Origin of the sequence: Thalassolituus sp. UBA6592 (assembly GCF_002433655.1) — a bacterium.
Lineage (GTDB): Bacteria > Pseudomonadota > Gammaproteobacteria > Pseudomonadales > Oceanobacteraceae > Venatoribacter.
Genome location: NZ_DJIO01000133.1, coordinates 4313 through 61983, shown reverse-complemented (window position 1 = coordinate 61983; position 57671 = coordinate 4313). Strand labels below are relative to the sequence as shown.

Annotated in this window: 50 protein-coding genes and 2 pseudogenes (1 of these 52 cut by a window edge); 22 read left to right on the top strand and 30 right to left on the bottom strand. The window is 53.0% G+C overall.

Translation table 11 applies throughout. From position 1 onward, the window contains the following. From B2Z72_RS12885 to gshB, 6 genes are all read right to left on the bottom strand, one after another. A protein-coding gene (locus tag B2Z72_RS12885) for an aspartate carbamoyltransferase catalytic subunit (protein WP_296980044.1) crosses the window boundary here: on the bottom strand, positions 1–770 show its 5' portion. 250 nt of this gene lie to the left of the window's left edge; 770 of the gene's 1020 nt are visible here — the first part of the coding sequence; the start codon lies at positions 768–770; its stop codon lies off the left edge, out of view. A 16-nt stretch (positions 771–786) separates the two neighbouring features. After that, positions 787–1281 (bottom strand): bifunctional pyr operon transcriptional regulator/uracil phosphoribosyltransferase PyrR, encoded by a 495-nt coding sequence (gene pyrR, locus B2Z72_RS12880; RefSeq protein ID WP_296980041.1) that lies wholly within the window; start codon positions 1279–1281, stop codon positions 787–789. 66 nt (positions 1282–1347) lie between these two features. Further along, positions 1348–1800: a Holliday junction resolvase RuvX gene (gene ruvX / locus B2Z72_RS12875; protein WP_296980039.1), complete on the bottom strand. Its 453-nt coding sequence runs from the start codon at positions 1798–1800 to the stop codon at positions 1348–1350. Then, the gene (locus tag B2Z72_RS12870; protein WP_296980037.1) at positions 1800–2357 is read right to left on the bottom strand and encodes a YqgE/AlgH family protein; all 558 of its coding nucleotides are present in this window, start codon (positions 2355–2357) and stop codon (positions 1800–1802) included. Before B2Z72_RS12870 ends, ruvX begins: the two co-directional genes overlap by 1 nt. After that, complete coding sequence (locus tag B2Z72_RS12865; protein ID WP_296980035.1) at positions 2357–3232, bottom strand: energy transducer TonB; 876 nt, start codon at positions 3230–3232, stop codon at positions 2357–2359. The genes B2Z72_RS12870 and B2Z72_RS12865 overlap by 1 nt, the downstream gene beginning before the upstream one ends. A 157-nt stretch (positions 3233–3389) precedes the next feature. Further along, entirely contained in the window at positions 3390–4337 is a 948-nt protein-coding gene (gene gshB / locus B2Z72_RS12860; RefSeq protein WP_296980034.1) for a glutathione synthase, read from the bottom strand. A gap of 211 nt (positions 4338–4548) precedes the next feature. Here gshB and pilG point away from each other — a divergent pair, with 211 nt between their 5' ends. From pilG to B2Z72_RS12790, 14 genes are all read left to right on the top strand, one after another. Further along, entirely contained in the window at positions 4549–4932 is a 384-nt protein-coding gene (gene pilG, locus B2Z72_RS12855; RefSeq protein ID WP_296980454.1) for a twitching motility response regulator PilG, read from the top strand. A gap of 39 nt (positions 4933–4971) precedes the next feature. Beyond that, positions 4972–5337 (top strand): twitching motility response regulator PilH, encoded by a 366-nt coding sequence (gene pilH, locus B2Z72_RS12850; protein WP_296980457.1) that lies wholly within the window; start codon positions 4972–4974, stop codon positions 5335–5337. Positions 5338–5339: 2 nt separating this feature from the next. Next, entirely contained in the window at positions 5340–5864 is a 525-nt protein-coding gene (locus tag B2Z72_RS12845) for a chemotaxis protein CheW (RefSeq protein WP_296980460.1), read from the top strand. Between the two features lie 30 nt (positions 5865–5894). Continuing rightward, positions 5895–6767 (top strand): hypothetical protein, encoded by an 873-nt coding sequence (locus B2Z72_RS12840; protein ID WP_296980463.1) that lies wholly within the window; start codon positions 5895–5897, stop codon positions 6765–6767. Positions 6768–6963: 196 nt separating this feature from the next. Next, a complete protein-coding gene (locus tag B2Z72_RS12835; protein ID WP_296980466.1) occupies positions 6964–9018 on the top strand; it encodes a methyl-accepting chemotaxis protein in 2055 nt (684 codons plus the stop codon). 25 nt (positions 9019–9043) lie between these two features. After that, on the top strand, positions 9044–9931 hold the full coding sequence (locus B2Z72_RS12830; RefSeq protein WP_296980469.1) for a CheR family methyltransferase: 888 nt from the start codon (positions 9044–9046) through the stop codon (positions 9929–9931). Further along, complete coding sequence (locus B2Z72_RS12825) at positions 9928–16641, top strand: Hpt domain-containing protein (RefSeq protein WP_296980472.1); 6714 nt, start codon at positions 9928–9930, stop codon at positions 16639–16641. The genes B2Z72_RS12830 and B2Z72_RS12825 overlap by 4 nt, the downstream gene beginning before the upstream one ends. Before the next feature lies 1 nt (position 16642). Then, positions 16643–17683, top strand: coding sequence for a chemotaxis protein CheB (locus tag B2Z72_RS12820; RefSeq protein WP_296980474.1), 1041 nt, complete (start codon positions 16643–16645; stop codon positions 17681–17683). After that, the gene (locus B2Z72_RS12815; protein WP_296980476.1) at positions 17680–18153 is read left to right on the top strand and encodes a chemotaxis protein CheW; all 474 of its coding nucleotides are present in this window, start codon (positions 17680–17682) and stop codon (positions 18151–18153) included. Before B2Z72_RS12820 ends, B2Z72_RS12815 begins: the two co-directional genes overlap by 4 nt. A gap of 72 nt (positions 18154–18225) precedes the next feature. Next, on the top strand, positions 18226–19011 hold the full coding sequence (locus tag B2Z72_RS12810; RefSeq protein WP_297004988.1) for a hypothetical protein: 786 nt from the start codon (positions 18226–18228) through the stop codon (positions 19009–19011). 23 nt (positions 19012–19034) lie between these two features. Beyond that, positions 19035–20054, top strand: coding sequence for a polysaccharide pyruvyl transferase family protein (locus tag B2Z72_RS12805; RefSeq protein WP_296980480.1), 1020 nt, complete (start codon positions 19035–19037; stop codon positions 20052–20054). Further along, positions 20051–21046, top strand: a complete 996-nt coding sequence (locus B2Z72_RS12800; RefSeq protein WP_296980483.1) for a phosphotransferase — start codon at positions 20051–20053, stop codon at positions 21044–21046. Before B2Z72_RS12805 ends, B2Z72_RS12800 begins: the two co-directional genes overlap by 4 nt. A 175-nt stretch (positions 21047–21221) precedes the next feature. Next, complete coding sequence (locus B2Z72_RS12795) at positions 21222–22361, top strand: hypothetical protein (protein ID WP_296980485.1); 1140 nt, start codon at positions 21222–21224, stop codon at positions 22359–22361. After that, entirely contained in the window at positions 22361–23629 is a 1269-nt protein-coding gene (locus B2Z72_RS12790) for an O-antigen ligase family protein (RefSeq protein ID WP_296980487.1), read from the top strand. The genes B2Z72_RS12795 and B2Z72_RS12790 overlap by 1 nt, the downstream gene beginning before the upstream one ends. Here the strand turns inward: B2Z72_RS12790 and B2Z72_RS12785 are convergent. The 9 genes from B2Z72_RS12785 to B2Z72_RS12745 all read right to left on the bottom strand — a co-directional run bounded on the left by B2Z72_RS12785 (position 23586) and on the right by B2Z72_RS12745 (position 33635). Further along, on the bottom strand, positions 23586–24170 hold the full coding sequence (locus B2Z72_RS12785; protein WP_296980489.1) for a YrbL family protein: 585 nt from the start codon (positions 24168–24170) through the stop codon (positions 23586–23588). The two genes, B2Z72_RS12790 and B2Z72_RS12785, sit on opposite strands and share 44 nt — an antisense overlap. 17 nt (positions 24171–24187) lie before the next feature. Then, a complete protein-coding gene (locus tag B2Z72_RS12780; RefSeq protein ID WP_296980492.1) occupies positions 24188–24889 on the bottom strand; it encodes a hypothetical protein in 702 nt (233 codons plus the stop codon). A 313-nt stretch (positions 24890–25202) separates the two neighbouring features. Continuing rightward, positions 25203–26069, bottom strand: coding sequence for a glycosyltransferase family 2 protein (locus B2Z72_RS12775; RefSeq protein WP_296980495.1), 867 nt, complete (start codon positions 26067–26069; stop codon positions 25203–25205). A 280-nt stretch (positions 26070–26349) separates the two neighbouring features. Beyond that, positions 26350–27438, bottom strand: a complete 1089-nt coding sequence (locus B2Z72_RS12770; RefSeq protein WP_296980498.1) for a polysialyltransferase family glycosyltransferase — start codon at positions 27436–27438, stop codon at positions 26350–26352. 423 nt (positions 27439–27861) lie between these two features. Next, positions 27862–28881 carry a hypothetical protein gene (locus B2Z72_RS12765; RefSeq protein WP_296980500.1) on the bottom strand — a complete coding sequence of 340 codons (1020 nt, stop codon included), beginning with the start codon at positions 28879–28881 and terminating at the stop codon, positions 27862–27864. A 169-nt stretch (positions 28882–29050) separates the two neighbouring features. Then, positions 29051–29878: a methylenetetrahydrofolate reductase [NAD(P)H] gene (metF, locus tag B2Z72_RS12760; protein ID WP_296980503.1), complete on the bottom strand. Its 828-nt coding sequence runs from the start codon at positions 29876–29878 to the stop codon at positions 29051–29053. A 127-nt stretch (positions 29879–30005) separates the two neighbouring features. After that, entirely contained in the window at positions 30006–31388 is a 1383-nt protein-coding gene (ahcY, locus tag B2Z72_RS12755; RefSeq protein ID WP_297004987.1) for an adenosylhomocysteinase, read from the bottom strand. A gap of 16 nt (positions 31389–31404) precedes the next feature. Continuing rightward, entirely contained in the window at positions 31405–32616 is a 1212-nt protein-coding gene (gene metK / locus B2Z72_RS12750; protein WP_296980512.1) for a methionine adenosyltransferase, read from the bottom strand. A 44-nt stretch (positions 32617–32660) separates the two neighbouring features. Continuing rightward, positions 32661–33635, bottom strand: coding sequence for an ArsR/SmtB family transcription factor (locus B2Z72_RS12745; protein ID WP_296980514.1), 975 nt, complete (start codon positions 33633–33635; stop codon positions 32661–32663). Between the two features lie 254 nt (positions 33636–33889). Here B2Z72_RS12745 and B2Z72_RS12740 point away from each other — a divergent pair, with 254 nt between their 5' ends. The 3 genes from B2Z72_RS12740 (at position 33890) to B2Z72_RS12730 (ending at position 36833) form a co-directional block, all read left to right on the top strand. After that, positions 33890–34324: a hypothetical protein gene (locus B2Z72_RS12740; RefSeq protein ID WP_296980516.1), complete on the top strand. Its 435-nt coding sequence runs from the start codon at positions 33890–33892 to the stop codon at positions 34322–34324. 25 nt (positions 34325–34349) lie between these two features. Then, positions 34350–36467 carry a S8 family serine peptidase gene (locus B2Z72_RS12735; protein WP_296980519.1) on the top strand — a complete coding sequence of 706 codons (2118 nt, stop codon included), beginning with the start codon at positions 34350–34352 and terminating at the stop codon, positions 36465–36467. Between the two features lie 216 nt (positions 36468–36683). Beyond that, positions 36684–36833: a hypothetical protein gene (locus tag B2Z72_RS12730; protein ID WP_296980520.1), complete on the top strand. Its 150-nt coding sequence runs from the start codon at positions 36684–36686 to the stop codon at positions 36831–36833. Between the two features lie 90 nt (positions 36834–36923). Here the strand turns inward: B2Z72_RS12730 and B2Z72_RS12725 are convergent, their stop codons facing one another. Further along, complete coding sequence (locus B2Z72_RS12725) at positions 36924–38237, bottom strand: acetyl-CoA hydrolase/transferase family protein (RefSeq protein WP_296980524.1); 1314 nt, start codon at positions 38235–38237, stop codon at positions 36924–36926. A gap of 587 nt (positions 38238–38824) precedes the next feature. On the opposite strand from B2Z72_RS12725, the gene B2Z72_RS12720 reads away from it, so the two are divergent. The 3 genes from B2Z72_RS12720 (at position 38825) to B2Z72_RS12710 (ending at position 42453) form a co-directional block, all read left to right on the top strand. Further along, positions 38825–39619, top strand: coding sequence for a type IV pili methyl-accepting chemotaxis transducer N-terminal domain-containing protein (locus tag B2Z72_RS12720; RefSeq protein ID WP_296980526.1), 795 nt, complete (start codon positions 38825–38827; stop codon positions 39617–39619). 275 nt (positions 39620–39894) lie between these two features. Next, the gene (locus B2Z72_RS12715; protein ID WP_296980528.1) at positions 39895–40344 is read left to right on the top strand and encodes a bacteriohemerythrin; all 450 of its coding nucleotides are present in this window, start codon (positions 39895–39897) and stop codon (positions 40342–40344) included. Positions 40345–40413: 69 nt separating this feature from the next. Beyond that, complete coding sequence (locus B2Z72_RS12710) at positions 40414–42453, top strand: DNA topoisomerase III (protein WP_296980531.1); 2040 nt, start codon at positions 40414–40416, stop codon at positions 42451–42453. Positions 42454–42485: 32 nt separating this feature from the next. Here the strand turns inward: B2Z72_RS12710 and B2Z72_RS12705 are convergent, their stop codons facing one another. From B2Z72_RS12705 to B2Z72_RS12655, 11 genes are all read right to left on the bottom strand, one after another. Beyond that, complete coding sequence (locus B2Z72_RS12705) at positions 42486–43718, bottom strand: hypothetical protein (RefSeq protein WP_296980533.1); 1233 nt, start codon at positions 43716–43718, stop codon at positions 42486–42488. A gap of 113 nt (positions 43719–43831) precedes the next feature. Further along, complete coding sequence (locus B2Z72_RS12700; protein ID WP_296980536.1) at positions 43832–44485, bottom strand: LysE family translocator; 654 nt, start codon at positions 44483–44485, stop codon at positions 43832–43834. Continuing rightward, positions 44482–46383 (bottom strand): V-type ATP synthase subunit A, encoded by a 1902-nt coding sequence (locus B2Z72_RS12695; protein WP_296980538.1) that lies wholly within the window; start codon positions 46381–46383, stop codon positions 44482–44484. Before B2Z72_RS12695 ends, B2Z72_RS12700 begins: the two co-directional genes overlap by 4 nt. Continuing rightward, on the bottom strand, positions 46380–47096 hold the full coding sequence (locus tag B2Z72_RS12690) for a hypothetical protein (protein ID WP_296980541.1): 717 nt from the start codon (positions 47094–47096) through the stop codon (positions 46380–46382). Before B2Z72_RS12690 ends, B2Z72_RS12695 begins: the two co-directional genes overlap by 4 nt. Next, entirely contained in the window at positions 47096–47797 is a 702-nt protein-coding gene (locus tag B2Z72_RS12685) for a hypothetical protein (RefSeq protein WP_296980544.1), read from the bottom strand. Before B2Z72_RS12685 ends, B2Z72_RS12690 begins: the two co-directional genes overlap by 1 nt. Further along, positions 47794–48258, bottom strand: coding sequence for an ATP synthase subunit C (locus tag B2Z72_RS12680; protein ID WP_296980545.1), 465 nt, complete (start codon positions 48256–48258; stop codon positions 47794–47796). The genes B2Z72_RS12685 and B2Z72_RS12680 overlap by 4 nt, the downstream gene beginning before the upstream one ends. 24 nt (positions 48259–48282) lie before the next feature. After that, a complete protein-coding gene (locus B2Z72_RS12675) occupies positions 48283–50151 on the bottom strand; it encodes a V-type ATP synthase subunit I (RefSeq protein ID WP_297004986.1) in 1869 nt (622 codons plus the stop codon). After that, on the bottom strand, positions 50148–50750 hold the full coding sequence (locus B2Z72_RS12670) for a V-type ATP synthase subunit D (RefSeq protein ID WP_296980550.1): 603 nt from the start codon (positions 50748–50750) through the stop codon (positions 50148–50150). Before B2Z72_RS12670 ends, B2Z72_RS12675 begins: the two co-directional genes overlap by 4 nt. Continuing rightward, a complete protein-coding gene (locus tag B2Z72_RS12665) occupies positions 50750–52141 on the bottom strand; it encodes a V-type ATP synthase subunit B (RefSeq protein ID WP_297004985.1) in 1392 nt (463 codons plus the stop codon). The genes B2Z72_RS12670 and B2Z72_RS12665 overlap by 1 nt, the downstream gene beginning before the upstream one ends. Positions 52142–52300: 159 nt before the next feature. Then, positions 52301–52645 (bottom strand): Hpt domain-containing protein, encoded by a 345-nt coding sequence (locus tag B2Z72_RS12660; RefSeq protein ID WP_296980553.1) that lies wholly within the window; start codon positions 52643–52645, stop codon positions 52301–52303. A 485-nt stretch (positions 52646–53130) separates the two neighbouring features. After that, on the bottom strand, positions 53131–53307 hold the full coding sequence (locus B2Z72_RS12655) for an RSP_7527 family protein (RefSeq protein WP_296980556.1): 177 nt from the start codon (positions 53305–53307) through the stop codon (positions 53131–53133). A 167-nt stretch (positions 53308–53474) separates the two neighbouring features. Between B2Z72_RS12655 and gcvA the strand changes: the two genes are divergently transcribed. After that, positions 53475–54377, top strand: a complete 903-nt coding sequence (gene gcvA, locus B2Z72_RS12650) for a transcriptional regulator GcvA (protein ID WP_296980558.1) — start codon at positions 53475–53477, stop codon at positions 54375–54377. A 43-nt stretch (positions 54378–54420) separates the two neighbouring features. On the opposite strand, the gene B2Z72_RS12645 is transcribed toward gcvA, so the two are convergent. Further along, positions 54421–55200 (bottom strand): class II glutamine amidotransferase, encoded by a 780-nt coding sequence (locus B2Z72_RS12645; RefSeq protein WP_296980560.1) that lies wholly within the window; start codon positions 55198–55200, stop codon positions 54421–54423. A 184-nt stretch (positions 55201–55384) separates the two neighbouring features. Between B2Z72_RS12645 and sbmA the strand changes: the two genes are divergently transcribed. Further along, on the top strand, positions 55385–56665 hold the full coding sequence (gene sbmA, locus B2Z72_RS12640; protein WP_296980561.1) for a peptide antibiotic transporter SbmA: 1281 nt from the start codon (positions 55385–55387) through the stop codon (positions 56663–56665). Positions 56666–56761: 96 nt separating this feature from the next. Here the strand turns inward: sbmA and B2Z72_RS12635 are convergent. Then, positions 56762–57080: pseudogene (locus B2Z72_RS12635) on the bottom strand (BCCT family transporter); the annotation flags it as partial. 169 nt (positions 57081–57249) lie between these two features. Beyond that, positions 57250–57671: pseudogene (locus tag B2Z72_RS12630) on the bottom strand (BCCT family transporter); the annotation flags it as partial.

The window sequence follows — 57671 nt, the reverse complement described above, 5'->3', positions numbered from 1 at the left end:
CCTTCGGATGGCAGCAGGGCATTCTGCATACGCTCTTTCTGCAGGCGCAGCATGATGACCACGTCGCAGTCTTTGAGGCCGTCTTCCATGCGGTAGAAGGCTTTGCAGCCCAGCGCTTCGATGTCGCGTGGCAGCAAGGTGCCCGGGCCGATTACCCGTACTTCGGCAGCGCCTAAGGTGTTGAGGGCGTAAATCTGTGAGCGTGCTACCCGTGAGTGCAGGATGTCACCAACGATGGCGACAACTTTGCCTTCGACGGATTCTTTGTGGCGGCGGATGGTGAGCATATCCAGCATCGCCTGCGTCGGGTGCGCGTGGCGACCGTCACCGGCGTTGATGATGGCAACGTTCGGCGTGACCTGCTCAGCAATAAAGTGCGCGGCACCTGAGTCGGCGTGGCGCACGACGAACATGTCCGAGTACATGGCTTCCAGATTCCACAGCGTGTCCATCAGGGTTTCCCCTTTGGTGGTCGCTGAGCGGGCGATATCCAGGTTGAGGATATCCGCGGATAAACGCTTGGCCGCCAGTTCGAAGGTGGAGCGCGTGCGGGTACTGTTTTCGAAGAACAGGTTAACCACGGTTTTACCGCGCAGCAGCGGGACCTTTTTCACGGCCCGTTCCTGGGTGCTGATAAAGGAATCGGCGGTGTCGAGGATTTCGGTCAGTAATTCCCGGCTCAGACCTTCGGTGGTAAGGAAGTGCTTCAGTCGCCCGTCGGCGGTGAGCTGCACCTGGCTTGGATCTGTGTTCATCGTTGCTGTGCTCATAACGGTTAATCGCCGCTCAGGCGAGAGTGAGAGTCATGGGGGTCGGGCCACTCAGTTTGACCAGCTGGCCTTCTTCAAGCTCCAGCCGGGCGCCGGTCAGGTCTGGCTGAATCGGCAATTCACGGCGGCCGATATCGAGCAGACTGATCAGGGTGATACTGGCCGGGCGGCCGTAATCAAATAATTCGTTCATGGCGGCGCGAATGGTGCGGCCACTCATAATCACATCGTCGATCAGCACGATATGGCGGTCTTCGATGCTGTCCGGTAATTCTGATCCCATAACCTGGGGATGCAGGCCGTGGCGGGTGAAGTCATCGCGGTAAAAACTGATGTCCAGAGAGGCCACGCCATCTTCGGTCTGCAGTTTTTGTTGCAGACGGTCGGCGACCCAGACACCACCGGTGCGGATGCCCACTAATAATGGCTGATCGAGGTTATTCTGTTCGAGGTAGGTCGCCAGACGTTCACCCAGTTCGGTGCAGGTCTGTTCAATATCCGGCAGGATCATAACGTTCTCCGTTGAGCCTGAGGGCTCAGGGGTTTAATCACAGTACACAGCGCGCTGGCGGCTGCGTTATTGCGCCAGTGGCCAGGCGGCCATCCAGCTTTCCAGAATCAGTTGGGCGGCCAGTCCGTCGACGGAGTTTGCGCCAAAATCGCGGCTGCCACCCTGTTCTATGACAATGCCTTTGGCTTCATAGCTGGTGAGGCGCTCGTCATGGGTGTAGGCGGGGCGATGATAACGGCCTTCCAGACGCTTGGCGAATTTGTTGGCGCGGCGGCTCATGTCGCTGGCGCTGCCATCCATATTCAGTGGCAGACCGACCACAAAAGCATCCGGCTGCCACTCATCAACTACGCGTTGCAGCAGGTCCCAGTCGGGCACGCCATCGCGGGCTTTGATGGGATTCAGCGGGCTTGCGCTGCCGGTGATGCGCTGGCCAATGGCGATGCCGATACGCTGGGTGCCGAAGTCGAACGCCATCAGGCTTTTAAAGCGCTCCGGCGGTGCCTGTTCTGCACTCATCAGGCGTGACCTGCGTCGCCGCTGAGGAACTCGGCGCTGACGCCCAGTGCCGCCAGGGCTTTGCTGTAGATTTCGTCGATGGGGGTATCGAACAGAATGTCATCGGTGGCTTCGACGGTGAGCCAGCTGTTGTCGCGGATCTCTTCATCGAGCTGATCGGCATCCCAGCCTGCGTAACCCAGAGCCAGATGGAAATGACGCGGGCCATCACCGGCGGCAATGGCTTTGAGAATGTCTTTTGAGGTGGTCAGATGGCACTGCTCTGTGACGCTCAGTGTCGAGCTCCAGTGGCCCTGCTGACGGTGCAGAATAAAGCCATTCTCGGTACTGACCGGGCCACCGGAGAGAATTTCCGGGGATACGCCGGGCAGGCGCGGAATATCCAGCTGTTCGCAGATTTCGTCGAAGGTCACCGGCATGGTTTTGTTGAGCACTATGCCCATGGCGCCGTCTTCGCTGTGTTCACACAGATAGGTGACGGTGCCGCCAAACCAGGAATCTTCCAGTTGCGGCATGGCGATCAGCAGGTGATTTCTCAGGCTTTGCAGTTGTTGCATTAATTGCTTTCCGAGAGGTAGCGGTTTCCTTTGAACTGCCAGGTGCGGATGATTTCCAGCACGTCGATGTCTTTGCGCATTTCTTCGGTGAAGGGCGCAAACGGAGCAGACATGCGGACGATCCGCAGGGCAGCGTCATCCAGTACTTTACGGCCGGATGACTCGAGAATATTCAGTTCACGGATGGTGCCATCCGGGTTGATGGCAACCAGCAGACGCAGGCGGCAGTTATCAAAGCAGTTTTCTGCTTCACGCGGATAATTCAGCGCGCCCATCTGTTCAATTTTACGGCGCCAGCTGTTGACGTAATAGGCGTCACTGGCGGCCATGGTGGACATCGCGGTCAGGCGCTGCACCCGGGGTTTTTTGGCGTAGGTCTGGCGCAGGGTATCGAGTTTGGCTTCCAGACTGGCCATTTCCAGACTGCGTTCCAGTAATGACTTCTGCGGGCCATCAGGAATATCCAGCTGCAGGGCTGGTTCGGTCTGTTCTTTGGAGACTTTGCGTTTGGTTTCAGCGCTTGTGGTTACCGTCTGCTGCTGGCCCTGTGGCTTCTTCGGCGCGCTGGCCTGCTGCTCCTGTGGCGAGGCTTCATTGATGGCGTTGGACTGGAAATCCGCTTCGACATCTGTGGTCAGCATTTTCGCTTCGTCCAGCGTGCCGCTGCCTTCCTGATTGGCCTGCGCAATGTAGTCGGCTTCTTCCGGGGCTTTGTCGCTCTTGTAGTTGGCCAGCGTGACTTCCAGCGTCTTGGACAGGTTTTCACTGTCGGACGCAGTAAAGCTGATACCGAGTATCACCAGAGCATGAATTAACAGCGCCAGAAACAGCGTGAAAGAGAGACGGTCAGAACTGGTCACAACAGTGGCAGACATGCGGACAAAAATACCTGAAATGGCCGGTTTTAAATGTCAGCAAGTTTGCTCTTTTGAGGGGGCTTTGTCCAGTTGAGCGGGGTGCTGACGGGCGGCGGAAAATACCGGAAACAGCACTTTTAATGGCTGTTTCCGGCAATGGCCGGGCATTGCTGTATCAGCTGAGCTTGCTCAGCAGACAATCAATCAGCTGGCCGGCAACGTCGATACCGGAATCGCGGCTGATTTCACGCACACAGGTCGGGCTGGTAACGTTAATTTCCGTGAGGTTATTGCCGATGATGTCGAGGCCAACAAAATACAGGCCTTTTTCTTTCAGGATCGGACCGATTTTTTCTGCAATGGCGCGGTTTTCATCACTCAGTGGCTGAGTTACACCAGCACCGCCGGCCGCCAGATTGCCACGGGTTTCACCCTGCGCCGGAATGCGTGCCAGGCAGTAAGGCACCGGCTCGCCATCAATCATCAGAATGCGTTTGTCACCGGCGGTGATTTCCGGAATAAAGCGCTGCGCCATGATCTGTTGCTTGCCGAAGTCGGTCAGGGTTTCAATGATGACATTGATGTTGGCGTCATCCGGCTTGATACGGAAAATGGATGAGCCACCCATACCGTCCAGCGGTTTGAAGATCACATCGCCGTGCTCCTGGTGAAATGCTTTCAGCAGATCGGCACGACGGGTGACGATGGTTGGCGTCATAAATTGCGGAAATGCGGTGGCGAATACTTTCTCGTTGCAGTCACGCAGGCTCTGCGGATTGTTGGCGATCAGTGCGCCTTCTTCCGCTGCGCGCTCAAGAATGTAAGTGCTGTAAATGAATTCACCGTCGAAAGGCGGATCCTTACGCATCAGCACAATATCCAGCTCTCCCAGAGGCAATTCCTGATATTCGCCTAAGTCGAACCAATCTTCGGGATTCATACGGACATTAAGAGGTGCCATTCTGGCCATTGCACGTCCGTTCTGAATGGAAAGGTCGGACTGTTCCATATACCAGAGTTCGCAACCGCGCTGCTGGGCTGCATCCAGCAGTGCCAGGGTTGTATCCTTCTTATAGGTAATGTCTGCGATGGGATCCATCACGACACCAAGCTTGACTGTCATAAAAGCTCCGTAGGGCCCGGATTGTTGAAAGTGCCAGTGTATCTCAATAAATGTTCATAAGGTGTAACTGAATTGTGTGATCCGGCTCATGGCGGCGCGCTGGCGTTTGTCGCATGATATGTGATACAAACGTGACGCAATGGCGCCTGATACTTCTATCAGACACAAAGCTGCTTACTACAACATAAGAACGGATGGTTAAGGCCTCCCTATGGAAGATAACTTTCAGAACACAAAAGTCATGGTGATCGACGACAGTAAAACCATTCGTCGTACTGCCGAGACTTTGCTCAAGAAGGTCGGGTGTGAAGTGATCACAGCAACAGATGGCTTTGATGCACTGGCCAAGATAGCGGATACCCATCCCGACATTATATTCGTCGACATTATGATGCCGCGTCTGGATGGTTATCAGACCTGCGCACTGATCAAAAATAACTCAAAATTTAAGTCGACCCCTGTCATTATGCTGTCCAGTAAAGACGGTCTGTTTGATAAAGCTAAAGGGCGGATTGTTGGTTCGGATCAGTACCTGACCAAACCATTCAGCAAAGAAGAGCTGTTGGGTTCCATCAGGCAGTACGTTAAATCCTGAGCCTTTGGTTACAGACAAAAAATTTAAGAGGAAAATGGCATGGCCCGTATTTTGGTAGTTGATGATTCTCCAACTGAAACTGAAGCATTTCGCGCAATGCTGGAGAAGCATGGTCACGAAGTACTGACGGCAGAAAATGGCGCGGATGGTGTTGCCCTGGCGCGTAAAGAAAAGCCTGATGTTGTTCTGATGGATATCGTTATGCCAGGCCTGAACGGCTTTCAGGCGACCCGTCAGCTGACAAAAGACCCTGAAACCCAGCACATCCCTGTGATTATCGTTACCACCAAAGATCAGGAAACTGACCGTGTATGGGGTAAACGTCAGGGTGCCAGCGGTTATCTGGTTAAGCCAGTTGCAGAATCTGTACTGAGCTCTGAAATCAATTCAGTGATGGCAGGCTGATAATGCAACCGTTTGCTCTGCTGCTGGACATTGCTGAGCGCAGCCGTCGCAACGCATCGGCGCTGCCACAACAGACCGAAGCGGTACGCTACTGGCGTGGCGTCGGCTTTATGTTGGCAGGACGCCATTTTATGGCGGACATGGCGGATGTTGCGGAAATTCTGCAGCCGCCGCGCCTGACCAAAGTACCGGGCGTGCGTAACTGGGTGCTCGGTGTTGCTAATGTACGTGGCCGTCTTGTTCCTGTGATGGACCTTGCCGGCCTGTTAGGCTTGCCTTCCAAAGCCAACTGGCGCAGCCGCCGGGTGCTGGTGATCGAACAGGATGACCATCTCAGTGGTCTGCTGGTTGATGCCGTACTGGGTATGCAGCAGTTCCCTGTGGATAGCCGCAATGACAACCCGGATCTAGCCCCCGAATTTGCCAAGTTTGTATCCCACAGTTATCAGCGGGATGGCAGTGACTGGCCGGTCTTTGAGTTAAGAGATTTAATCCAGGCGCAGGAGTTCCTGGAGATCGCTGTTTAAACCATAGCGACAACGTTGAATGGATTCACGATGAAAAACATATACGGCCGCACAATGCTCATGCTGGTTATGGGTGTTGCTGTGGTGATTGTTATTGCGCTGATCATAACTAAGGTCATGAATCAGCATGAGGAAGAGCGGCATAATATGGTGTCTGCTTATCAGCGGCTGAGTGCTTATGCTGATGAGTTTAATGCTCTGACTCTGCAGATGGCTGATTGCGAAAGCTGGCAGCAGGCTTTTACCGGTCTGCGTGAGCTGAATGAAAAGGCCGTCGCTGACAGCGCGCAGATTATTGTTCCGGTCGCGATTACGGAACCGGATCCGTTGCTGCGACACCTGGTACCGGTGAATAAACAGTGGGCGGAACTGCAGACTGCCGTTTTTAACGTGCAGAAAGAAAGCGCCTTAATGGGTAAGTCATGCCTGGCGCTGGATAAGCTCAGCGAATTGCTGGCTGAAACGAACGCCGTAGCTGAGCGCATGGCTTACCATGCCGGGCGTGATCAGACTGGTAGCGGGGATATGGAGAGTGTCAGTTTGCTGCTGGAGCGGCTGGCATGGATGGAAGATGACGACGCTGCGATGCGCGCAACAGTGCTTAGTGGTGGGATGCACAAAGCTGAAAGTGTGGCTACTGGCTGGATGTTTATTTCCCGGCACGCCGCTGGGATTCAGCGCGGCAATTTAGCTATGAACATCCGTAAGGCGGAGAATCCGGATGTCAGGGCCGAAGCCGGTTTGATTGTGGATTACGGCAAGACAGCACATGACATCGTCCGGGAGAATTTCTCGGGCCTGCCTCGCGAGGACGTTCTGGAACGGATACGCAGTCTGGCAACGCAGGCACAGACGTTGAAACAGAAAAACGCTGAGCTGCAGCAGTTTGCTGCGCAACGCTGAAAACGATTTTTTGTTGCCTGGCCGCAGCGCGGTTTTGGGCAGCGAGTAACCGCAGTAAGTCCGGCAGAATACGCTGGCCTTGCTGATGACAGATACAGGTCAGGTTAATGCAATCCGGCCTGGGCGGGTGTTTCACCCGAATGCCCGTCAGGGTGTGAATTATTACAATGCATGCAGAGAGTGTGGAGAGAACGGCATGAGCGGAAATTCAGGAAGCATATTGTCGACTACCTTCCAGAATCGCACCAATAGTGTCCTTGTGGGCCTGCTGGTGGTGTTTCTGGCGGTGTTCGGTGGTATCACGGTATACGTAAACATTCTGGCGGATCGTGACGACCAGTATCTGGAACACGCCGGTGAGCTGCGGGTTCTGTCGCAGGAGCTGGCGAAGAACGCCACCGAAGCGGCGGGCGGTAAGCAGGCGGCGTTCTCCGAGCTGAAGCAGGCTCGTAACTCGTTTGCCGAACACTGGAACTACCTGATTAAGGGTGACAGCGCGACCGGTCTGCCACCGGCGGAAATGGCGGCGATGACCGACGTGGGCACACTGTGGAATACAGTACGTACCAACGCTGACCAGATTGTACGCGCTGAAGACGTAATTCTCTCTCTGCACGAAGTAGCCGCGACTCTGGCGGAAACGATTCCACAGCTGCAGGTGGAATACGATGAGATTGTAGAAATTCTGCTCGATAACGATGCTCCGGCGGACCAGGTAGCGGTTGCCCAGCGTCAGTCCTGGCTGGCAGAACGTATCGTACGTTCCGTTAACAAGGTACTGGCTGGTGGTGAAGACGCGGTAATGGCGGCGGACGCCTTCGGCCGGGACGCCTCGCTGTTCGGTCGGGTACTGAACGGTATGATCCAGGGCAACGTGGCCATGGGTATTTCTCAGGTAACGGACGAAGAAGCGGTATACGCGCTGGCGGAAGTTGCTGAGCTGTTTGAATTCGTATCCGGTTCTGTGGATGAGATTCTGGAAACCTCTCCTGAACTGTTCCAGGTGCGTGAAGCATCTGACTCTATCTTCTCTGATTCTGAAACTCTGCTGAACCAGACCTCTTCCCTGACTCAGACAATTCAGGATGACGCGGCAACGCGTTTCTTCCTTCAGCTGGTGGGTTACCTCGCCGGTGTGGCTGCTCTGGTAGTGATCGTACTGCTGGTTGTTGTTTCTAACCGCACGACCCGTCGTGACCTTGAAGAAACCGCTGACAAAAACGAACAGAACCAGATGGCGATTCTGCGTCTGCTGGACGAAATTGCTGACCTTGCGGACGGTGACCTGACAGCCTCTGCGACGGTAACCGAAGACTTTACCGGTGCGATTGCTGACTCCATTAACTACGCGATCGACCAGATGCGCTCTCTGGTATTCGCGATTAACGAGACAGCGGTACAGGTATCTTCCGCGGCCCAGGAAACTCAGGCGACTGCGATGCACCTGGCCGAAGCTTCTGAACACCAGGCGCAGGAAATTGCCGGTGCTTCTGCTGCGATTAACGAAATGGCGGTCTCTATTGACCAGGTATCTGCCAACGCCTCGGAATCATCCGCGGTTGCGGAGCGGTCGGTTGCGATCGCGAACAAAGGTGCTGAAGTGGTACAGGCGACCATTAACGGCATGGATAACATCCGTGAACAGATTCAGGAAACCTCCAAGCGTATTAAACGACTGGGTGAATCCTCACAGGAGATTGGTGACATCATCTCCCTGATTACCGACATTGCTGACCAGACCAACATTCTGTCTCTGAACGCTGCGATTCAGGCATCCATGGCCGGTGATGCCGGCCGGGGCTTCGCGGTGGTTGCGGACGAGGTACAGCGTCTGGCAGAACGTTCAGCCGCTGCGACCAAGCAGATTGAAGCACTGGTTAAAACGATTCAGAACGATACCAACGAAGCGGTAATCTCGATGGAAACCACCACCTCCGAGGTGGTACGTGGTGCCCGCCTCGCACAGGATGCGGGTGTTGCCCTGGAAGAGATTGAGAACGTATCGAAAAACCTTGCGGAACTGATTCAGAACATTTCCAACGCGGCACGTCAGCAGGCATCTTCTGCGGGCCATATTTCCAACACGATGAACGTTATTCAGGAAATTACTTCGCAGACTTCTGCGGGTACTACTGCAACCGCGAAATCGATTGGTAACCTGGCGGAAATGGCCAACAAGCTGCGTGAGTCGGTTGCCGGCTTTAAGCTGCCTGAAGCCGAACTGGACCTGGATCAGCAGCAGGTGCTGTAAGCCCCTGTTCGTTGGATGATATTGAATGAATCATCAATTGCTCGCAGGTAGGAGTAGTCTGCCGGAACTGGACGACACTCAGTTTGCCCGCTGGCAGAACCTGCTGGAGGAGCGTACCGGGATGTGTATCACACCCCAGCGCCGCTCCTTCCTGCAGACCAGCCTTGGCCTGCGTATGCAGGAAGTTGGCTGCTCCAGTTATCAGGAATACTACGAGCGGGTGCAGAATGGCCCGGCGGGTGCGATCGAGTGGAGTACTCTGGTTGATCGCCTGACAGTGCAGGAAACGCGTTTTTTCCGTGACCCGGATGCCTTTGCTTTTGTTGAGCAATATGTGCAGAAAAAGGCCAGAGAAGACGATACCGGCACGATTGAATTCTGGAGTGTGGGCTGTTCTTCCGGGGAAGAAGTGTACAGCCTTGCCATGGTTGGTGAACGCTGGCTGAAACCGGCAGGCAAACGCTATGCAGTGACAGGGACAGATATCTCTACCATTGTTCTGCGTAAGGCCAGAGCCGGGAAATATCAGACACGTTCCGTCTCTTTGGTGCCGGGCGATTACGCCAAACTTGGCTTTCGCCAGGCGGGGGCTGATGGTTCGTTCGAGGTCGCAGACACTCTGCGGCAGCGCAGCTGTTTTACTCAGGTCAATATTCTCGACCTGGCCAGCTGCCCGTTGCAGTCACAACATGTAATTTTTTGCCAGAACGTGCTGATTTATTTCCGCCGCTGGCGTCGCCGGGAAATCCTGAACGTTCTTGCCGAGCGCCTCGCGCCCGGCGGTATTCTGGTAATCGGCCTGGGGGAAATGGTGGATTTTCAACACCCGTTGTTAGAACCAGTGCATAGCAGTCAGGTATCCGCATTCGTGCGTAAGCAAAATAATTCGACAGGGGAGACCGCAAGGCGATGAGTCAGGACTACATCGCCCTGGAATGGGTAAAAGGGGAAATCGAAGAAACTCTGCAACAGGCCCAGCAGGCGCTGGAAGCGTATGTAGAGAATCCCCAGGACAACAGCCGCCTGAAATTCTGCCTGAGCTATCTGCATCAGATCCATGGCACGTTACAGATGGTGGAATTCTATGGCGCTGCCCTGCTGGCCGAAGAAATGGAGGCCGTTGCGGCTGCTATTTCTGAAGGCGGGCTGAGCAATGAGCGTGAGGGTCTGGAGATCCTTATGCAGGCGATTATTCAGCTGCCGCATTACCTTGAGCACGTAAAGGTAGGCCGCCGAGATCTGCCTGTGGTGCTGCTGCCGATTCTGAACGAACTGCGTTCAGCGCGCGGCGAGGCTTTCCTGTCCGAGACAGCGCTGTTTGCCCCTAAAATTCCGCAGACTCCTCTGCTCTCCATTGATCAGCTGCGTCCGTTCGAAAGTGACGATTTCTCTCATTGGATCCGTAAAGTCCGGCAGATGCTGCAGACTGCGACTCTCCAGCTGCTGCAGAACAAACAGCCGGATGTTGCCAAACAATACCTGAATAAAGTGTTTGCCCGTCTGCATAAGGCGCTTGGCAAAACCCCGCAGGGACTGGTCTGGTTACCGGCACTGGCTTTCAGCGAATGGCTGATGAAGCAGCAGAGTATGCCGAACAGCGCCAAGAGCCTGCTGCGTCAGCTCGATCATCAGCTGAAAACCATTATTGATAATCCTGCCCGCGCGCTGAACCAGCCGCCGGCGGAAGAACTGCTGAAAAATATCCTGTTTTACGTGGCGCGCACTGATGTCAGCAGCGAAGCCATCCGTGAGGTACAGGAAACCTTTGGTCTGCGCCAGGCGCTGCCGACCGAAGAAGAAATCCGTAAAGAACAGGATGCACTGGCCGGCCCGGACAAAGACACCGTAGGCAATGTGCTGGGTGCCCTGACTGAAGAAATTGCTGCCGTTAAAGATCGTCTGGATCTGCTGGTGCGCAGTGATGATGACCGTCAGAACGCACTGCGTGAGCTGACGCCATCGCTGAAGCAGATAGCCGATACCATGGGCATGCTGGGCATTGGCATGCCGCGCAAAGTGATGCAGGAACAGCAGGGTGCTGTTGCCCGTATGCTGGATAGCGGCGACATCTCGGATGCCGGTCTGCTCGATATTGCCGGTGCACTGCTGTACGTCGAAGCCACCATCAGTGGTATGCAGCGCGAAGGTGATCTGAATGCCAGCGGAGGCAGCAGCGCTATGAGCGACGCACAGAAAGCTGTGCTGCGTGAAGCGCGTAACGTGCTGGAGCAGGTCAAAGACGCCATCGTCGAGTACATTGCTAAACAATGGTCACTGCCGGAACTGGAAGATGTGCCGCGCCTGCTGCACACCATTGAAGGTTCCCTGAGCATGATTCCGCTGCCTCGTGTGGCGGGCATTCTGTCGCGCGCCGCTTCGTTCGTACAAAAAGATCTGATCGATAAACAGATGAAGCCGGAATGGGCGATTCTGGATATTCTCGCGGATGTGCTGTCCGGTATTGAGTACTTCGTTGAACGTTACTCAGAAAACCCACGCAGCGCCGGTGAAGATCTGCTGGCCAAAGCGGAAAAAGCGCTTGATCAGCTGCCGGCTTCCGCGGCCGCACCTGAGCATGAAGATTTCCCGCTGGAAGGTGATGAACAGTTACCGGCGGTGGAAGATCACAGCGCTGATTTTGCTGAGCCAATGGCCAGTGAAGAAGTTATTTATGCGGCAGAAGAAACACCTGAAGAATCCATCAGCTTCGATCTTCCAGCAGACGATTCTCTGGCCGATGCTGAAGAAGAGCAGCTGCCAGAAGTTGACGAACAGGCTCTTGAGCAGGAATACGCCAGTATTGCTGTTGAGGAACAGGTTGCAGAACCTGAGGTCAGTGAAGTCGCAGCGCCCGCTGCTGCGCAAGTCGTTGCCGAAGATGATGACGATGATCTGATTGATGATGAAATCATCGAAATCTTCCTTGAAGAAGCCGAAGAAGTCGGCGATACGCTGAACGAATTCTGGCCTCAGTTCAAAGCGGATCAGAATGATAACGAAGCCCTGACTACCGTACGCCGTGCCTTCCACACGCTGAAAGGCAGTGGCCGCATGGTGAAAGCAGGCGTTATCGGCGAGCTCGCCTGGTCTGTGGAAAATATGTTTAACCGGGTTCTGGATAACACCATTGTTATCTCGCAGAACCTGGTGGATCTGGTCGACCATGTGATCAGCCAGTTACCGGCTCTGATTGACGACTTCCGTAATCAGCGTCCTGCATCCATCGATACCCAGCCGCTGATGGATTACGCCTTTGCGCTCGCCGATGGCCAATCAGTATCACCTTTTGTAGCTTCCGCTGATTCTGCAGCCGAATTGGGTGACGCAGCGCCTGTCCCTGAAGAAACCGGCGCTGCAGAGACTGGTATTGAAGGTATCGGTGCTGAAGACGAAGGCGACGGAATTGACGTTGCAGGAGTTGATGTTGAACTGTCAGACAGTGACGCTGCTGAACAGGACAGTGATTCTGAACTGACACTGGCCGAAGATGATGACATCACGCTGAGCGCCACAGATTTGCCTTACCCGGCAGAAGAGACTGCGGACAGTGCTCTGTCTGGCTATGGCGTCGAAGATGACGACGAAGCCGAAGCGGATGCCCTGCTTGAAGTGTTTGAAAATGAAGCACGCACGCATCTGGCCACCGTCGATGAGTTTGTCCAGGCTTCCCACGCAGAAGACTTCCTCAATGCCCTAAGTGATCAGGTCCAGCGTGCCCTGCATACACTCAAAGGCAGTGCCCACATGGCGGGTGTCACCGCGATTGCAGAAGTGGCTTCGCCGCTGGAGCGTCTGATTAAAGAGCTGCGTGCTTATCAGGTGGCTAACAGTCGCGACATTGTCAGCCTGCTGCAGGATGGCTCTGCCATCATCGCTTCGGCACTGGATGACCGTGAATTGCTTAAGGCACCGGCACTGAATGGCGCTGAAGAATTTATCGCCCGTATCAATGAGCTCGAGCATCAGATTCTGAAACCTCTGCAGGGACAGGAAGACAGTCGTCAGGGGCCAAACCCACAGGCGATTGCTCAGTTCCTGGCAGAAGGGATGGATTCACTGCTGGATGCAGATCGTCTGCTGCAGAAATGGCAGCGCGATAACGACTGCTCTGTACTGACTGAGCTGAGTAAAGACCTGCAGGATGTTGCTGCCGGTGCGCGTCAGGCGGAAGTCCCGCATATTCAGTCTCTGGCGGAAGCGCTGGATGATCTCTATCGTCGCGTTGCTCAGGAGCAGGCCGCCGCAGAAAGCGAACTGCTGCAGACCGCATCAGATGCCCATGAAACGATTCTGTCGATGATGGACTGTCTTGCAGCCGGTCAGGAAACTACGGCGGCCGACGAGCTGATCAATACCATCAGTCACTGGCAGTTTGCTGCGCCAGATAACGCGGATGATGCAGCTCTGGATGCTGACTCTGGTTTCAGCCTGGCTGAACCTGACACAAACCTGCTGTCAGATGATTTCAGTGCACCACAGATTGAGAGTGACGCTGAACAGTTTGCCGCTGAAGCAGAGCCTCAGGTTGAGAGTGAAGCACAATGGCAGGCACCGGCTGCTGATGACCTGCAGTCCGATATCGAAACCGATCTGCTGATTGACGATGTCCCTGCGGCCGATCCTTTTGCCTCTGCTGCCGATGAGTTGCCACCACTGCCGGAGCTGGATGAAGGTGACGAGGAAATTCTCGAAATCTTCCTCGAAGAAGCTCAGGAAATCAGCGAGTCAGTGGAAGCGGCTGTACAGCAATGGCGTGAAGATCCGGACAATCTGGTTCATGTAGCACAGCTGCAGCGTGAGCTGCACACCCTCAAGGGTGGTGCCCGCATGGCGGAATTGCCGGCGATTGCTGATCTCTGCCACGAGCTGGAAACCCTCTACGAAAACATCAATGACGGCCGTCTGAGTGTTGAGCCGGGTGTCTTCAATCTGATTGATCAGGCTCAGGATCAGCTCAGCGTACAGATCGACAACGTGCGTCAGGGCCTGTCACCCGCGCCAGCCACTGCGCTGGTGGATGCACTGCACAAGTACATTAAAGGTGGCGCTTTTGCCGGCGTGCCGGAATACGAAGAAAGCGCTGAAGACAGCTATTCTGCGGATGCAGAAATCAGCCAGACTGCAGCGCCTGCCGATATTATCCGCAGCGAAGCACTGGATGAGTCGGACCGTGAAATTCTCGATATCTTTATTGAGGAAGCTTCGGAGCTGCAGGAAGCACTGGATCGTGCTCTGCACGACTGGCAACAGGCTCCGGATCAGCTTTCCTATGCTGATGAAGCCCAGCGTATCCTGCATACCCTGAAAGGGGGCGCGCGCCTGGCTGGTCTGACCGACATCGGTGATATCGCCCACGATTTCGAAGCCCGTATTCTGCAGGCACAGCAGGGTTACGTTGCCCGCGATGCCAGCTTCTATGACGACGCCAACCGTCGTCAGGATGAACTGATCAACCGCGTTGAACGCGTCGCTGCAGCACTGGAATCCGATTCACCTGTCATGCTGGGTGAAAAATCCCTGACCACAGATGATGATGCCTTTGCGCCATCCTCGCTTGTCGATACTCAGGAACCAGCGCAGGAACAGGAATACATTCCGGCGGATGCCGGCAATGACGACGCTCAGGATCACACAACAGCAGAGTCCACAGAGATGGCGCCAGCCGTTGTCTCTAATGTCGTGCCTCTGCGTCGTGACAGCGCCGTGCAGGAAGTAGCGCCAGCACCGGCTGCGGTAGTAAAACCAGAACCGCCGAAAGCACAGCAGACTGTGCGTAAAGCGCCACAGGAGCTGGTTAAAGTCTCTGCCGATCTGCTCGACAATCTGGTGAACCTGGCCGGTGAAACCTCCATTGGCCGTGGTCGTCTGGAGCAGCAGGTTACCGACTTCTCACATACCATTGACGAGATGGATATGACGCTGGAGCGTCTGCGCGATCAGCTGCGTCGTCTGGATATGGAAACCGAGGCTCAGGTGCTGTTCCGTCAGGAGCGTCAGGGCCCGGATTACGAAGATTTTGACCCGCTGGAAATGGACCGCTACTCCACTATTCAGCAGCTCTCGCGGGCGCTGGTGGAATCGGCTTCCGACCTTGCTGACCTGAAAGACACTCTGGGTGGTAAAACCCGGGATGCAGAAACTCTGCTGCTGCAGCAGAGCCGGGTAAACACCGAGCTGCAGGAAGGTCTGATGAAGACCCGTATGGTGCCGTTCCAGCGTCTGGTTCCACGTCTGCGCCGTATCGTGCGTCAGATCAGCCTGGAACTGGGTAAGCATGTCGAACTGCGCGTGCATAACGCCGACGGTGAGATGGACCGGACCATTCTGGAACGTATGATCTCGCCGCTGGAACACATGGTACGTAACGCCGTGGACCATGGTATTGAGAATCAGGAACAGCGTGCTGCCTCCGGCAAACCGGACGTCGGTATGATCGATCTCGAGATCAGCCGTGACGGTGGTGACGTAGTTCTGACCCTCAGTGATGACGGTCGCGGTGTGAATATGGACGCCGTGCGCAGAAAAGCCGTAGAACGCGGCCTGATGCCGGAAGGTGCCAACCTGAGCGACCAGGAAATCATGCAGTTTATTCTGCAGGCCGGTTTCTCGACAGCGGAGTCTGTGACCCAGATTTCCGGTCGTGGTGTGGGCATGGACGTTGTGTCCAGCGAAATTAAACAGATGGGCGGCTCGGTTGAAATCCAGTCTGAGGCCGGAGTCGGCAGCCGCTTTATCATCCGTCTGCCATTTACCGTATCGGTGAACCGTGCACTGATGGTGCGGGTGGGTGAAGACCTTTACGCCGTACCTCTGAACAACATTCAGGGTATTGTGCGGGCGCCGGTGAATCAGCTGCAGGATCTGTACAACAAACCACAGACCGAGCGTCTGTTTGGTTATGCCGGTACCGATTACCGCGTGGAATATCTCGGTGTGATGCTGGAAACCGATGCGCAGCCGAAACTGACAGGCCAGGCCATGCCGGTGCCTATGCTGCTGATCCGCGGTGCGACACCATTTGCACTGCAGGTGGATTCGCTGCTGGGCTCGCGGGAGATCGTGGTAAAAACGCTGGGACCGCAGTTCTCATCTGTGATGGGTGTGTCCGGCGGTACCATTCTGGGGGATGGTAACGTGGTTATCATTCTCGACCTGCCGGCCATGATCCGTACTCAGGCCAGCCTCGAGTATCAGCAGGCGAAACTGCTGGACAGTCAGGAAGCTGAACGTCGCCATGAACTGGAAAACCGTCTGCCAAGGGTTCTGGTGGTGGATGACTCGGTAACGGTACGGAAAGTAACCACGCGTCTGCTGGAACGTAACGGCATGGAAGTTTTCACAGCGAAAGATGGTATGGATGCGATGGAAACATTGCAGGACCACAAACCGGATCTGATGCTGCTGGATATTGAGATGCCACGCATGGACGGCTTTGAGGTGGCATCTCTGATACGCCATGATGAGCGCTTAAAAGATATCCCGATCATTATGATTACCTCGCGTACCGGTGATAAGCACCGTGAGCGGGCGATGTCGATCGGGGTGAACGAGTATCTTGGTAAGCCGTTCCAGGAAGATAAACTGCTGGACACTATGCACCGGCTGCTGGGGATAGAGTCCTGATATGGCACTTCCCCGGGTTGGGATCCTTGCCGATGATCTGTTACAGCAGCATTTATTAAAGAGTGCGTTGTTGCACTTCGGCTTTGATGTGGTCATTTCAACCGACCCTCAGCGCTTCCTCGATATGGGCACCCAGGCTGAGCTTGATGCCTGGGTGGTTGATGTTCGGGAAGATGCTGACGAAGCCAGTCTGGACTGGCTGGATGATCTGTTGGATGGCGACATCCCGGTACTGATTGGCATTGAGCAGGCGCCGCAGAAACAGTGCCCGACCTTCCCAAAATGGGAAAAGCGGCTGTACAGTAAACTGCGCGAGCTGCTGCACATCACTCCGGTGGTGGCTGCAGATGCCGCTGCACTGGAAACCCTGAAGGACAGCGGCAGCGCGGTTATCCCACTGCCGACCGTGTTTGTCGGCAGAGACTTCAGCGGTATGAAGCCAAAGCAGGTATGGGTATTAGGCGCATCGCTGGGCGGGCCGGAAGCGGTTAAGAAATTTCTCGATGCGCTGCCCGGTGGTTTGCCGGTGGCGTTTGTTTACGCGCAGCATATCGATCCGCGATTTGAACAGACTCTGTGCAATACCATTGGCCGCCACAGCGCTTACAACTTAAAGAATTACGTGGAAGGCGATACGCTTACCTGTGGTGATGTGCTGGTGGCGCCGGTCAGTAATGAGTTTGAATTTGCTGACAGCAGCCGTTTCCGTCTGAAGAACCGGCCATGGCCGGGCCCCTATGGGCCATCCATTGATCAGGTCATACTGAATGTGGCGGCGCACTATGGTGCTGAAGCCGGATACATTCTGTTCAGTGGTATGGGGAACGATGGAGCAGACGCTATTCAGACCTTGCCTGCGCCGGACATCCGCGTCTGGGCACAGACACCGGAAACCTGCGCCAATGCCTCCATGCCGGAAAGCGCCATCGAAACCGGACGTATTAATTACACAGGCGACCCGAGCCAGCTGGCGATGCAGCTGGTAAACTGCCTCAAACACAGCTGGGTAGAAACGCCTGAGCAAATGGATACCAAAGCATGAGCCAATCACTGACAAAAACAGAAACACCCAATCAGGTTGACTGTCTGCTGATCCCGCTGAAAGATAAGAACCTGTTGCTGCCTAACGTAACCGTGGCAGAAATCATCCCGTTCTCCCACCTGCTGACCACGGCGTCTTCTGTGGACTGGATGCTGGGACGGCTGGACTGGCGTGGAACTCCGGTTCCGGTTGTGTGCTACGAGATGCTTAACCAGCAGGCGGCCCCGGCACCGAACCCGAACGCCCGTTTTGCTGTGGTCAATGGCGTTGGTAATCACGCTGCCATGCCGTTTTTCGCGATCCTGGTGCAGGGTATTCCACGTCTGGTTCACATCAATGAAAAAGACATTCAGGAAGTGGAAGCAATGAATATGGGGGCCTTCGATATGCAGGCTGTCAGTATTGATGAAGGGCAGGCGATGATCCCTGACCTCGACAGACTGGAACAATCTGTTCTCAGTGCTCTGTAAGGAAATTATCCCATCTGGTGAATAATTGACTGTATATTGCCGCGATTTTAACGCCCTGATCGGGAGTGTCGCGTGTTTGGTATAGCTGGTTTTAAAAGACGAAAAGCCCTTGAGCAGGTGAGTCACTACAGGCACTCACCGGCGGAGCTCGCTTACCATAAGCCCGGCGATATTATTGTATCTGTGCCTGTCAGCAGGTGCCGGATGAATCTCACTATGCTTCCCGCCAGCCGGAATCCATTCGTTATGACTCTGCAAGAGGGTCATGATTCGTATGAAAACAGCCCTCTGTTTCAGTTTTATGACAGCGTAAAGCCCGCAACTGTCGGTCAGTTGCTGTCTGTGATGCAGAGTCCGATTGCCAGCCTGCCAGCGATGGCAACGGTCATGCCCTGGTGGGCTATCTCACCGGAGGAACGTCTGGACCAGGTGGCGGTTGAAACACCACACGGATACCTCGGAAAAGAAGCCATCAAGATGGGCGCGTCGAGATCCGGCGATTATGGCTGGCAATATTTTGGTCCGGTATCGCATCAGGTCGGCGAATCTGAGTTTCAGCGACAGCAATTGGTATATCAGAGCATACGCTCAAACAGCTATAATCCCGTGTCTTACAAACATATTCATGGTGAATTCCTGATCAGTGGGCGCGACTGGGTATGGGTCAATCAGGGCGGAAAGCATCGCTTTAATTCGCTGGTGGCGGCAGGCAACGAAGAGGTTATTGTCTCAGCCAAGCGGAAGTACGGCCCTGATTTTGTTCAGCGTTCAGATGCCCATCTCTGGCCAAATGTAATCAACGGCTGGTTTACTGAGCAGGAAGCACTCACTGTTTTTGACCGGATAATGCAAGGCTGACTGTCAGGTCGGCGCGGAACGATATGAAGATAGCGATTATTAACGATACCCGTCCGACCCATCATTACGGCTGCCGCCTGGTGATGGAAAACCTGATGAATCTGCTGCATCAGGAGCAGGTAGAGGTCGTCTGGACCTGGCCGGTGAGTACCGATTGGCGTAAGCACAGAAGCCAGATTAAGAGCATGCCGGAAGTGGACGCTTTCATTATCAATGGTGAGGGTACAATACATCACAGCGATGAGCGTAAATATGCTCAGGCATTGATTGATTTTGCCGAATTCTCGACCACAGAACTGAAAAAGCCCTGCTATCTGATTAACGCGACCCTGCATAAAAACAGTGCCGACGCATACCGTCGCATGGCGTTTTTCCGCGCGATATTTGTCCGCGACCGGGGCAGTCTGGATGAGCTCAACGAAGCTGGTCTGCAAGGGCAGTATGTTCCGGATCTGACATTCGCCAAAAATCATAAATACACAGGGGGTGCTACTGCCGGCACTTGTGTTATCGACAGTACAATACGTGGCGACTCACAGAAGTTGCAGGATTTTGCTGCTGAACGCGGTTTTCCTTTCCGCTCCATGGTGGTGGCCAGACCCTCAAATGCAAAGTTTCTGCGCAGCCCGCGGCCCTGGGTGAAAAATGTGATCCGCTGGCTGAAAACGGATCGTCATATTTCAATTGATCCCGCGGATTACATTTTGTATCTGCGTCAGTTTGATCTGGTCATTACCGGTCGTTACCACACAGTCACCATGTGCATTAAAAACGAAATACCCTTTATTGCACTGGAATCCAATACCCCAAAAATCCGCTATCTGTTGAGTGACGCGATTAACTCAGATAAGCGTTCAATGGGCTTTCAGGAACTGGAATCAGCGGATCTGAATGCCTATGGGGCGTTCAGCGACGACGATCTGGAAAGAGTCAGAGCCTTCAGTAAAACTGCAGAGCTAAAGCTTGAGTCTATGATTGCGGCAATCGTCAGTGACGCGGGAAGTAACAGGGAAAATGCTTTCGCATACCCAGAAATTCCATGATTAAAGAGATCATCAACAGGATTGTTTGTGACCTGAGTATTGCCCGCCTGGAGCGTAAACTTGCGACAGGGGCGGGTCGTCTTCAGGCCGCGGTGAATAATCTCGTTGATGAGTCTGGTCAGAAGGTTTCATCTATCCGGCGGGTACGCTTTGGTGGCGTAAACAATAACGGCATGTTTGTTGGCTACTCGGCTTCTGCACCTGTATTGCTGATTAAACTGCAGCCGACGATATTGGCTGAGCGTGAAATAGCATTCATGCACTGGCAGTCGAGAAACAGACTTAACCTCACGCCGGACGTGTTCAGTCATTTCTCTCTGACAGACGCGGCCGTGACAGCAACCTGCAGCCGTTTTCTGGCAACGCCCTCTCACTATGAAGCCGCAAAAGTTCACGCTCTGCATCAGCGCCTGACCAGTGCCTCACAATATCGCAGCGATCTGGCAACAGATACAGAGCTGCAGGATGCAATAGAGGCAGACACACCAATAAAGAAAGTACTCAGCGGGCTGGTTATAAAGAAGCCGGAAGAGGATATCTCGGTCTGGCTCAAACAGTTTTTGCGGGAGCGTAAACAGCGCTTTGCCGACGATAAGCTGTTTAATTCTGTGTCGGAGTTCTTTTACTCTGTGGCCGTCAGCTGGTCACAGCTTGCTTCACCACTTTCATTAGTGCACGGTGATTTTAAGCGTCAGAATATTTTGATGGACGATTCAGGTCAGTATCAGCTGATTGATCTTCAGTATTATACGACAGGTCAGCCACTGTGGGATCTGGCTTTTTACTATTCTAAATATGACGATGGCTTTGCAGCGGCAATACAGGATTATGAAAAGAATAAAGAAGGCGGTACAGACTCTGATGTGCTGTTTATTTTTTTCTATCTGGTGGCTGTGTTAATCAATATCAAACCTAAAAGATGGAGAAGGGTTGCTGAAACAAAGGTAATACCGGCATTGGCCAGAATAAAAGCAATGGATGGCGGACTATGACAAAAAATATAAAGAATCAGGCTATGCTCAGATTTTTATCTATCCTGACTGACAATAAATTTTTGACCTGCTTGAAACGTTTGTCGCCTTTGAATAAGGCCGTTGTCACCAGCTCTCCTGTATTGGCAAATTGCAGGTCTATGCCGCTATTTACCAGATATTAAAGGTGACTGATATGGCTTCCGTTCTTTTACTCGCTGTTAACCGACACCAGGAACGATATTTTTCAGCCATTGCGCAGGCTGCTGAGGATATTGATATTCGTGTGCTGCACGATAATAAGTTACCTGTTGCTGTTCTGCCGCGGCGGTTATCAAAAGCGGAAAGAGATCTTATTGCAAGTGTCCGGGATCAGCGGCTGAAAACCGTGGAACAGGAATCACCCGGTTTCAAAGTTTCAGGCACGCTCAGAAGCATTCTCAGTCTCTACTATTTCTTGTCATGCTATATTTTCTTTCTGCGCACTGAAAAATTCTTCGCTCATAATGCCTTTCAACTCATTGGTTTGTGGAATGGTATGAAGTGGCGGCAAAAGATTACCCGGTACGTTATAGCTGGTACTGATACCTTATTTTTTGAAAATGGCGCCTTTCCTGATACAACTACGGTAGATGCTGAAGGGGTAAACTACGCAAGCAGCATTCCAAGAAGCAGAGATTTTTATCTCAGTTATTCTAAGGTCATGACAAAGCCACTGCCTGACAGGCTAACAGAAAGGAAGCCCAAAAAAGCCCCGGCCATCCACCAGTCTGGCGATGTGCCTTTGCCTGACAGGTACCTGTTTGTTCCGTTTCAGGTGGATTCTGATACTCAGATAGTTGAGTACTCTCCCTGGATAAAGAATATGGAACATCTGTATTCTGTGTTGGAGGATGTTGTTCGTGTTACCGGAGCTGATTTGCCGGTGATTGTGATTAAGGAGCATCCAAGCTCAAAGAATGATTACCGCTATCTGCATAGCAGGAATGGCAGAATTTTATTCTATAATAACGAAAATACTCAGATTCTGATTGAGCAGGCTGAGGCTATTGTGACCATCAACTCCAGTGTGGGATTCGAATCCATTCTCCTGGAAAAGCCTGTTGTTACCCTGGGTAATGCATTTTACAACATTGATGGTCTGGTATCGCATGCAGAGAGTGTGGATACCCTTATTGCGGCCTGCAGGAATTTTGTTCCCCCTGAGTCCCTGCTAAGACAGAGATTTCTTGATTATCTTTACGGCGACTATTATGCCGAAGGTGACTGGCGCACATGTGATTCTGCACATGCTGCATCCGTTCTGAAAAAGATTCGTAATATCCTGGAATATTAATGACATTGGTTAGTCAAACAGTAACGCCTTATCAAATGTTCAGTAAGGCAGTGATTTATATATTTGTATTTTTAATTGGATTAGCCTTTGCGTCGGCGCATCTGGATGCTTCTCCTTCACAGAAGCAGCTTACTCATTTGGTCTGGCTTCTTCCTCTGGCGTTTATTATTCATCCTAAGGTGCAGATCAGCACCGATGAACGGCGCTTTGTGCTGTTCAGTGCGCTGATGTTTGTCAGTGCTTTGATCAGTTTCTGGTTGGCAGGGGATGTTACTTCTTTTCAGTCGCTGAAGTCATACTGGGGCTATCTTCTCCCCGTTGGTTTGGTTGTTACTCTCGCCAATATCAAGGTTACCCGCAAGGGCCTTTATGGGTTGCTGATCTTAGCGGCTGTTATGGCCTTTGTTGTCGTTGTTAAAGATCATTTGTATGGAGGAAGACGTGGGGCGCATCACGGTTTGTCTATTCCTTATGGGGTGATGAGTACAACCACAGGATTATTATGTCTGATTTTATCCTTCGATCGGTCGCAGTCGAAATGGTTACGTCTGGCTTTAGTTCTGGCCTTTGTCGCGGGTATGGCGGCATCTTTCTGGTCATTAACCAGAGGAGCCTGGTTATTCCTGGTGTTGTGGGGCGTAGCATTTATCGGATTGGGGTTTTTAAAAGAAATATCACGCAGACGTAAAATCGCTGCCGTATTTATATTGGCAGCTATCTTTGTTGCTTTGGTTTTGTCTCCGGCATACAAAGCGATAGATAAGCGTGTCGCACAGGCCTATCAGCAAATCGAATACTACATGTCTGGGAAAAGTGCTAATACATCCACAGGGCAGCGATTTGAGTTGTGGAAGGTTGCAATAAATACCTTTGCCGATAATCCTGTTTTAGGCGCAGGCCGGTCAGGCTTTCTGCGGGAAAAGCAGGCAATGAATGCTGAAAAAGAAGTTAAGATACGTAGTTGGTTAGAACATGCTCATAATGATGTACTCTGGATATCAGCAACCAGAGGTATTCTTGGTCTTGCAGCCTTTGTCGCCTTTTTTGCTTTTCTTTTTAACTTCTATCGCCGCAGTCTGAGCAATCCGGATACACGGCTGGCGGCTTATGCTGGTCTGACAGTCTGTGCTGGAGCACTGGTTTACGGACTGACCGATATCTTTATGTCACTGAAGCTGACGGTCGGATACTTTATGATTCTCAATGCCCTGCTCATTCGCCATATTATTTCTCAGCGGAATGCTGCCGCTCCTTACGCAGACGATTAACTTTACGTTCAAGGCTAGGCCAGGCGGATCGTACTGATCGTCTGGCCAGATACTTGATGCGGGCATTGAGTGGATTTATGCCGGGGTTTGTCACACCATCGACAAGCATAAAGTTGTGGCCCTGCTCAGATTCTTTGCACATGATATTGGACGGACTGACATCCCTGACACAGATGGCGTTATCCAGCAGGTACTGCTTAAGCCCGGCGAGATGTGCATCTATCAACTCATCATTCAGTAATCCGTTGCGAATAACATAGGTCAGATTGTTTGCCGCTGTGCCGTCGTCATTCAGGACTCTGGGGAATACCGCACCAGTGCCCAGGTTGGTCTCAACTTTTCCTAAGTAGGGTGCAAGTTTCCCCAGGTCTTTGCACTTCTGCTTCAGATAGTGAAAATACCGCTTTTCACGGCGGGTTTGCTTTTCCGGACGTAGCGCTACTTTAATGCAAAGATCCCTGAATTCAGGGTGGACAAAACAGATTCTGTCGCGGCCTTTGCCGATGATTAACTGATCTGACAACGTCAATACACTATTCATAATGGCTCCGGAACTACTCAGTCAGAAAGCAGGCATTGCGATGCTATAAGCTGTTTTTCCTGCTCAGACATTACGGTTTCTTCACGATAAAAAGTCAGCAGTCTGTTTACCGATTGATTAAACATCCGGCGGAATTTTGCTGAGGAATCAGAACGGAATTTAATGATGCCGGCATCAATCCAGCAGAGCTCCGCCTGCTCTACGACAAACAGATTGTTCAGATGGAGGTCGGAAAACACGATGGCGTGACGGCGCATCACTAACAGATCCTGGATCAGGCTCTGTACAATCTGAGCTCTGAATTCAGAAGCGTCACTTAACGATTTGAAGTGCTTATACGCCTCGGTATAGCCACGGCATGACAGGTTTTCCATGCAGTAGTAACCGATATTACGGAAATCCCGGGCGGGCAGAACAGCAATACCGACCTCATAAACGTGAGGCGTTTTTAACCCGATGGCGCTGAGGGTGCGGATACCGCGGATTTCTTTTGATACACGACTGTGAAACCAGAAGAGTTTGACGTATTCCTGCCAGCGTCTGGGTTTGATCAACTTCAGGACTCTTTCGCCATTATGGGTCAGTGTCAGAAGTGATGGGCGACGGTCTTCAAGAACAGATTCCACGCGCAGGTCGCTGTCATCCTGCCCGGGTCCTTTGTAGATACAGGCAAATAACTGCGGTATAGCGGTATCGGTAAGTCGAATCCTGCGAAGCAATGTCAGATCCCGGATGGCATAAATATCGGGATTGGCCCGAAAATAGTTACTATGACACGGGATTGTAACTTGATTGTGTTGGGCTGGGTTGGTTCTGATGTTTCGTTTATGGAACGTTCATTGTTAAATAGGAGGGATTGTCTATTTTTATAATCTGTGGCTTGGGAAGAAAGGCGAGCAGGAACCCTGCTTCCGGGAAACAGTGTGGGCTGGATCAGCCACTATCGCCTGATGGCAGACTTTGACCGGTTTAGTTTGAACGTCCCTGAAGGCAGCCGCTTATGCGGACGTTAAAGTTTTAAACGTCCACTTGTCAGTGGCAGCCCAGCTGACTGCGGATATGTGATCCGACAGACGTATCTTTCATAATGACTCCGAACTTTGTCAGGGTCTGCGCATCGTTGGCTGACAGTGTAAGGCGCTCCAGTTCTTCCTCCAGGCGGTTATCCCGGTAAAGTTTTACCCAGCGACGATAGTGGTCGCCCATCTTATGAACCCCGTTTTCCAATAACCGGGCCCGGTTTTCAACATTGCGGATAAAACTTTCTTTGGAGCGGATGGGAAAGTGGAAGACCATGGTATTCTCACTTTCTTTCTGGTTAAGCTGCCCCCACAGATGCCAGGCTCTGTGATTTCCGCCTTTAACCCGCAGCAGGCCATGATTATTGACCATCACCTTGCCATTGATGTTGCCCAGCATGATGGACAGGTTGGAGTTATCCACCAGGTTGCAGCCTTTATTGAGTATTGGCAGGTTAACCCGGTATGGCGAATCCAGATAATGAAAGCCTGCCGAGTGAAACGATTCGTCCGGAATCATGTTGATGCGTTTGCAGTGGACTATCGAACCCCAGCGCGAAATATCGTGTTTGAGATTACCGTCAGCGGCGACCCAGAACTCATCGGCGTCATTGGCGATACTCCAGTCCGCACCTAATACGCTGCGCGAAGTCTTCGCCATCTCGGTTTTCCAGTTACTCTGCTGATAATCGAGCTCCGGACGTTCAATCAGGTGTATATCAAATTCCTGACTGAGTTGGCTGACGATATCCCGGGTTCCGTCTTCTGAACCATTATCCATCACAACAAAGCAGTCCACTCCCTGACCTGCATGAAAACGTATATTGTCTTCGATGATGTCTGCTTCGTTTTTGATTAAGAGGTTCATCGCCAGGCGCATCGCATTCCCCTGAACAGAATATTGATGAGTAAAGAGTGCATGCTAGAGAGGAAACCTTAACTAAGGCTTAAATCACGCCTTTTGTAGCCGTCTCTTCAGAGGAACACTCTGTTTCTTTTTTGATCTTATGCAGGGAAAATGACAGCGGAATGACAGATCTTGCCTGAAGAGGCTGTCATTCCGTATCACAGTAAGCGGCAGATAGGGGGAATTGGTCGTGAGTCAGCTGTTCCCGTTTACCTTCACTTAATCACGGCAGGGGGATGAAGGACGCAGCAGGCTAACGGAGGGCCTTGCATAAAGAGTCAGCGACCTGAGAGCTTTCCGTCACTTGCACGCCGAGTTCATCGAACAATGCACAGAATTCATCGTACAGTGGCACCTCCGGGTTGGCGACAGACAACAGGCGGGCGTTTGGCTTCAGCCAGCAGCTGTTGATCAGCGTAGACGAGACATCGCCAATAATAATGACGTCATCCGGCAGCAAAGGCAGCAAGGCTTCGAACGGAATCCTGTAGGGTAATACTGTGAAACCGGAGATCTTCTCCGCGTTGAGAATATCCGGGTTCTGGTTGCGGGGGTGGTATTTTATGCCGGTTTTCAGGCCTGCCGCTTTGAGCTGATCGACGATTTTCAGCATGGCTTCTTTGTAGCCGCGAATGCGCTCAATAATGGACTCGTGGGGAAGCGTCAGAACACATTCAATTTCTGAAATATCGTCGCTGGGGGCGGAGAAATAAGCGGCCAGCTGGCGGCAGAAATCCTTCACGCTCTGATTGCCGGAATACAGAGGCTGTAAGGGAATCATTTTCTTTGCTTGCAGCAGTGGATGGACAAGATCAGGAAATGCCGCGTATACACTGGACACCCATTCTGATCCCCCGACCGTTATCGGGTTTTTCCACCATATACCATAAATGAGTTTTTTAATGGTGTTGTCGATAATCCGGTCTGATACACCACGGGAGGCGCTGCGGCCAACATAGGTAAAGGTCCCTTCATCCATATAGATGCCTTTCACTGTACCCACAGCACTGGCGCAGTGCATGCTGTACTGGAACTCAATTCTGCGGTCGTTGCCGGTATATATTAAAGACGGTTTGTTCTGCCTTACCCATTGCCCCAGCTCAGTAAAAATGACTTTGCGGTTACGCAGTTTATCCAGTGGGTGGCGTATATGCCCCTGACTGATATTGATACTGGCGAACGGGGAGTCTGACCAATGGGAAAGAATCTGATAATAAGGATTATTCTCAATATCGGGTTGGTCGATAAGCCAGAGGTGCGCTTCGGTATTATTGGAGCTGGCAATTGCTACGGAGTTAAGGATGTGAAGTGGCGTGGAAGCGAGAAACAGCTCAGTTTCCATTCAGGTATTGCTCCGCATTGTTCTGAGGGCGCCATTGTAAGGCAATATGAGTTGGCTGGCATGTATATGCGTCAATCCGCATCGGATCAAGGTTATTCTGTCTGGTGAAAAAGCGCTCTGACTTCAGCTGCGTTGCACGGCATTACCGGGAATGCACCTTTGCCGCCTATGCCCTTATACAGCAATGCACCATGGGATTTACAACCAAAACAAACTTGCAGCGCCAATCTTTCGGTCAGTTGATGATAGCTGCTGCCAGCAATAATACCTTAAGGCTCTGTCAGGTACAGCCGCGATCTGAGGTCTGGTTTTGGGCCTGGTTTTAATGATTATTATGTCATTTGCTTTCCGCTCGCTGCTTTAGCCATTGCTATACGTCGGAACGCTGCCTGAGTTGCATCAGGCATATGATCAACTGCTGTATCAGCATTTTGCTTCTGAGCCGTCAGACATAAGTGCAAGCAAACGCTCTGACATCTCAATCAGGTGCTCTTCGCTGGCATCCTGCCAGCGACCGTTAACGATATGGTCTGAGGCTACATGGGCCAGAAAGCTTTCTCTGAGAACACTGTCGGCTTTCCAGGTACCGACATGTTCCAGCGCATCTTTTAGTCCAGCTTTATCCTGCGCCGAAAGCGTGATCCCCGGAATATCATAAAATGCCTGACCCATAACAATGACTTTCTTTTGCATCAGCAGAGCTTCCAGTCCGACAGAAGAATTTATGGTCGCCACTGCGTCTGCGTGAAAAATAAGATCCTGGGTAGAAAGGTTATGGGCAAAATGAATCTTAGGGTGGTTCATCAGCAGCGCTTCCGCAGCGCTGTATTTCTGATCACAGGACGGATGAGTCTTGAGAACAATATCCGGCATATTAGCGTCAGTCGCAGAATAAATATCCATCAGTGTCTGGACCAGTACCTTCATATTCTGAAGCCACGGGGAGAACAGCACTATCTGGCTGTCAGTATTTACCTGAAATGGAATAAATATGTAACTTGCAGGCAGGGATGGCGGACGCGGAGAGGAATAGTCAATAAAGGGGGCCGGCAGCGCTGCCTGATGACTACGGAAAAAGGCCGGGTCGCGGGGCACTGAATTCAGGTAGTTAATCCCCTTAGGGTCAAGGGTTGTTGTGCCGGGGAATGCTCCGCGCTCAATAAAATAGCAGGGAATGTTCAGTGCTTTTGCTGCCTCAACGCAGATCCTCTGGCGGAATTTCAGACCGTTCCAGATTAATAATGCGGTGATTCTGCGGCTTTTCAGCGCATGGAAATAAACCCGATAGGAGATGAAGGCTTCTGCTGTTTTAAGCAGACGATAAAAGAAGAATAAAAGACCGGATGACTTATCAATCCATTCCGGTGAGTTCTGTTTGGTGCGGACCTGATCAAGAACGATTTGTCTGAGTACGCTGCATTTTTGCGGTGGAGAGACAGACAACCAGCCTGCCTCTTGCCACAGGTTTTTGTACCAGAGAATCGAAATACTGACGTCAGGCTTCTGTTCGAGAACAGATTTGAGTTTTCTGGCGTATGACCGATGTTTTTTTCTTGCTGCAAACACCGCGATTCTCATTTCTGCTCCTGAGCATTGGCTTACACCCGTCTTGCTAGCTGATCAGATTCTTCCATACAACAAGGCTGGGTGTTGCCTGATTCAGAGTGTAGAAGTGCAGTCCCGGGGCACCGCCATCCAGCAGACGACGGCACATGTCGGTAATGACTTCTTCACCAAACTTCATAATGCTGTTGGAATCGTCACCATAGGCTTCCAGTTGCTTGCGGATCCAGCGGGGGATATCAGCACCGCAGCCGTCGGAGAATCGTGCAAGTTTACTGTAGTTGGTGATAGGCATAATACCCGGAATGATAGGTATGTCTACGCCCATGGATTGCACTCTGTCAACAAAGTAGAAGTAACAGTCGGCGTTGAAAAAGTACTGGGTAATCGCACTGTTTGCACCGGATTTCGCTTTGCGCACGAAGTTTTCCAGATCTTTTTCCAGGTTCGGCGCCTGCGGGTGCATCTCAGGATAGGCAGCAACTTCAATGGTGAAGTGGTCGCCGGTTTCTTCGCGGATAAACTCCACCAGATCATTGGCATGACGCAGTTCACTGCTGGCCAGACCGGCGCCGGATGGCAGGTCGCCACGCAGAGCAACGATGCGGCTGATGCCGATTTCTTTATAGCGGTTCAGCAGTTCACGGATCTCTGCTTTGCTGTCGCCCACGCAGGATAAGTGCGGTGCAGCGGCAATACCACGCTGCTGAATTTCATCAACGATGGAGTAGGTACGGTCACGGGTGGAGCCACCGGCACCGTAGGTTACGGAGAAAAACTCCGGATTATAGGCTGCCAGCTTATCGCGCACGGTCAGCAGTTTTTCCGTCCCTTCATCGCTTTTGGTCGGAAAGAATTCAAAACTTAATGTGGTCATGGTGAACTCTTTGTCGGCGGTGCCGGGCACCGGTTTATGGTTCTGTTGCCGCGTTGTTTTATGTGTTTTTTAACCAACATCCGGGCCGTTCCTGCGGCAGAACGGCCCGATTGACTGATTCAGCGGATCAGTATTTGTAGCTTTCAGGCTTGTAAGGGCCTTCTACTTTTACGCTGATGTAGTCGGCCTGGGTCTGGGTCAGTTTGGTGATTACACCACCAAAGCCTTCCACCATATCTTTGGCGACTTCTTCGTCCAGCTTCTTCGGCAGTACTTTCACATACACGCTTTCGGCTTTTTCCGCTTCCATCATGTCGGCGAACTTACGCTCGTACAGATAGATCTGCGCCAGTACCTGGTTGGCAAAGGAACCGTCCATGATGCGGCTTGGGTGACCAGTGGCGTTGCCCAGGTTCACCAGACGGCCTTCGGACAGCAGGATCAGGTGATCATCGGTATCTTTGTTGCGGTATACCTTGTGCACCTGAGGTTTGATCTCTTCCCACTCCCAGTTTTCACGCATGAAAGCAGTATCGATTTCGTTATCGAAGTGACCGATGTTGCAAACCACGGCGCTGGATTTCAGTGCCTGCAGCATAAACTGATCGCATACATTGACGTTACCAGTGGTGGTAACCAGCAGATCGGTATTAGCCAGCAGCTGCTTGTTGATGCAGTCCAGGCTGCCTTTGTTTTCACCGTTGATATACGGAGAAACCACTTCATAACCATCCATACAGGCCTGCATGGCACAGATAGGATCGACTTCAGTGACCTTAACGATCATGCCTTCCTGACGCAGGGACGCAGCAGAACCTTTACCCACGTCGCCGTAACCGATGACCAGCGCTTTTTTACCGGACAGCAGGTGGTCGGTACCACGCTTGATGGCGTCGTTCAGGGAGTGACGACAACCGTATTTGTTGTCGTTCTTGGATTTGGTTACTGAGTCGTTAACGTTAATCGCCGGTACTTTCAGTTCGCCTTTATTGAGCATGTCCAGCAGACGGTGCACACCGGTGGTGGTCTCTTCAGAAATACCGTGAATCGCTTCCAGCATCTGTGGGAAACGGTTGTGAACCATCTCGGTCAGGTCGCCGCCGTCGTCGAGAATCATGTTGGCGTCCCAGATCGCATCGCTGTCTTTTTCCGCGCGGATGGTCTGCTCAATACACCACAGGAATTCTTCTTCGGTTTCACCTTTCCAGGCGAATACCGGAATACCCGCTGCTGCGATAGCAGCCGCTGCGTGATCCTGAGTGGAGAAAATGTTGCACGAAGACCAGCGCACGTCGGCACCCAGTTCCACCAGGGTTTCGATCAGCACGGCGGTCTGAATGGTCATGTGGATACAACCCATGATCTTCGCGCCTGCTAATGGCTGAGATTCTTTGTACTTGCGGCGCAGCGCCATCAGAGCCGGCATTTCGCCTTCGGCGATTTTGATTTCTTTGCGGCCCCAGTCAGCCAGATTGATGTCGGCGACTTTGTAATCGGTAAATGTGGTCATGTTTTCTGCCTCTGTCTTAAACGTTGGCCGCTGCTTTTAATGCATCGACTTTGTCGGTTCGTTCCCAGGTGAAGGCGGTGAAGGTTTTGCTCTTCTCTTCGCCATTCTCGGAATAGGTATAAGTATGTTCAAATGGCTCGCGACCGAAGTGACCGTACGCGGCGGTCAGCTGGTACATTGGGTTGAGCAGTTCCAGCTGGTTCTGGATAGCGTATGGACGCAGGTCGAACACTTCGCGGATCACGCGCGCCAGTTCTTTATCGCTGATTTTGCCAGTGCCGAAGCTGTTTACAGAAACCGAGGTAGGCTCTGCCACACCAATGGCATAAGACACCTGAATTTCACAGCGCTCAGCCAGACCAGCAGCAACGATGTTCTTGGCTACGTAACGGCCCATGTAAGCGGCGGAACGGTCCACTTTTGAAGGATCTTTACCGGAGAATGCACCGCCACCGTGACGTGCCATACCGCCGTAGGTATCCACGATGATCTTACGGCCAGTCAGGCCGGCATCGCCTACCGGACCACCGATCACGAAGTTGCCGGTCGGGTTGATGTGGTACAGGGTGCCCTCGTGCAGCCATTCTGCCGGCAGTACTGGTTTGATGATGTTTTCCAGAACCGCTTCGCGCAGATCATCCAATGAGATGTTCGGATCGTGCTGAGTAGAGAGAACGACCGCATCGACTTTCGGGCTGTCGCCTTCCCAGTTAATGGTGACCTGAGATTTCGCATCCGGGCGCAGCCATGGCAGAGTGCCGTTGCGACGCAGTTCAGACTGACGCTGTACCAGCAGGTGAGCGTAGTAAACCGGAGCAGGCATCAGAGTCGGGGTTTCATTGGTGGCATAGCCAAACATCAGGCCCTGGTCGCCAGCGCCCTGATCTTCTGGCTTGGCGCGGTCAACGCCCATGTTGATATCTACTGATTGCTTACCGATGCCGTTGAGAACCGCACAGGTCGCACCGTCAAAACCAACGTCGGAGCTGTTGTAACCAATACCGGTAATCACATCACGCACGATGTCTTCCAGATCGACGTAGCAGGAGGTGGTGACTTCACCCGCGACGACCGCCATACCGGTTTTTACCAGGGTTTCTACCGCAACACGGGCGTAGGGATCACGTGCAATAATCGCATCCAGTACCGCATCAGAAATCTGATCTGCCACTTTATCCGGGTGGCCCTCGGAGACAGACTCAGAGGTAAAAATAGAATATTCGCTCATGCTAAGCCCTCAATGTTGCGGCGCTGGCCGCGTTTATGTTCGTGTTATTCGTTATGAAACAGGCGGAACTGGATCTGAAATCCGTTCCTCAGTCCAAGAAACTGGCTCTGACCTTCGCTCAGACCGGCTTCTGTTGCCCAGTCTGATAAATCCTCAGGATCAAAGCCCAGCCACAGATCCCCGCAGGATTCTCTGGCCCAGTTCTGTTCGTGGTGACACAGGTCAGTCACCAGCAGCGTGCCGCCGGGTTTCAGTAAACCGGCGACATCTGCAAAAATTGTTTTCGGTGCCGGCACGTGATGCAGCACCATGTTGGCCACGGCAAAGTCGACCTGCGCCGGAATATCCGCCAGCAGGTTGCCGGTATCGCCTAAGCGGCAGGTCACGTTCTCCAGCTGCTGGTTTTCCACCACAGCCGAGGCCTGCTCCAGCATCTGCGGAGAAATATCCAGTGCCAGTACCCGCTCAAACTGGCTGGCCAGCGCAGGCAGAAACTCGCCGGCGCCCGGGCCGACTTCCAAAGCGTAGCCCTTATTACCGCGGTAGGCAGAAATCAGCGCTTCTAAAGTTTCACCGTACTGATCGTATGACGCGATCAGATCCTGTTGTTCCCTGAAGGCGTCGGCATTACGCGAAAAAAATTCGGCGCAGGCCGCAGAGCGTTCCGCCAGAACCGCAGCCAGCCCCTGGCGGTAGTCTTCCGCATCCAGAGCATCGGTGGCATCAATGGCGGTAAAAGTCATCTTCAGCCACTGGCTCCACACATCCTGACCACTGATCAGCGGGCGACGGTAAAAAATACTGTTACCTTCCCGCCGGGTGCTGACCAGTCCGGCCTGCGCCAGCACCTTCAGATGGTGGCTCATGCCAGACTGTTTAATACCAAATACTTCGCACAGTTCCATGACACCGAATGAACCCTGACCGAGCAATTTGAGAATGCTCAGACGCAGGTTGTCGCCGGCAGCTTTGGCTGCACGGGCAAACTGATCGGTGGCAATGGCGGTGGATTCTGTCATGGCGTGCAGTTTAGGCGGGTTTCTAATCTATATCAAATTATTTTGATATAGATTTTCCACTCGATAAGACGGATCTGACATCGATACTTCGTTCGCCGGAAGATCTCTGGCCCGGGTATCGCCATTTGTGCTGATTATTTGAAGAACAGCCAGATTGATCGCAGTCATTTTGCGAAAGATGTCCGGCAAAGAAACATTTATCCCATCATACTTTTTCAATACAGTGCTCAATAACGCGATATTAAGGAATGGATATGAACATCAAAGGGTGTTTTCGCTCAGCTTTGTTACCCCTGTGCAATCTGTTGAAGTCAGCGGCCCGGCCAGCGTCTTTATTGGCCGGTGCGATAGTGATCAGCGGCTGTGCCAGCGCACCGGCGCCAGTGGTCAGTAAACATGGTGATGGCGCAGTGGCACATTGTGAGTCCAGTAAGCTGAGCAAGAAGCTGTTGGACGTCGCCGCTAATGAGAATCTTCTGAGTGAAGGCGTCACGCTGGAAATTCTGACTCAGGGCATGACCGAAGACGATCGTTCTTCATTTGTTCATGATGATCTGACATTAAGTATTTTTTCGGTTAAGTATCAGCAGGTTATTGTCAAAGCGTCATCACTGGATGGGCTATGCTATGTCGCAGATCTGCCCTTTGTCAGCCGGATTCAACAACCCTCTGCGGGTGGTCCGCGCTGAGCGGAGACCTAAATAAGGAAACAATATGAAAAGCTTCAGAAGTCTGTTGGCCAGTGGTCTGATGACTGCGCTGCTGACGCCCGCTGCCCAGACAGCGAACGCCCGCGATTATTCGACGGAAAGCGCGAAAGGCAAAGTCGCTGTCAGCAGTCACCTGCTTGAACAGCTGGACAATTCTGCCCTCAGAACCCGCAGTGCCGGTGCGACAGAGGAAAGTGTGATGGCTGATCTGGTGCTGAACAGCACCACCGGGCTGGAACAGGCACTGACCGCGCTCGGCGTGAAAGTGCTGCTGATCTCTGATAAGTACCAGCGGGCTTCTGTGCGCCTGAGCAGTTCTGAACAGGCGGCTGCAGTAGCGGCGTTGCCTCAGGTAACACGGGTTAACGCGGAGTACGGTGCGGTGAAACGTGCCGGTAGTGTAACGTCCCGGGCTGCTGTGGCCATGAACGCACAACTGCTGTCGTCATTACCGGCGGGCCTGACCGGTGCGGGTGAGAAAGTCGGGATCCTCTCTGATTCGTTTGCCAACACACCGTCCGTTCGCGACAGTGGCACGACGCCCGCTTTGTGTCAGTCCGGTATTCTGAGAAACGCAATTAATCAGGATTCCGGTGACCTGCCGGATGAAATTGATCTGCGCTCAGATAACCTGGGTGGCTGTTCTCAGGGCACTGATGAAGGTGCTGCGATGGCAGAGCTGGTGCATGATATTGCCCCGGGTGCTGAGATCGCCTTTTCTTCTGTCGGTGGTTCACAGCTGGCGTTTGCCAATGCCATCGATGATCTGTGTGCACCTGAGTCGTCCGGCGGTGCCGGTGCCACCGTGGTGGTAGACGATATTATATTCTTCGCCCAGCTGCTGTATCAGAATGATATCGTCGCGCAGGCGGCAAGAGATTGTGTCGCCAGTGGTGTACCGTATTTTTCAGCGGCGGGTAACGAGGGCGATGCAGCGATCAGTGCAACCTATACCGATGTCAGCCCATCTGTCCGTAGTTCCGGGGCTTCTCTGGATGATGCCCATGCCTGGAGCACGAATGATCGGTACATGGCTGTCACCATTCCCAACGGCGAACAATTATCGGCGGTACTGCACTGGAATCAGCCGGCGGCAGAGGCCGATGTTGATCTCGATCTGTTTCTTCTGAACAGCGAAAGCGCTCTGTCTGACAGTACTGTCGTTACACTATCTGCTGAGGCTCAGGATGGTTCTTCAGGCAGCGCGCCACCGGTCGAAATCATTCAATACACGAATAACACCGGGTCATCTCAGACGCTGTATCTGGTCGTTGATCAATACAACAGCGACGATAATGTCACTTTCAACGCGCCGGTAACCACTATCCCTCAGTCCGGCTCTGAGCCTTTGGTTTTCCGCCTGTCCTTTTATCGCTCATCGTCTGCTATTACCTTCGAGTACCCGTTTAACGCCAGTACCATGTATGGCCACACCAATGCGCCAGGGGTCATGGCTGTTGCTGCTGTGCCCTGGTTTGATACGGAATCCTTTGATCCGGGCTTCTCGCCGACAGCGGAAACGGATCCTGAGAATTTTACCGCCCGTGGTGGTGAGGCACTGGAGCGCCAGTTTGACGACAACGGTAACTTCGTTAAAGAGACTTATCAGGCTCCGGCTTTAGCGGCTGTCGATGGCAACAACACCACGTTCTTTGGCAGTGATGTTGATCTGGGGAATGCGTTTTCTGAGCCAGATGGCTTTCCGAATTTCTTCGGAACATCGGCAGCGGCACCTAACGCAGCAGCGATCGCTGCGCTGTTGCTGGAAGCCGGAAGCGATGCAGTCACACCAGCTGTGCTGGCTGATATCATGACCTCTACGGCGACCGATATTATTGGTGCGCGCGCAGCCGCAGGCTGGGATGACGTCACCGGTGCGGGTCTGATAGATGGTCATGCGGCTTATCAGGAGCTGCTTGCCCGTGGCCTGGAAGATGATGGCAGCACGGATGGTGAAGAAGACAGTGGTGATGATTCTTCAGATGGAACGGTGGATGACAGCAATCAGGATGACACGCCAGACGTCTTCTCTGGCGGTGGAAGTGGCTCTGGTAGTTTCAGCCTGTGGCTGCTGCTGTTAACCCCAGTACTGGTGTTGTTGCGTCAGCGTAAACGCGCTTAATACTTGGTGTAATATTTGATAGATAGCAAATAGCAATCAGTCGGTTTTATTTAATTAATTTTATTAATTAATGACGTCATTCTATTCTGACTCTGTGATCTGAAACAAAGCAGCCACCCCGGCTGCTGCAGATTGGCTGGTGACAGAAGGTCGTCTTATGGCGGCAGTTGATGGCACTAGTCCCAGTCTGATTTTAAACAGAGCAGGAGAGCAGATATGAAAACAGTTAAAGCTATCGCAGGCAAAATAATCCGCTCCGGCAATACCCGCCCGGCTGTTCAGCCGGCAAACGCTGGTCCGGTCTGTAACTACGCTGACAATTACTACGGTGATCGCGTCTGCGTGCTGCCGGGTAAAGCAGGATAAGTAACGCGGACGGCAAAAATAAAAGCCGCGGTGTAAAAAACGCCGCGGCTTTTTTATTGCTCTCAAGGCTTTACTGCTGGAATCTGCGTTTCAGCTGATCAGCCCCATGGTTCGCGCCTGAGTCTGCAGTTCCTCACGGAAATGCGGGTGAGCAATACCGATCAGGGCTTTCGCCCGCTGGCTCAGAGATAAGCCCTTCAGATTTACGCAGCCGAATTCTGTGACCACGTAATGCGCATCCATACGGGTATCGGTCACCGTGCCGGTCAGACTGGGCACAATACGGCTGAGGCTTCCTTTTTTGGCGGTGGAATGCAGTGCGATGAAAGAGCGGCCACCGCGGGCGGCAAAGGCGCCGCGGACAAAATCGAGCTGACCGCCGGTGCCGGAGAACGGCGTCCCCTTAATGGTTTCAGCGTTGATCTGTCCGGTAATATCAACCTCAATGGCCGAATTTACTGACACCATCTGACTGTTTTCGCGGATCACGCTGGGGTTATTTACCCAGGACGCGGGATAACCGACGATGGAGGGGTTATCGTCCATAAAGTCGTACATAGCCTTATCCCCCAGCGCCAGTGTGTAGACATGTTTATGCTGCATCAGACGTTTTTTACGGCCGTTGATTACCCCTTTGGCGATCAGGCTGACCATGGAAGGGCAGAAGAGTTCGGAGTGCAGGCCGAGGTTGTTGTGATTTTCCAGCAGCTTCAGCACTGCCGCCGGTACACCACCAACCCCCATCTGCAGGGTGTCACCATCCTCTATATATTCCGCTACCTGACGGGCAATGGCCCAGTCGGTTTCGGAGGCTTCTGCCTCGGCTAATTCTCCTAAGGGGGCGTCGTGTTCGATCAGTGCATCGATTTCAGAAATATGCACAGAACATTCACCAAAGGTGCGCGGCATGTGTTTATTGACTTCAACAATCACACGCTTGGCCTTGCGGATCACAGAGGCGCCGTAATCGGCGTTGGTGCCGAGGCTGAAATAACCGTGACGGTCCATGGGTGACACCGTCACCATAAAGCAGTCCGGTTCAATCTGTTCGGTCAGCAGGCGACCCACATGGTGAAAGGCGGCCGGGACAAATTCCACCCAGCGTTTATTGCTGAGAGCATTGATGGCTTTACGATCATGGCCACTGAGAAACAGGCAGCGGGGGGTAAATCTGCCGCTCAGCTCTTCCGTCAGTAAGTGCTCACCGAAGGCTTCGCTGCCGTGCATATAATAGATATTAAAGGGCGGTAGCCTGTCATCGCGGAAGCCTCTTGCCAGTGCCTGAATCAGCGCCGGTGGCATGGCCATACTCATGCCCAGAATCAGATTATTGATATCGATAATCTGCTCCACTGCCTGATCAGCGGAAATGCACTTGCGCTGGTATTCCTCTTGCCAATACATAACGTCTCCCTGTTATCTCGCCCGGTTGTGGTTCATGAGCATTCTGCCAGTAACGAACGGACATAGGGAAGCGCATGCTGATAACGGATTGCCGCCGAGCGGCGGATATGAGATGTGGCTGGTCATGGACAGAAGCTGACCCTTCTGTCCGTGTTGGTTACGCTCAGAAACGTGTTTACGGGGGTGGGTTACAGTACAGACGGAAAAGCGGGTTTTACTGAATGATTGTTCCTTTAATGTGTTCAAACCGTCAATTAACTACGCACTCTGAATGCCTGAAAGGTAAATACAGAGTATTTATACCCTGTAATCGTAGGGTTATTACTATATCTGGCCGTTTAAAACCCCTGTTATTGTCACCTATGTCATCACCCGGGTTGTTTATTTTTCACTCACACGTTGAACTCTTGTGGGGCTTTGCTACCTTTTAACCATCAGTCTGCAAAGGCGCAGACTTTCCCGAATTACATGATCAACGCCGATCACTCAGAAGAGCGGCGTGGTCATGTCTTACTGTTGTGTCATCCCTGCCTGTTAAGCCTGCTGGCATCTCTGAGTGATCCTGAACCCGAGCTCAGGAGATGACTATGAAGGTTCTTACAACACTTATCCTGTTACTGGTGTGCCTGTTTGGCGGAACCAATCTGGTGTTCGCCATGAACGACGCCGAAGCCATCAATATTTCCGGCAGTCAGCGCATGCTGTCCCAGCGCATGATGAAGAGCTATCTGATGATTGGTGCCGATATCAAAACCGATCAGGCGCAGAAGCAGCTGGATGACAGTGCCGGCCACTTTGAAGAGCGCCTGGCAGCGCTGGTGGATTATGCGCCGACCAAAGAAATTACCCGTCGTCTGACGCGGGTGCAGAATATCTGGTATCAGCATCGACTGCGTATGCTCAGTACCCCATCCCGTGAGGGCATTGAAGGCTTTATGGCTGAAAACCGCGATCTGCTGAAAGCCTGTAACGATGTGGTGGTCGCCATCGCTGAGTATGCCAATGTGCCAAGTGCTGAGCTGGTGAATATCTCCGGTCGCCAGCGCATGTTGTCGCAGCGTATCGCCAAAGCCTACGTAGCTATGTATTGGCGCGTGGACACTGAAACTGCGCACAAAGAATTTCAGCAGTCGATTGCGTTGTTCGACGAATCATTGCAGAAGTTAAGTGCGTCCGATATCAACACCAGTGAAGTCGTTGATGCGCTGTCGAAAGTCAGTTCACAGTGGCATTTCTCGCAGAACGGTTTCCGTCTGGAAGAGAACGGACGTTATGTTCCGACGGTGATCGCTGTCACCACAGAGTCGATTCTGTGGAAAATGAACGACATCACCAAAATGTACGAAGAAATCATGTCAGACCGCACCCTGGCCAGCCTGTAGTAATCGAGCAGAAAGACTCGAGCCTGTAATGGCCAGCACTTGCCTGAAAAGGATTCGGCGAGCGCTGGCTGATCTGTTGTCGTGTTGATTTGGCAGCCAGCTGTACAGGCTGCCGTTTTTTTAGATAATTTTGTTAATAACCTGACTTTTCTGTCCTGTCGCAGATCCCACAATTCTTCCGATGAAAATTTATAAGTCTTTGATTTTAAAGTCTTTATGAAATGGAATGCATCCTGCTGATACTTATATCTGACTGAACCAACAGGAGAGCAGGTATGGTGTCGCAGCAGTTCCGCTGGAGTTCTGAATACGAAACCGGTATCGATGTGATCGATAAGCAGCATCAGCGCATCTTCGACTACCTGGTCGAAGTGGATCACGCGATCAAAGAAAACAATACGGGGGCGATTCAGGCGGTTGTTCACGCCCTGATCGACTACTCGATATCCCACAATGCCTTTGAAGAAACCCTGATGGAACGCGGACGCTATCCGGTGCTGGATGCCCACGCTCAGGTGCACGAAGCGTTTAAGCGGCGGGCGCTCAGTTATGACAAACGACTCAAGCAAGGTGAAGAGCCTGTGCGGGTGGCACGGGAAGTACGCTCTGATATTGGTCTTTGGCTGACCAATCACATCCAGAGAGATGATAAAGACTACATTCCTTTTGTACGCCGTGCGATCGAGGGCAGTTTCGTCAGTCGCATGGTGCAGAGATTTTTCTGATCCAAGCGCGTTGTAATTCCGTATGTCTGACATATACTGGCAATTTGTACAGTATATGTCAGAGCTGCCATGCGTCTGTTTATTGCCGAAAAACCCAGTCTTGGCCGTGCTATCGCCGCGGTTCTTCCCAAACCACACAGCAAAGGTGACGGCTTTATCCGCGCTGCCAATGGCGATGTGGTGAGCTGGTGTATCGGGCATTTGCTGGAACAGGCAGAGCCTGAGGCGTACAACCCGTCGTATAAATCCTGGCGGCTGGATGTACTGCCGATCATTCCTGATGAGTGGCAGCTGCAGCCGAAAGCGAAAACCCGCAAACAGCTCAGCGTACTGCGCAAATTGGTAAAAGAAGCCGATCAGCTGGTCCATGCCGGTGACCCGGATCGCGAAGGTCAGCTGCTGGTCGATGAAGTTATCGCCTATTTAAAAGTCCCGGCTGCCAAGCGTAATCAGACTCAGCGTCTGCTGATCAGCGATCTTAATCCGCAGGCGGTCAGCCGGGCGTTACAGCAGCTGAAAGCCAACAGTGAATTTATTCCGCTGTCGGTGTCGGCGCTGGCCCGTTCGCGGGCGGACTGGCTGTACGGTATTAATTTAACCCGTGCCTGTACCATTAAGGGCCGGCAGGGTGGATTAACCTCGGTGTTGTCGGTGGGACGTGTGCAGACACCGGTATTAGGGCTGGTGGTGCGCCGCGATAATGAGATCGCCGATTTTATCAGCCGTCTGTTTTATGAAGTGCGAGCGGCTGTTCATCTGTCTGCTGAAAGCCCGCTGGCGTTTTACGCGAAGTGGCAGCCGAGCGAGGCCTGTGCCGCCCATCAGGATGAAGACGGTCGGGTATTAAATCCCAAACTGGCAGAAAACGTGGCCGGGCGTATCCGCCAGCAGCCCGCCCAGGTGGACGACGTTGAGCGCAAACAGAAGCAGCAGAATGCACCGCTGCCGTACAACCTTTCCAGCCTGCAGATTGAAGCCGGTAAAGCTTTTGGCCTAAGTGCTAAACAGGTGCTGGATGCCTGTCAGAATCTTTACGAAAAACATCAGCTGATTACTTATCCGCGTTCTGATTGCCGCTATCTGCCCAACGATCATTACAGCCGTCGTCAGCAGGTGGTGAATGCCATTGGCAATAACGACGAAAAATTGAGCGGTGTAATTACCTCGGCGGATTTATCCCTGCGCAGTAAAGCCTGGAACGACAGTAAGGTTGAAGCGCACCACGCGATAATCCCCACAGAAAAAGGCAGCGGTTTCAGCAGCCTCAGTCTCACCGAAAAACAACTGTACGGCATGATTGCCCGCCAGTATCTGCTGCAGTTTTATCCACCCTTTATATATGCCGATAGCAAAGTGACGCTGACCATTGCTGGAGGCGTATTTACCGCCAGTGAACGTGAAGTTATACAGCCTGGGTGGAAGCAGGCATTGGTAAAAAGTGCGAGAAATGATGGGGGGGCGGGTGAGAGGGAAGCAGATGACGGTAAAAAGCTGCCTGTATTAAACAAGGGCCAGACTCTGTGGAGTGGCGAGCCTGAAATTGATGAAAAACACACCCAGCCACCGGCGCCTTTTACTGATGCAACCTTGCTGGCGGCGATGACGGGTATCAACCGCTTCGTCAAAAATAATGAGCTGAAAAAGGTGCTGAAAGATACCGATGGCCTGGGTACCGAAGCCACCCGGGCGAGCATTATCGAGCTGTTATTTAAACGCCGGTTTCTGCACCGGGAAGGTAAAAATATCCGCGCCACCGATCTCGGCAAAGCCTTTATAAAATCCCTGCCGGAAGAAACCAGCGTGCCGGATATGACGGCGCACTGGGAAAGGCAACTGAACGACATCAGTGAGCGGGCACTGAAATATGATGATTTTATGCAGCCCATGCTGACATCCCTGCACGGACTGGTGAATACCACCAGTCAGCTGGATACTCAGGCCTTCCATGGCATTAATACCCCGGCACCTTCGTTCCGCCGCAAACGGTCGTCAGGATCAGGTGCCAGATCAGCCACTAAAACCGCAACAAAGACAGGCAGCAAGACAACCCGCAAAACAGCCCGCAAAACCAGTGCGAAAAGCCGCAGCCGTAAACCGGCCAGTGCTTAAGCTGCGTTTTATTTCAGTGTATCAGTGCGTTGTTACTCTGCCGCTAACAGTGAAAAGGGTTGTGATACCGACGGTAGTTTACGGTCCATTCCCCCGGATAAATGGTCTGCCTGTAACACCAGCTGCAGAGGTTCTTTGCTTTGCATTAATGCCTTTTGCCAGCGCTGCAGATCGCTTTTATTGACCATCACCAGACTGACCCGGGTCGCATCGCCGGATTCCAGACCATACTCGCCGAAAAACGCATACACAGGGCCAATGGACATAGGCCGCGCCGAAGTATCGATCAGTGGTAAGGCGCTCCCGCTTTGCACGTCTGAGCTTGCATAGACCTGAGCATGCAGACGCGCCTGAGAGACTGTTCCGGCTGAGATATTGCGCACTGTCGCGCGGATATCCGGGTAGAAATTACCTCTGTCATCCTGCGTCCAGTTAAAACGGATATCCGAAATCTGCAGCTTGTCGTTATTCAGAGCGATATTCTGCCCGGCAGTAAACGCCTGGCGTAATGCCTGTTCCGACGGTAGCACAACATCGGCCGGAGCCCGGCGGTAATCCGTGGTATCCAGTCCGGAATGCACGTCCAGTCCGGCGAAGGTCGTTTCACTGTGGCCATGCTGGTGTTGTTCACCAACCACTGCCGCACTGTCCACTTTTAAAATCAGCTGACGTTGTTTGGCGTTGAGAATATCCGCCGAAACCCACCAACCACTGTGGGGAATTTCAATATCGATCTGCATCCGGCGGCTGTCGCCCGGCTGCAACGGCTGATTGCGGAACAGTACGTGAAAAGCATCGCTGGCTTCACTGTCGACCACCGGCGTTGCCCGCCCCGGAATATACAGACGCGCGCCCAGTTCCGCGTTGGCGATGGGCTGATCGGATGTATTGGTCAGGGTAACCCGCAGATCCGGCAGATGTTGTCCCTGTTCATTGGCCGGGTAGGTGAGGGAAATATCGCTGATTTTAAGTCCATGACCGTCAATGCCGACGGATTGCCCTGCTTCCATGGCCTGGCGCCAGTCCTGATCCGCCTGTTCTGTGTGCTGGTTACCTTGTTGGTGCTCTGGCTGGTGTTCGTGCTGATGCTGATCGTGGCTTTCCTGATTGTGAACATCGTTATGCGCATCTGCCGCCATAGCAGTCTGAGCAAATGCCGGGGCGATGGCCAATGGGGCAATAGTAAGAGGGGCAATGGTCAGGGCAACAGCCAGGCACAGGGTTCGTGGCAACGTGTTGAAGGTGGAGCGGGTGTCAGAGGTCATAGCATGCGGGTCCTGGCAGTCTCGTCCGGATGTCGGGCGATTGGGAGGGCGCAGCTTACTGGCGGAATGTTAAATTTTTCTGAATCCCGCTGACATGCTTTAACAGCTATATGTCAGGAGCGTTCAGTAATCAGCAGGCGCAGGGCCATGGCAATAAAGACACCTCCGGCAATGCGCTGCAGCCACAACGAATGACGCGGGCTGGCAAACAGGCGGTTTTTAACCGCCGCGGCAAACAGGCTGAACAGTGAGAACAGAACCAGCGACACCAGAATAAAAATTCCACCCAGCATCATCATCTGTAAGCCCGGATGGCCATTGGCAGGCACCGTGAACTGCGGCAGCAGGGCGAGGAAAAACAACGACACTTTGGGGTTGGTGATATTCATCAGAATGCCGCGACGGTATAGAGCGAAAGCCGCCGGTGCATCGGTTTGGTGTGCAGCAGCGTGCCCCCTGTCTGTTGTCTGACCGGGTTCAGCGGAACTGCGTAATGCCTGCCATGCCAGATACAGCAAATACGCAGCCCCGGCGGTTTTCAGCAGGGTAAATGCCAGTTGCGAGGTCTGAAATATAACGGCGATACCAGAGGCGACCAGCCCGGTGTGAAAAATCAGCCCGGTGCATAAGCCCAGAGTAATCAACACGCCTTTGCGCGCGCCGTACAAAGCTGACTGGGTGACCACAAACAGATTATCCGGCCCGGGCGCCAGTGCCAGTAAGACCGATGCGGTGATAAAAGCCAGTATCTGTTCTGCAGGTATCAACCGGCGTCTTCCTCTGTCGTTTGTGTGGCGACAGTATCGTCAGCATCCGCTGGTGCGGCAAGCATGGTAATAACTTCCTGTTCCAGACGCAGGTAATCACCACTTTGCCAGGCGGCATAATTCAGGTTTTTTAATTTACCGGTCAGGCGCGTATAAAAATCGCGCAACGCGGATTTGCCGCCGTCCGTTTCTGCCGGGTGATCGGCCGGCGTATGTTGAATGACCTGCTCAACCAGCTTCAGCAGCGCCTGCTGACGTTCCATCGGTACCGATACATCAACGGCGTCGAAGGCATCCTGTTGCAGATACACCATATCCAGTAACTGTGCTTTCTGACTGACAATAAAGTCGCTGGCGGTAACCCCTTCCTCTCCGGTGACCTGCATCATGCGGTTAATTTCTTCGCCTTTTTCCAGCAGTTCACGCAAGGCTTTCACCCGGTTTACCCAATTACTGTCGAGGTTTTTACTGAACCAGTCTGCCAGTTGGGGAAAATAACGTGACCAGGAAATCAACGGATCTACCGCCGGATAAAAACGCTTGTAAGCACGCTCTGACGACAGCCCCAGAAATGTTTTTACCGTGCTCAGCGTTGACTGGGTAACCGGCTCTTCGAAGTTCCCCCCGGCCGGTGACACGGTACCTATCATGGTCAGCGTGCCGGTTTTACCTGAGCCATCCTGACGCTGGATGACACCGGCGCGTTCGTAAACATTTTTAATCGATGAATCGAGATAAGCCGGAAACGCTTCTTCGCCGGGAATTTCTTCCAGACGTCCGGAGGTCTCGCGCATGGCCTGCGCCCAGCGTGATGTGGAATCGGCGATCAGCAGTACGTCATAGCCCATGGCCTGATAATATTCAGCCAGTGTCATGCCCATATAAATCGAGGTTTCCCGCGCGGCCACCGGCATGGATGAGGTATTACAGATAATGATGGTGCGGTCCATCAGTGTGCCGCCGGTTTTCGGGTCACTCATTTCCGGAAACTCTTTGATGGTTTCCACCACCTCACCGGCGCGTTCGCCACAGGCAACCACGATCACAATATCCACATCCGAATAGCGTGCGATCAATCCCTGCAACACGGTTTTACCGGCACCAAAGGGCCCCGGAATACAGCCCATACCGCCTTTGGCGATGGGGAAAAAAGTATCCACAAGACGCAGTGTGGTGGTCAGCGGTGTCTGTGGATATTCGCGGCTGGCGCGTTGCTGCTGCACCAGTGCACGGCTCACCGGCTGGCGGATTGGCCAGCGCTGACGCAGCTGAATCTGGCGGGTTTCGCCGTTACAGGATAACTGCGCAACCGCATCGCGCACGGTGAAACTGCCCTGCATAATCCAGTCGACGGTCCAGCTGCCGTGCAGATCAAAGGGCGCCATAACAGCGTGTTCAAAATGCGATTCCGCAACGGTCCCCAGACGGTCACCGGCATGAACTTCGTCGCCTTCTTTCATCAGCGCTTTGAAGGGCCAGTGCTTTTCTTCATCGAGGGCGGCCATTTCCACCCCGCGGGGCAAAAAGGTACCGTAAGAAACCGCCAGAGATTCCAGTGGATTCTGCAGACCGTCATAGACCATGCCCAGCAGGCCGGGGCCGAGTTCCGCCGACAGCATTTCACCACTCTGAATAACCGGATCACCAACGCCGACTCCGCCGGTGCTTTCATACACCTGGGCGTCGGCACGCTCGCCGTTTACCCGCAGAATTTCTGTTTTTAACCATTCCTGCCGACCGTCTGCCGTTTTGCGGCTGGGCAGGATGTATACCACTTCATTTTTCATCAGTGGCTTTTTGCTGCCATCAGCCAGCGCCACCCGCTCGATGGTGACCAGGTCATCCTGCACGGCAACAATGCGCGCACTGACCGGCAGTTGAGAGACGGATTCCGTCATGCAGATAACTCCTGCTGAAAGGTCGAAGAGACAGCACCCGGCTGATTCTTCTGATAACTGTTTACTAATTGCGCAAAGCGCTGACCGGCCTGTTCACTACCGGCGCGACTCCAGTGATCGGCGTAAGTCCATTTGAGCACGTAGATCACCACTGCGAAGAAACCGAATTCATCTTCCGGCCGCTGACGCAGCAGATGCGCCCACACACTGGCCGAAAATTTCTTCTGTGCAGCGAGTAACTGGTTCTGCTGCAAAGCTTCACTGACCTCGGTAATCCAGCGGAAATAATGGCCAAGGCCAAAATCTGCATCCTGCCAGTGTTGTTCAATTTGTTTACGGAAACGGCTGTGGCACCAGATAAACCGGGGTGGCTGACTGGCGTATTCCTCGCGGCTGTGACGCAGGGTAAGTGCATTATTAACGGCATACAGATCGAGCATGTCTTCCGTCAGCTGCTTCGCCCGCGGATCACCGACAGCAGTCAGCAGAGACTGAATGCGGGATTGAGCGAGGTCGCTGCTGATGTCTGCCGGCCAGCGGCTGAAACTGAGAATCTGCTCCACCGCCTGCAGTTGTGTGCGGTGCTCTGCGCTGAGCTGCAGCAAATGCTGATCCAGACGCAGGCGCGACAGCGGCGCGATTTTATGCGCGAATAACGCATCAAATCCCGGCAGGCTGCACAACAGCGTCAGATACGGATCATGCTCTTTCACTAGCGGATAACTCCCTCGAGAATCGCCTGAAATCTTGGCTGCAGGTAACTCATCAATAATTGCGATACTGTTTCGGCGTTAATATCCATCGCCAGCTGGCCGTCGTTCAGTTCGATGCGCAGCACATTTTCCCCGTTGCTGTTTTTTAACCGCGCAGGCATTAATTCCACGCCGCTGGCGAGCAGCTCGTCGCGCAGATGAAAGGCGATATTGGCCAGAGGACCGCTGGTGGCTTGTTGTGGATTATCGCGGATGGCGGCAATATCAAGCAGCTCTTCGGCAACCAGTACGCGGGTTTGTCCGGCCTCCGCCGAAATCTGTTTGCCGGTTAAGCGACCAACGGCTTCGACGATCATCTGCTCTATTAACTTCTGATCGGCCATGCTGTCCTGCACCCGCTGTTTAAAAATATCCGACAGACGCAACAGCAACTGGTTTTTCATATCCAGCACCATATCGCGGAACGCTACCTGCAAAGCTTCTTCTGCGGCACGGCGTTCAGTTTCAGTCTGGCGACGGGCATTTTCGAGAATTTCCGCTGCTTCGTTTTCTGCCTGTTGACGGATGCGGGCAGCATCGCGCCGGGCTGCTTCTTTCAGCTTGTTGGCTTCGTCCTGTCCGGCTTTTACCCCGTCGTCATGCAGTCTGGCGACCAGAGCATCGATACCGGATGAAATGACCTCCGGATGATCTTTACTCACAGCGCACCTCCTGCAGCAGAAGGCAGACTGCCGGACAGTACCAGAGCAAAAATAAAGACGAAGACACCGAAGCCTTCGACAATCGCCGCGGGGGCTATCGATAAAGCAAAAATCTCCGGTTTTTCGCGCGAAGCATTAATCGCCGAGGCACAGCTGCGGCCCTGCCAGATACCGGTAAACATCAGCGCCAGACCGGCAAGAATACCTATGCCGAATAAACCACCGGCATTCAGTTCATCAACACTGCGCTGCAGGGTGAACATTAAAACAATGCCGTAAATAACAAAGGAGGAGGGCAGCACCGACAGACCAATTACCCGGCCGTAACCGGAATCTGTCTGCGTCATGGTGCCAATGGCGGCCTGTCCGGCGATGGCGCAGCCCATAACGCTGCCGATTGCACCGAGCGCAACCGGAGCGAAAATTCCGCTCCAGCCCATAGCCTGTACCCATTCATTCATGTTCTTTTCTCCATAATGTGAGCCTTACGGCTCGTGTCTTTCAGCCGCCAGCCTGGCCTGATAACGGAAAGGGCTGTAGGCGTAACCTTCCCCGGGATCGCCCCAGTTATAAAACTCGATAAAATTCAGACGCAGGCCGTGTACTGTGGCGCTCATAATGGCCAGTCCCAGATTGACACTGTGACCAAGCAAAAAGATCAGCGCGGCAAAAACGATGCCGATACCGGGGGAGGCGTGCAGCGCCTGACTGGCCAGACTGTTAAAGGTCAGCCCCAGCGAAGCACTGGCCAGCCCGAGTGCAAACAGCCGCATATAACTTAAAATATCGCCGAATAAACCACTGGCACCGGTCAGTGCCATCACGCCTTTGGCTACAGACAACAGACGCGTGCCTGCGCTGACAGCATGCCCCGGATGCTCAGCGTTATCTGCTTTTATGGCAGTCAGTGTGCTGCCAGTGACAACAGCCAGCGCGCCGCCACTGAGCAGAATGGTGCTGACGACAGGTGGCAGTGATTGCCAGAAAGCCGTGCCACCGGCAATGATGGCCAGCCAGCCTGAGCGGATGAAAACCTGTGACAGCTCGTGGCGCCTGCTCCACCACAGGCTCAGCTGGGCGAGCACAATATGGCTGATGCCGACGACAACCGAAATGGTCATCATGGCACTGTAATGATCGAGGTGAATAACGTTCAGCTGTTTGAGAACAGCAGGGGCTTTGTCGATGCTGTTAATATCAAAGCCGAGATAACTGCCGGCCATCACCCCCCATACCGTTGCGCTGGTAAATAAAGTCAGCAGCAGATCGCGCACACCGTTATTGGCTGCCAGTTTTTTACGCAGTAAAAACAGCACAGCGAGCAGAATAAGGCTGTAGCCGGCATCGGATAAAATCATGGCAAAAAACAGCGCGAACGACAGATACAGATGCACCGACGGGTCCCAGCTGCGGTAACCGGGTAACTGGTAAATGCTGGCCAGCATGGCTCCGGGAGCAAAGCCTCTGGCCGGTTGCAGCAGGGTGGGCGGGTTTTCATTGGCGGCAGGGTTTTCCGCGACGAAGGCAAAACCCTGCTGTGTCGCCAGAGTTTTTAAAGGCGCAATATCAGCCGCCGGTAACCAGCCCTGCAGGGTAAATATCTGTTCCTGTTTCGCGGTCTGGCTTTTTACAAACTGGCGCATAGCAAGGTCATTGGCCGCCTGCAATTGTTGCTGCAACAACAGGCGGAAACGCGATAGTCGCTGACGCTCTGATTCCAGATCTTCGCGTTCGGCTTCACGCATTTCCAACGTTTCTTCCAGCGTCTGTAATGACAGTGACCCGAGGTGTTCACGTTCCACCGGCAGCAGATTTTTATCCGGTTCGTCTGCGCTGATCAGAATCAGATAATAATGGCGGGCATTGCGTCCGGCGATCTGCCAGGGCAGTTCAAGATTATCCAGCACGGCCCGTTTATTCACCGGCAGCAGATAAAACCACAGGCGGAAATGCTCCACACAGGTGTCCGGCGGCAAGGTGAAATCGCCCCATGGGCGCAGCACTTTAATCCGCTCTTTTAAGGCATCGATGGTGTCGCTGACCTGACGTAATGCATCGCGGTTGCGCAGCGTGGTATCCACCAGTTCCTGCACCCGCTGGCGCATGGGTTTGTCGCGGTGATGAACCGGCCAGCGGCTCAGTGGCCGGCTTGGCTCCGGTGCCTGACCGAGATACAGCAGCGCTTCGCGGGTCTGCTTGTCGTGGCTGGAAGCAGCTTCGGCGCTTTCTTCGCTGCTGCCGTGCTGGCCGCTGATAATGTGCAGGCGGCCAAAGTTCTGCAGTTGATCGAGAATGCGGTCCTCGTCGTGTTGAGCGCCAGCAATGCTGACTTTATAAAAGCGGCTGATGCTCATGCGGACTTCTCCAGATTTTTCTTTTTGGCAATCTTGGAGGTCACCACAGCTTCACGGGCTTTATCGTCGAGGAATATCTGAATTTTACGGATATTGCCCTGAGCTTCGGGAATCAGCACTTTTTCAAACAGATTTACCCGTTGCGTTACGCGGGTGAGTTCATGGTTAAGGCGTTGCAACGCTTTTTCTTCCGCTTCGTTATGACGTAACTGAGTTACGGCATCGGCCAGTTTCTGTTGCAGCGATAATACCCAGGCCGGGCGGGTCAGCAGTGATGGCAGCGGCAGATCAATATTTACCCGGGCGACCTGCTGAATACGTACCCCCGCAATATTAACGGTGTGGTAGTCGGTGCCGTTATCCGTCAGCAGGGCATCCAGTTGCAGGGAGGTATCAGCCAGCAGCGGCAGTTCATTGGCGACAAATGTCTGTGTCTGCTGCAGAGCCTGATGTCCCTGCTGCAGACGGCGGCGGCTGTCATTCACTGCAGCCATCAGCTGTTGCCGTTTCATCTGCAGCGACGGCAGAAAACGCTGATAGGCTGCCAGTCTGCGGCGCTCAGCCAGCAGCTCGCTTTTGGATAACAGCAGGCGCGCCATCAGGCAGTCTGCCCCTGTTTATTTTTCTGATCGTTTTTGTAGTCGTCCCTGTTTTGAGCAGAGGGATAATATTTCTGAATCAGTTCGGCTTTCATCAGCAGCTGGTCGGCAGAGAAACACTGCGCCATTAATTGCCAGCCAAGGTCGAGGGCTTTTTCCAGCGGCAGGTCGACATCCAGCTGCATAAAATGTGTGCGGAACAGTTCACCAAAGGCCAGCAGCTGTTCATCGTAGTCACTTAATTCAAACGCCATGGCCTGCTTCTGCCGCGCTTCTTCCGCACCGGAATACAGGCGGATCATAGTGTTCATCACCTGCGAGTGATCGTCGCGGGTCTGTTTGCCGATCACCTGTTGTTTTAACCGTGACAGCGAACCGAACGGGTCGATCTCGCCGTTATGCAGATAAAACTGACCTTCGGTGATATAGCCGGTGTTGTCCGGCACCGGATGCGAGACATCGTTGCCGGGCATGGTGGTGACAGTAAGAATGGTGACCGAACCGCCGCGGGCGTAATCACAGGCCTTTTCATAGCGCCGCGCCAGCTGGGAATACAGGTCGCCGAGGTAGCCGCGGTTGGACGGAACACGGTCATTGGCAATGCCGATTTCTTTTAACGCGTCGGCATAGGCAGTCATGTCTGTCATTAACACCAGCACCCGTTTGCCTTCTTCCACGGCAAAGCGTTCCGCCACGGTCAGTGCCATATCCGGCACTAACAGACGCTCCACCACCGAATCCGATGCCTGATTCACAAACATCACGGTGCGGGCAAAGGTGCCGGAATCTTCAAAGCTTTTGCGGAAAAAATAGAAATCGTCAAAACCCAGCCCCAATCCGGCAAAGACAATAATATCGGCATCGGCCTGGCTGCCGATTCGCGCCAGAAAGGGATTAAAGGGCTCGCCGGCGACGGAAAAAATCGGAATTTTCTGGCTTTCTACCAGACAATTAAAAACGTCGATCATGGGCACATTGGTGCGGATCATGCGCGACGCCAGCGCGCGGCGCATGGGATTGACCGTCGGGCCATTAATTTCCGTTTTCGGATCAAACTGCAGACTGGGGCCGTTATCGCTGGGATTACCTTTGCCGTCGAAAATCCGGCCAAGGATATTATCGGAGAAGGTCACTTGCATCGGGTGACCAAGAAAGAAAACCTCTGCGTCTGTGGATAAGCCCTTACAGCCATCGAATACCTGCAGGGATACCTGCTCGTCGCGGATATCGATCACCTGCGCCAGACGACTGATCTGTCCCTGACGCACAGTGGCGAGGTCGTTAAGTCTGACCTGAGTGATCTCTCCGGCGGCGGGAACCGCTACCTTCAGGCGGATAATATCGCCCACCAGAGCGGTGACTGAACGGTAGGCGGTATTGCTGGACGCCATAGTTTCCTCTCGTGTTTCTGTCTGCGGCTGACGTCAGTGAGACGGCCTGTGAAACGGATAGGTAACTATAGAATGAATAAGGTTGCAGATTACGGTCAGAAAACCGTTAAAAGATGATGCGCGTCAACCCTGTTGACGGTCTTGCCAATCCATTGGTTATTATTGACGCAATTCGTGCTCCAGGGTCTGGTACATGCTGTCGAGCTGTTCAACCAGAGACTGAATTTCATCTTCATGCTGTTCTTTCGCAGCAGCTTCAATGGCAGCGAATAACGCCATCATCTGCTCTGCACCAATATTGCCGCTGGCACCTTTCAGGGTATGTGCTTCTGACTGAGCGGCGCTCAGATCATTCTGGGTGACAGACTGTTTAAGTTTATCCAGCAGGCATGGGGTGCTGGACAGATACAGATCGGTTACCCGGTCGAGCAGGTTCTGATTGTTCATCAGGCGTGTCAGGGCGTCTGCTTTATTCCACACAGGAATGTCAGAAAAACCGCTCATGGATATCTCCTTAAATGTTGTCAGACGGAACACCGGCGGAGAGCAAAGGGCGGCAATACACCTTTGCTCAAACGTTTCCACATACGTTATTGGCCGTCAGAAGTTCTATAAAGTATAGAATAAAGAAGCAATACTGCAGCATTAGAGACAGATAGTCAGCCGAACAGCTTGTTAGGCAAAACCGAACAAACAATGCCTTTTATCAACAGCTGCTCTTTCAGCATACGCAGGGCAGTTCTGACCATACATACAGGTCTGTCGTGGGAGACGGAAAGAGGATGTTTGATGAAAAAAGGTATTCAGAGAAGGGCGGAGTGATGTTCCGGTAACGGGAAGGGCTGGTGCAGGTACTGAATTCCCCGTCCTTTGCCGCGTTCACCCGTTACGAATTTCTTATTACTTACATGGAGGTTTGCTGCTTCCCCAGCGCACGGCACCTCTGGCCGCTTTTACTCTGTACCAGAACAACCTGGCACAAACAGCTCTTAGTGAGCCACTTTGCCCATTTGAGCGTCTGCTTTAACGTGCAGCAGTTTAGCGAACCAAGAACCGGCAGCTGCAAACATTTCAGCAACAACCTGTGCGCGTTGTTTTTTCGCCAGATCGATGTAGTAGTCTACGTCTACTTCGCCGAATGCATTCAATTTAACGTCGTCTTTCATTTGGGTAACTCCTGAGGGTTGTTTAATCGTTCGGGTTGTTTAACCGTTCGTCGTATTGATTTGTGTTGATTTATTCAACGATTACAGAATAGCCGCGATGGCCTGCTTGAAAAAGCGAAGCTTTCTAAGCAGAATGATGAGAAAATCTAATCAGTTGAAAAAACACCATGCGTCGACTACCTCCTCTTAACTCATTGCGTATGTTTGAGGCATCCGCCCGTCTCACCAGCTTTGTAGCCGCTGCGGACGAGCTTGCAGTGACGGCTTCGGCGGTCAGTCACCAGATTAAAACGCTTGAAGAATACTTGGGTGTATCACTGTTTAACCGTTCTAAACGTAAAGTAGAACTCACTGGTGCAGGAGAGCAATATCTGGTGGCGGTGAAACATGCGCTGGATGAAATAGAAGTGGCAACCCAGCGCCTGACCTCCAATCTGGATACCAATGTGGTCAACATCAGTGTGGCGCCGAACTTCCTGATTCGCTGGCTGATGCCACGCATGAGTAAATTTCAGGAGCTGTACCCGGATGTCGAACTGCAGATCACTACCTCACTGGGTCTGATCGACTTCAGCCGCTCCAATACGGACATGGCGGTGTATTTCGGTAATGGCGACTGGAAAGACATTGAGATGTACTTTCTGCGCAGCCTGATGCTGGTGCCTGTGTGCAGCCCGGTGCTGATGCGTGGACCGCACCCGCTGAAGCAGGTGGGTGATCTGAAACATCACACGCTGATTTACGTCAGCAGCCGCAAGCACGAATGGGATGACTGGCTGGAGCTGGCTGGCGCAGGGTTTATGAAGCCGAAGAATTCACTGGCAGTATCCAACGGCCACCTGGCCACTGCGGCGGCGCTGGATAATCTCGGTGTGGCGCTGGCGGACATCACTCTGACCTCAAGGGAAGTGGAGTCCGGGCGCCTGGTGATTCCCTTTGATATTCCCCTCGACAGTCATAAAGCTTTTTATCTGGTGTACCGTAAGCACAGACCACTGACTGTGGGGATGAAAGCCTTTAAGGAATGGCTGATGCAGGAGATGGATGTAAAAGATTCGCCGGTGGTGTAATGCCACCGGTCTTCTTATATAGGCTTTCTTTCAACAGCCTTGTTTAAAGCTGTCTGTAGCCGTGCGCTACGATTTCCCCTTCTTCCCACAGTTTCCACTCACCGGGTTGGTACACGTCCCAGGCTTCGTCTGTCGTAAGCGGTTCGGTGGCAATGATGCTGACCACATCGGCGGGCGTGGTCTGGGATGCAAAATCGACGGTAACGTCAGCGTCTTTTAACTGTGCCGGGCCAAAAGGTGCACGGCGGGTAATGCTGGCCATTTTGGTGGAGCAATAAGTAAACAGCCAGTTGCCATTGCTCAGCAGGCAATTAAATACGCCCTGCGCTGCGTACTCCTCCGCCAGCTCGACCAGAACCGCGGCCAGCTGCTGCGGCATAGAGTCACGGGGCAGGGTGTGATGAATACGGTTCATCAGATCGCAGAAGATGTTCTCACTGTCGGTTTCACCCACAGGCTCGCAGGGACCCGGCTGGCGACTGAAGTCTGGGATCTGACCGTTGTGGGCAAATACCCAGTACCGGCCCCAGCGCTCACGCACAAACGGGTGGGTATTGGCGAGGCAGATTTCACCAACATTAGCCTGACGGATATGACACAGCGCGGTTTTACTCTTAATCGGATAGCTCTGCACCAGCTCAGCCACCGGAGAGGAAAAGCTTGGCTGTGGGTCGTGAAACAGGCGCACTCCTTTGCCTTCATAAAATGCCACGCCCCAGCCATCTTTGTGGGGGCCGGTATTGCCACCACGCTGGGTCAGGCCAGTAAAACTGAAACATAAATCGGTTGGGGTGTTGGCACTCATGCCAAGAAGTTCGCACATACCACTAAGGCCATAGAAAAATAACGGATATGCACAGTTTACATCAGAGTATGCTTGTTTGGCGGTCCGGCCGGTGAATAACATTGATTGAACAAAGCAGATATTTCACCGCTGATGAAACCTGAGTTAATCTCAGTGCTCTTAATAGCCCGTTAACTCTAACTTCTGCCGATGGACGTATCCCGTGTTCGCTTCCTTTTTCTCTAAACCTAAATGGTTGTTTCTGAGTTTTTCTGTGTGGGCGCTGTTCTGCGTCATTGGCTGGTACAGCGTGCTGCAGGATATGGGCAACAGCCTGAGCCTTGGCGGACTGTTTGGTTTCAGCTTTCCGCAAGCGCTGGCGGAAGGTGCCGATGATGCTGCTCAGGCTGCATTCGCCGCGGCTCAGGGCAGTGCTCAGGACTTCTGGTTCTATCAATACATGCTGGTGGCTTATGGGCTGTTCTGTGGTGTCTGGCTGTACATTGCCCGTGATAACCGCTGGGCGAAATGGTCGGTGGTCGGTTCTGCGCTGATCGTCTTTATTACCTGGTTTCAGGTTCAGGTCAGCGTCATGCTCAACGAATGGTACGGCGGCTTTTATGATCTGATTCAGAATGCGCTGGGCGACCCTGGCAGTATTGGCATTGGCGAGTACTACGCAGAACTCAGTACTGTGGCCATCATTATCATGGTGGCAGTCGCTGTTGCGGTATTTAACCGCTTCTTCGTCAGCCATTATGTGTTCCGCTGGCGTACCGCTATGAACGAGCACTACACCGCCAACTGGCATAAGGTGCGTCATATCGAAGGGGCGTCGCAGCGTATTCAGGAAGACACCATGCGCTTCGCTACCATTATGGAAACCCTTGGCGTGTCCTTTCTGGATTCCATCATGACCCTGATCGCTTTCCTGCCCATTCTCTGGGGGCTGTCGTCCTACGTAACCGAATTACCTTTAATTGGTGAAGTGCCGCAGGCGCTGGTATTTGTGGCGATTATCTGGTCTATCTTCGGTACCGGACTGCTGGCACTGGCCGGGATTAAACTGCCGGGGCTGGAATTTAATAATCAGAAAGTGGAAGCGGCATACCGTAAAGAGCTGGTGTACGGCGAAGATAACGAACACAGAGCTCAGCCTTATACGCTGAGCGAACTGTTCGGTTATGTGCGCATAAATTATTTCCGCCTGTATAAAAACTACCTGTACTTTAACGTGGTGCGCTACGGCTATCTTAATGTCGGCCAGTTCGTACCCCTGATTGCCCTGGCGCCAGCCATTATTGCCGGTGCTTTTACCCTGGGCATTATGCAGCGGATTCTGAATGCCTTTAACCAGGTGGAAAACTCCTTCCAGTATCTGGTGAATTCCTGGACCACCATCGTCGAGCTGCAGTCGATTTATAAGCGCCTGAAAGCCTTTGAGCATGAGCTGAACACTCCGCCACCGCTGGCCAATCCGGAAGCCGCTGAAAAAGTAGGCTGAAAGGGCAATTAAAAAGCTCAGCTGATGTTCATCAGCAGAAATAAAAAACGGGAGCCATGCTCCCGTTTTTTATTAGTTGGTTATAACACGCTCAGCTTAAGCTTCACGGCTTTTGCCTACCTGAGTCAGGCGCTGAATGTCCTGCTCGTTTTTCAGGCCTTTGATCAGGCTCACACACATCAGTAACAGCACGATGGTGGAATGGCAGACCGGTTGATACCGCACCGGCCTGCAGGGCGCCCAGCGCCGCAGAACCACCACCGACCAGCAGTGCGATAGCGATGCCACCTTCAGTGCAGGCCCAGAACAGACGCTGTGCTGCAGGTGCTTCAGTCAGACCGCCGGCAGTGATGGAATCCACCACCAGAGAACCTGAGTCAGATGAGGTGATAAAGAACACCAGCACCAGCACGATGNNGCGGCACTCCGCTTCAGTCGCGATGAAGCAGGCAACGGTGTTGATCGCGACTGAAGTCGCTCCTACCGCTTTGATTCAGGACGGGTCATCACACAAAAAAAGGGCGCGTTCTCACGCGCCCTTCTTTGTGCAGCCTATTGCTGCTTGATGCTCTTCGGGGGACCGATCAGGCGGCCGCCTTGAGCATCTTGCGTTCCGCGGACAGCCCTTTGTAGAGGCTGATGCACATCAGCAGCAGCACCACGGTGAACGGCAGGCCGGTGGTGATGGCGCCGGCCTGCAGCGCGTCCAGGGCCTGCTTGCCGCCACCGAACAGCAGCGCGCCGGCGATCAGGCCTTCCATGACCGCCCAGAAGATGCGCTGCGGCACCGGGGCGTCCAGCTTGCCGCCGGCGGTGATGGAGTCGATCACCAGGGAACCGGAGTCCGAGGAGGTGATGAAGAACACCAGCACCAGCACGATGGCAATAAAGGAACTGATTTCCTACATTGGCAGTTGTTCCAGCATCTGGAACATGGCCAGAGATGCTTTGCTGATGCCTTCGGTCAGTTCACCCTGTCCATCAGCCTGCGGGGACAGCCAAAGGA

Coding starts and splice junctions, on each gene's coding strand:
- pyrR (WP_296980041.1), bottom strand. CDS start 1,281: ATGATCCTGCCGGATATTGAACAGACCTGCACCGAACTGGGTGAACGT.
- ruvX (WP_296980039.1), bottom strand. CDS start 1,800: ATGAGTGCAGAACAGGCACCGCCGGAGCGCTTTAAAAGCCTGATGGCG.
- B2Z72_RS12870 (WP_296980037.1), bottom strand. CDS start 2,357: ATGCAACAACTGCAAAGCCTGAGAAATCACCTGCTGATCGCCATGCCG.
- B2Z72_RS12865 (WP_296980035.1), bottom strand. CDS start 3,232: ATGTCTGCCACTGTTGTGACCAGTTCTGACCGTCTCTCTTTCACGCTG.
- gshB (WP_296980034.1), bottom strand. CDS start 4,337: ATGACAGTCAAGCTTGGTGTCGTGATGGATCCCATCGCAGACATTACC.
- pilG (WP_296980454.1), top strand. CDS start 4,549: ATGGAAGATAACTTTCAGAACACAAAAGTCATGGTGATCGACGACAGT.
- pilH (WP_296980457.1), top strand. CDS start 4,972: ATGGCCCGTATTTTGGTAGTTGATGATTCTCCAACTGAAACTGAAGCA.
- B2Z72_RS12845 (WP_296980460.1), top strand. CDS start 5,340: ATGCAACCGTTTGCTCTGCTGCTGGACATTGCTGAGCGCAGCCGTCGC.
- B2Z72_RS12840 (WP_296980463.1), top strand. CDS start 5,895: ATGAAAAACATATACGGCCGCACAATGCTCATGCTGGTTATGGGTGTT.
- B2Z72_RS12835 (WP_296980466.1), top strand. CDS start 6,964: ATGAGCGGAAATTCAGGAAGCATATTGTCGACTACCTTCCAGAATCGC.
- B2Z72_RS12830 (WP_296980469.1), top strand. CDS start 9,044: ATGAATCATCAATTGCTCGCAGGTAGGAGTAGTCTGCCGGAACTGGAC.
- B2Z72_RS12825 (WP_296980472.1), top strand. CDS start 9,928: ATGAGTCAGGACTACATCGCCCTGGAATGGGTAAAAGGGGAAATCGAA.
- B2Z72_RS12820 (WP_296980474.1), top strand. CDS start 16,643: ATGGCACTTCCCCGGGTTGGGATCCTTGCCGATGATCTGTTACAGCAG.
- B2Z72_RS12815 (WP_296980476.1), top strand. CDS start 17,680: ATGAGCCAATCACTGACAAAAACAGAAACACCCAATCAGGTTGACTGT.
- B2Z72_RS12805 (WP_296980480.1), top strand. CDS start 19,035: ATGAAGATAGCGATTATTAACGATACCCGTCCGACCCATCATTACGGC.
- B2Z72_RS12800 (WP_296980483.1), top strand. CDS start 20,051: ATGATTAAAGAGATCATCAACAGGATTGTTTGTGACCTGAGTATTGCC.
- B2Z72_RS12795 (WP_296980485.1), top strand. CDS start 21,222: ATGGCTTCCGTTCTTTTACTCGCTGTTAACCGACACCAGGAACGATAT.
- B2Z72_RS12790 (WP_296980487.1), top strand. CDS start 22,361: ATGACATTGGTTAGTCAAACAGTAACGCCTTATCAAATGTTCAGTAAG.
- B2Z72_RS12785 (WP_296980489.1), bottom strand. CDS start 24,170: ATGAATAGTGTATTGACGTTGTCAGATCAGTTAATCATCGGCAAAGGC.
- B2Z72_RS12775 (WP_296980495.1), bottom strand. CDS start 26,069: ATGCGCCTGGCGATGAACCTCTTAATCAAAAACGAAGCAGACATCATC.
- B2Z72_RS12770 (WP_296980498.1), bottom strand. CDS start 27,438: ATGGAAACTGAGCTGTTTCTCGCTTCCACGCCACTTCACATCCTTAAC.
- metF (WP_296980503.1), bottom strand. CDS start 29,878: ATGACCACATTAAGTTTTGAATTCTTTCCGACCAAAAGCGATGAAGGG.
- ahcY (WP_297004987.1), bottom strand. CDS start 31,388: ATGACCACATTTACCGATTACAAAGTCGCCGACATCAATCTGGCTGAC.
- metK (WP_296980512.1), bottom strand. CDS start 32,616: ATGAGCGAATATTCTATTTTTACCTCTGAGTCTGTCTCCGAGGGCCAC.
- B2Z72_RS12745 (WP_296980514.1), bottom strand. CDS start 33,635: ATGACAGAATCCACCGCCATTGCCACCGATCAGTTTGCCCGTGCAGCC.
- B2Z72_RS12740 (WP_296980516.1), top strand. CDS start 33,890: ATGAACATCAAAGGGTGTTTTCGCTCAGCTTTGTTACCCCTGTGCAAT.
- B2Z72_RS12735 (WP_296980519.1), top strand. CDS start 34,350: ATGAAAAGCTTCAGAAGTCTGTTGGCCAGTGGTCTGATGACTGCGCTG.
- B2Z72_RS12730 (WP_296980520.1), top strand. CDS start 36,684: ATGAAAACAGTTAAAGCTATCGCAGGCAAAATAATCCGCTCCGGCAAT.
- B2Z72_RS12725 (WP_296980524.1), bottom strand. CDS start 38,237: ATGTATTGGCAAGAGGAATACCAGCGCAAGTGCATTTCCGCTGATCAG.
- B2Z72_RS12720 (WP_296980526.1), top strand. CDS start 38,825: ATGAAGGTTCTTACAACACTTATCCTGTTACTGGTGTGCCTGTTTGGC.
- B2Z72_RS12715 (WP_296980528.1), top strand. CDS start 39,895: ATGGTGTCGCAGCAGTTCCGCTGGAGTTCTGAATACGAAACCGGTATC.
- B2Z72_RS12710 (WP_296980531.1), top strand. CDS start 40,414: ATGCGTCTGTTTATTGCCGAAAAACCCAGTCTTGGCCGTGCTATCGCC.
- B2Z72_RS12705 (WP_296980533.1), bottom strand. CDS start 43,718: ATGACCTCTGACACCCGCTCCACCTTCAACACGTTGCCACGAACCCTG.
- B2Z72_RS12695 (WP_296980538.1), bottom strand. CDS start 46,383: ATGACGGAATCCGTCTCTCAACTGCCGGTCAGTGCGCGCATTGTTGCC.
- B2Z72_RS12680 (WP_296980545.1), bottom strand. CDS start 48,258: ATGAATGAATGGGTACAGGCTATGGGCTGGAGCGGAATTTTCGCTCCG.
- B2Z72_RS12675 (WP_297004986.1), bottom strand. CDS start 50,151: ATGAGCATCAGCCGCTTTTATAAAGTCAGCATTGCTGGCGCTCAACAC.
- B2Z72_RS12670 (WP_296980550.1), bottom strand. CDS start 50,750: ATGGCGCGCCTGCTGTTATCCAAAAGCGAGCTGCTGGCTGAGCGCCGC.
- B2Z72_RS12665 (WP_297004985.1), bottom strand. CDS start 52,141: ATGGCGTCCAGCAATACCGCCTACCGTTCAGTCACCGCTCTGGTGGGC.
- B2Z72_RS12660 (WP_296980553.1), bottom strand. CDS start 52,645: ATGAGCGGTTTTTCTGACATTCCTGTGTGGAATAAAGCAGACGCCCTG.
- B2Z72_RS12655 (WP_296980556.1), bottom strand. CDS start 53,307: ATGAAAGACGACGTTAAATTGAATGCATTCGGCGAAGTAGACGTAGAC.
- gcvA (WP_296980558.1), top strand. CDS start 53,475: ATGCGTCGACTACCTCCTCTTAACTCATTGCGTATGTTTGAGGCATCC.
- B2Z72_RS12645 (WP_296980560.1), bottom strand. CDS start 55,200: ATGTGCGAACTTCTTGGCATGAGTGCCAACACCCCAACCGATTTATGT.